46 protein-coding genes, 8 tRNA genes and 3 pseudogenes (1 of these 57 running past the window's edge) are annotated in these 57,671 nt (G+C 43.1%); 29 read left to right on the top strand and 28 right to left on the bottom strand.

Translation table 11 applies throughout. From position 1 onward, the window contains the following. The 9 genes from GYX26_RS08875 to GYX26_RS08835 form a co-directional block, all read left to right on the top strand. Positions 1-898 carry the 3' portion of an SEL1-like repeat protein gene (locus tag GYX26_RS08875; protein WP_174828941.1) on the top strand. 836 nt of this gene lie to the left of the window's left edge, so only the last 898 of its 1,734 coding nucleotides appear in the window; the start codon falls outside the window, past its left edge; it ends in the stop codon at positions 896-898. Between the two features lie 243 nt (positions 899-1,141). Then, complete coding sequence (mutY, locus tag GYX26_RS08870) at positions 1,142-2,212, top strand: A/G-specific adenine glycosylase (protein ID WP_174828940.1); 1,071 nt, start codon at positions 1,142-1,144, stop codon at positions 2,210-2,212. Between the two features lie 419 nt (positions 2,213-2,631). After that, positions 2,632-5,325, top strand: coding sequence for a magnesium-translocating P-type ATPase (gene mgtA, locus GYX26_RS08865; RefSeq protein ID WP_100113051.1), 2,694 nt, complete (start codon positions 2,632-2,634; stop codon positions 5,323-5,325). 176 nt (positions 5,326-5,501) lie between these two features. Further along, a complete protein-coding gene (locus tag GYX26_RS08860; RefSeq protein ID WP_174828939.1) occupies positions 5,502-5,750 on the top strand; it encodes a helix-hairpin-helix domain-containing protein in 249 nt (82 codons plus the stop codon). Positions 5,751-6,069: 319 nt separating this feature from the next. Continuing rightward, the gene (locus tag GYX26_RS08855) at positions 6,070-8,340 is read left to right on the top strand and encodes an NADP-dependent malic enzyme (protein ID WP_174828938.1); all 2,271 of its coding nucleotides are present in this window, start codon (positions 6,070-6,072) and stop codon (positions 8,338-8,340) included. A gap of 82 nt (positions 8,341-8,422) precedes the next feature. Beyond that, positions 8,423-8,926, top strand: a complete 504-nt coding sequence (greB, locus tag GYX26_RS08850) for a transcription elongation factor GreB (protein ID WP_174828937.1) — start codon at positions 8,423-8,425, stop codon at positions 8,924-8,926. A gap of 218 nt (positions 8,927-9,144) precedes the next feature. Continuing rightward, positions 9,145-10,056 carry a MoxR family ATPase gene (locus GYX26_RS08845; RefSeq protein WP_174828936.1) on the top strand — a complete coding sequence of 304 codons (912 nt, stop codon included), beginning with the start codon at positions 9,145-9,147 and terminating at the stop codon, positions 10,054-10,056. After that, positions 10,040-10,975 (top strand): DUF58 domain-containing protein, encoded by a 936-nt coding sequence (locus GYX26_RS08840; protein WP_174828935.1) that lies wholly within the window; start codon positions 10,040-10,042, stop codon positions 10,973-10,975. Before GYX26_RS08845 ends, GYX26_RS08840 begins: the two co-directional genes overlap by 17 nt. Next, entirely contained in the window at positions 10,975-12,972 is a 1,998-nt protein-coding gene (locus GYX26_RS08835; RefSeq protein WP_174828934.1) for a DUF3488 and transglutaminase-like domain-containing protein, read from the top strand. The genes GYX26_RS08840 and GYX26_RS08835 overlap by 1 nt, the downstream gene beginning before the upstream one ends. A 150-nt stretch (positions 12,973-13,122) precedes the next feature. Here GYX26_RS08835 and GYX26_RS08830 read toward each other — a convergent pair whose 3' ends face one another. Beyond that, positions 13,123-14,001, bottom strand: coding sequence for a S24 family peptidase (locus GYX26_RS08830; protein WP_174828933.1), 879 nt, complete (start codon positions 13,999-14,001; stop codon positions 13,123-13,125). A gap of 765 nt (positions 14,002-14,766) precedes the next feature. On the opposite strand from GYX26_RS08830, the gene GYX26_RS08825 reads away from it, so the two are divergent. Next, positions 14,767-15,540, top strand: coding sequence for an isocitrate lyase/phosphoenolpyruvate mutase family protein (locus tag GYX26_RS08825; RefSeq protein WP_174828932.1), 774 nt, complete (start codon positions 14,767-14,769; stop codon positions 15,538-15,540). 246 nt (positions 15,541-15,786) lie between these two features. Here the strand turns inward: GYX26_RS08825 and GYX26_RS08820 are convergent, their stop codons facing one another. Then, the gene (locus tag GYX26_RS08820; protein WP_174828931.1) at positions 15,787-17,499 is read right to left on the bottom strand and encodes a thiamine pyrophosphate-dependent enzyme; all 1,713 of its coding nucleotides are present in this window, start codon (positions 17,497-17,499) and stop codon (positions 15,787-15,789) included. 272 nt (positions 17,500-17,771) lie between these two features. Next, complete coding sequence (gene grxB, locus GYX26_RS08815) at positions 17,772-18,419, bottom strand: glutaredoxin 2 (RefSeq protein ID WP_174828930.1); 648 nt, start codon at positions 18,417-18,419, stop codon at positions 17,772-17,774. Positions 18,420-18,657: 238 nt separating this feature from the next. Between grxB and hemF the strand changes: the two genes are divergently transcribed. Next, complete coding sequence (hemF, locus tag GYX26_RS08810; protein WP_174828929.1) at positions 18,658-19,584, top strand: oxygen-dependent coproporphyrinogen oxidase; 927 nt, start codon at positions 18,658-18,660, stop codon at positions 19,582-19,584. Between the two features lie 23 nt (positions 19,585-19,607). On the opposite strand, the gene GYX26_RS08805 is transcribed toward hemF, so the two are convergent. After that, positions 19,608-20,834, bottom strand: coding sequence for a chloride channel protein (locus GYX26_RS08805; RefSeq protein WP_174828928.1), 1,227 nt, complete (start codon positions 20,832-20,834; stop codon positions 19,608-19,610). A 146-nt stretch (positions 20,835-20,980) separates the two neighbouring features. Between GYX26_RS08805 and GYX26_RS08800 the strand changes: the two genes are divergently transcribed. Next, positions 20,981-22,609, top strand: a complete 1,629-nt coding sequence (locus tag GYX26_RS08800) for an ABC-F family ATPase (RefSeq protein WP_100114534.1) — start codon at positions 20,981-20,983, stop codon at positions 22,607-22,609. Between the two features lie 53 nt (positions 22,610-22,662). Further along, entirely contained in the window at positions 22,663-23,208 is a 546-nt protein-coding gene (locus GYX26_RS08795; RefSeq protein WP_174828927.1) for a GNAT family N-acetyltransferase, read from the top strand. Between the two features lie 18 nt (positions 23,209-23,226). Here GYX26_RS08795 and crcB read toward each other — a convergent pair whose 3' ends face one another. Beyond that, entirely contained in the window at positions 23,227-23,613 is a 387-nt protein-coding gene (crcB, locus tag GYX26_RS08790; protein ID WP_100114536.1) for a fluoride efflux transporter CrcB, read from the bottom strand. A gap of 122 nt (positions 23,614-23,735) precedes the next feature. Here crcB and GYX26_RS08785 point away from each other — a divergent pair, with 122 nt between their 5' ends. The 5 genes from GYX26_RS08785 to GYX26_RS08765 all read left to right on the top strand — a co-directional run bounded on the left by GYX26_RS08785 (position 23,736) and on the right by GYX26_RS08765 (position 26,877). Then, a complete protein-coding gene (locus GYX26_RS08785) occupies positions 23,736-24,272 on the top strand; it encodes an NUDIX hydrolase (protein ID WP_174828926.1) in 537 nt (178 codons plus the stop codon). A gap of 14 nt (positions 24,273-24,286) precedes the next feature. Further along, positions 24,287-25,048 (top strand): hydroxyacylglutathione hydrolase, encoded by a 762-nt coding sequence (gene gloB, locus GYX26_RS08780; RefSeq protein WP_174828925.1) that lies wholly within the window; start codon positions 24,287-24,289, stop codon positions 25,046-25,048. A gap of 169 nt (positions 25,049-25,217) precedes the next feature. Continuing rightward, positions 25,218-26,558 carry a deoxyguanosinetriphosphate triphosphohydrolase gene (locus GYX26_RS08775; RefSeq protein ID WP_174828924.1) on the top strand — a complete coding sequence of 447 codons (1,341 nt, stop codon included), beginning with the start codon at positions 25,218-25,220 and terminating at the stop codon, positions 26,556-26,558. Positions 26,559-26,715: 157 nt separating this feature from the next. Further along, a tRNA-Arg gene (locus tag GYX26_RS08770) sits at positions 26,716-26,792 on the top strand. A gap of 10 nt (positions 26,793-26,802) precedes the next feature. Next, positions 26,803-26,877: transfer RNA gene (locus GYX26_RS08765), tRNA-Glu, on the top strand. A 158-nt stretch (positions 26,878-27,035) separates the two neighbouring features. On the opposite strand, the gene recG is transcribed toward GYX26_RS08765, so the two are convergent. From recG to GYX26_RS08730, 7 genes and pseudogenes are all read right to left on the bottom strand, one after another. Next, the gene (gene recG, locus GYX26_RS08760; protein ID WP_174828975.1) at positions 27,036-29,072 is read right to left on the bottom strand and encodes an ATP-dependent DNA helicase RecG; all 2,037 of its coding nucleotides are present in this window, start codon (positions 29,070-29,072) and stop codon (positions 27,036-27,038) included. 202 nt (positions 29,073-29,274) lie between these two features. Beyond that, on the bottom strand, positions 29,275-31,143 hold the full coding sequence (ilvD, locus tag GYX26_RS08755; protein ID WP_174828923.1) for a dihydroxy-acid dehydratase: 1,869 nt from the start codon (positions 31,141-31,143) through the stop codon (positions 29,275-29,277). 186 nt (positions 31,144-31,329) lie between these two features. Then, positions 31,330-32,019, bottom strand: coding sequence for an RDD family protein (locus tag GYX26_RS08750; RefSeq protein ID WP_174828922.1), 690 nt, complete (start codon positions 32,017-32,019; stop codon positions 31,330-31,332). 118 nt (positions 32,020-32,137) lie between these two features. After that, a pseudogene (locus tag GYX26_RS08745) lies at positions 32,138-32,329 on the bottom strand (dihydroxy-acid dehydratase); the annotation flags it as partial. Positions 32,330-32,331: 2 nt separating this feature from the next. Beyond that, positions 32,332-33,084 (bottom strand): RDD family protein, encoded by a 753-nt coding sequence (locus GYX26_RS08740; RefSeq protein ID WP_174828921.1) that lies wholly within the window; start codon positions 33,082-33,084, stop codon positions 32,332-32,334. Between the two features lie 136 nt (positions 33,085-33,220). After that, positions 33,221-33,700 (bottom strand): annotated as a pseudogene (locus GYX26_RS08735) (dihydroxy-acid dehydratase); the annotation flags it as partial. 115 nt (positions 33,701-33,815) lie between these two features. Then, positions 33,816-34,379, bottom strand: a complete 564-nt coding sequence (locus GYX26_RS08730; protein ID WP_174828920.1) for an RDD family protein — start codon at positions 34,377-34,379, stop codon at positions 33,816-33,818. A 568-nt stretch (positions 34,380-34,947) separates the two neighbouring features. On the opposite strand from GYX26_RS08730, the gene GYX26_RS08725 reads away from it, so the two are divergent. Both GYX26_RS08725 and GYX26_RS08720 read left to right on the top strand, forming a co-directional pair. After that, positions 34,948-36,138, top strand: a complete 1,191-nt coding sequence (locus tag GYX26_RS08725) for an FAD-dependent monooxygenase (RefSeq protein WP_174828919.1) — start codon at positions 34,948-34,950, stop codon at positions 36,136-36,138. A gap of 27 nt (positions 36,139-36,165) precedes the next feature. Further along, on the top strand, positions 36,166-37,329 hold the full coding sequence (locus tag GYX26_RS08720; protein ID WP_174828918.1) for an FAD-dependent oxidoreductase: 1,164 nt from the start codon (positions 36,166-36,168) through the stop codon (positions 37,327-37,329). Between the two features lie 401 nt (positions 37,330-37,730). On the opposite strand, the gene GYX26_RS08715 is transcribed toward GYX26_RS08720, so the two are convergent. The 9 genes and pseudogenes from GYX26_RS08715 to msrAB all read right to left on the bottom strand — a co-directional run. After that, positions 37,731-38,246 (bottom strand): hypothetical protein, encoded by a 516-nt coding sequence (locus GYX26_RS08715; RefSeq protein WP_174828917.1) that lies wholly within the window; start codon positions 38,244-38,246, stop codon positions 37,731-37,733. A gap of 516 nt (positions 38,247-38,762) precedes the next feature. After that, positions 38,763-38,853, bottom strand: a tRNA-Leu gene (locus tag GYX26_RS08710). A 45-nt stretch (positions 38,854-38,898) separates the two neighbouring features. Beyond that, a tRNA-Cys gene (locus GYX26_RS08705) sits at positions 38,899-38,973 on the bottom strand. 22 nt (positions 38,974-38,995) lie between these two features. Beyond that, positions 38,996-39,069: transfer RNA gene (locus GYX26_RS08700), tRNA-Cys, on the bottom strand. Positions 39,070-39,114: 45 nt separating this feature from the next. Then, positions 39,115-39,190: transfer RNA gene (locus GYX26_RS08695), tRNA-Gly, on the bottom strand. Positions 39,191-39,221: 31 nt separating this feature from the next. Continuing rightward, positions 39,222-39,297, bottom strand: a tRNA-Gly gene (locus tag GYX26_RS08690). Positions 39,298-39,327: 30 nt separating this feature from the next. Beyond that, positions 39,328-39,403: transfer RNA gene (locus GYX26_RS08685), tRNA-Gly, on the bottom strand. A gap of 107 nt (positions 39,404-39,510) precedes the next feature. Next, positions 39,511-40,083 carry a CDP-diacylglycerol--glycerol-3-phosphate 3-phosphatidyltransferase gene (gene pgsA / locus GYX26_RS08680; RefSeq protein WP_100090530.1) on the bottom strand — a complete coding sequence of 191 codons (573 nt, stop codon included), beginning with the start codon at positions 40,081-40,083 and terminating at the stop codon, positions 39,511-39,513. Between the two features lie 234 nt (positions 40,084-40,317). Continuing rightward, positions 40,318-41,304, bottom strand: a pseudogene (gene msrAB, locus GYX26_RS08675) (bifunctional peptide-methionine (S)-S-oxide reductase MsrA/peptide-methionine (R)-S-oxide reductase MsrB); the annotation flags it as partial. A gap of 152 nt (positions 41,305-41,456) precedes the next feature. Here msrAB and GYX26_RS08670 point away from each other — a divergent pair. The 5 genes from GYX26_RS08670 to rfbD all read left to right on the top strand — a co-directional run bounded on the left by GYX26_RS08670 (position 41,457) and on the right by rfbD (position 45,824). Continuing rightward, positions 41,457-41,945, top strand: a complete 489-nt coding sequence (locus tag GYX26_RS08670) for a GNAT family N-acetyltransferase (RefSeq protein ID WP_174828916.1) — start codon at positions 41,457-41,459, stop codon at positions 41,943-41,945. Positions 41,946-42,504: 559 nt separating this feature from the next. Next, entirely contained in the window at positions 42,505-42,960 is a 456-nt protein-coding gene (gene nrdR, locus GYX26_RS08665) for a transcriptional regulator NrdR (protein ID WP_100113943.1), read from the top strand. A 106-nt stretch (positions 42,961-43,066) separates the two neighbouring features. Beyond that, on the top strand, positions 43,067-43,651 hold the full coding sequence (locus tag GYX26_RS08660; protein ID WP_174828915.1) for a cytochrome C: 585 nt from the start codon (positions 43,067-43,069) through the stop codon (positions 43,649-43,651). A gap of 2 nt (positions 43,652-43,653) precedes the next feature. After that, positions 43,654-44,787, top strand: a complete 1,134-nt coding sequence (ribD, locus tag GYX26_RS08655; protein ID WP_174828914.1) for a bifunctional diaminohydroxyphosphoribosylaminopyrimidine deaminase/5-amino-6-(5-phosphoribosylamino)uracil reductase RibD — start codon at positions 43,654-43,656, stop codon at positions 44,785-44,787. 176 nt (positions 44,788-44,963) lie between these two features. Then, positions 44,964-45,824, top strand: a complete 861-nt coding sequence (gene rfbD, locus GYX26_RS08650) for a dTDP-4-dehydrorhamnose reductase (RefSeq protein ID WP_100090524.1) — start codon at positions 44,964-44,966, stop codon at positions 45,822-45,824. A 56-nt stretch (positions 45,825-45,880) separates the two neighbouring features. Here rfbD and GYX26_RS08645 read toward each other — a convergent pair whose 3' ends face one another. Then, on the bottom strand, positions 45,881-46,324 hold the full coding sequence (locus GYX26_RS08645; protein ID WP_100113946.1) for a DNA polymerase III subunit chi: 444 nt from the start codon (positions 46,322-46,324) through the stop codon (positions 45,881-45,883). A gap of 12 nt (positions 46,325-46,336) precedes the next feature. Then, a complete protein-coding gene (locus GYX26_RS08640; protein ID WP_174828913.1) occupies positions 46,337-47,746 on the bottom strand; it encodes a leucyl aminopeptidase in 1,410 nt (469 codons plus the stop codon). Positions 47,747-47,876: 130 nt separating this feature from the next. Between GYX26_RS08640 and lptF the strand changes: the two genes are divergently transcribed. Both lptF and lptG read left to right on the top strand, forming a co-directional pair. Next, complete coding sequence (lptF, locus tag GYX26_RS08635) at positions 47,877-48,986, top strand: LPS export ABC transporter permease LptF (protein WP_100090521.1); 1,110 nt, start codon at positions 47,877-47,879, stop codon at positions 48,984-48,986. Then, positions 48,986-50,074 (top strand): LPS export ABC transporter permease LptG, encoded by a 1,089-nt coding sequence (lptG, locus tag GYX26_RS08630; RefSeq protein ID WP_174828912.1) that lies wholly within the window; start codon positions 48,986-48,988, stop codon positions 50,072-50,074. The genes lptF and lptG overlap by 1 nt, the downstream gene beginning before the upstream one ends. A gap of 790 nt (positions 50,075-50,864) precedes the next feature. On the opposite strand, the gene GYX26_RS08625 is transcribed toward lptG, so the two are convergent. The 3 genes from GYX26_RS08625 to GYX26_RS08615 are packed head-to-tail and all read right to left on the bottom strand — an operon-like array spanning position 50,865 to position 55,789. Further along, entirely contained in the window at positions 50,865-52,187 is a 1,323-nt protein-coding gene (locus tag GYX26_RS08625; protein WP_174828911.1) for a TolC family protein, read from the bottom strand. Next, on the bottom strand, positions 52,187-53,614 hold the full coding sequence (locus GYX26_RS08620) for an HlyD family type I secretion periplasmic adaptor subunit (protein ID WP_174828974.1): 1,428 nt from the start codon (positions 53,612-53,614) through the stop codon (positions 52,187-52,189). Before GYX26_RS08620 ends, GYX26_RS08625 begins: the two co-directional genes overlap by 1 nt. Before the next feature lie 33 nt (positions 53,615-53,647). Beyond that, positions 53,648-55,789, bottom strand: a complete 2,142-nt coding sequence (locus GYX26_RS08615; protein WP_174828910.1) for a type I secretion system permease/ATPase — start codon at positions 55,787-55,789, stop codon at positions 53,648-53,650. Positions 55,790-56,324: 535 nt separating this feature from the next. Here GYX26_RS08615 and GYX26_RS11450 point away from each other — a divergent pair. Next, entirely contained in the window at positions 56,325-56,543 is a 219-nt protein-coding gene (locus GYX26_RS11450; protein WP_238791263.1) for a hypothetical protein, read from the top strand. Positions 56,544-56,643: 100 nt separating this feature from the next. On the opposite strand, the gene GYX26_RS08605 is transcribed toward GYX26_RS11450, so the two are convergent. Together GYX26_RS08605 and GYX26_RS11715 are read right to left on the bottom strand one after the other, a co-directional pair. After that, entirely contained in the window at positions 56,644-57,105 is a 462-nt protein-coding gene (locus tag GYX26_RS08605; protein WP_370520874.1) for a DDE-type integrase/transposase/recombinase, read from the bottom strand. A 47-nt stretch (positions 57,106-57,152) separates the two neighbouring features. Then, positions 57,153-57,392 carry an IS3 family transposase gene (locus GYX26_RS11715; protein WP_370520873.1) on the bottom strand — a complete coding sequence of 80 codons (240 nt, stop codon included), beginning with the start codon at positions 57,390-57,392 and terminating at the stop codon, positions 57,153-57,155. Positions 57,393-57,466: 74 nt separating this feature from the next. Here GYX26_RS11715 and GYX26_RS08595 point away from each other — a divergent pair. After that, the coding region (locus tag GYX26_RS08595) for a transposase (protein WP_174828908.1) at positions 57,467-57,671 on the top strand (205 nt) is incomplete at its 3' end.

The raw sequence follows: 57,671 nt of genomic DNA, 5'->3' as shown, positions 1-57,671 counted from the left end.
TGATGCTCTAACTAATCTGGGACTTATGTACAGTGATGGATTAGGAGTAAAGCAGGATTATGAACAGGCTGCAAAATATTTTCATCTTGCTGCTGAACAAGGTAATGTAACTGCACAGTTTAATCTCGGAGTATATTATAGATATGGCTATGGTATAAAACAGAATTATAAAAAAGCTCTTAGCTACTATCAGTTAGCGGCCGAACAGGGTAATATTATTGCCCAATATAATCTTGGTGTTATTTATGAAAATGGTCAGATTACGCAACAAGATTATGTTGAAGCTGTGAAATATTACCAACTGGCAGCTAAACAAGGCTATCCTTATGCTATTTATAATTTAGGACTGATGTTATATAACGGTAAGGGTATTAAACAGGATTATCAAAAGGCATTCCAGTGTTTTCATCAGGCTGCTAAAGATGGGTTGGCCACTGCACAATATAATCTTGGACTAATGTACTTCGAAGGCAAAGCGAGCAAACAGAATTATGAAAAAGCTGCTGAGTATTTTCAATTAGCTGCTGCTCAGGGAGAAGCTGCTGCTCAGGCTAATTTGGGGTATTTGTATGACATTGGGAAAGGTGTAAGACAGGACTATATCAAGGCACTTGAATATTATCTGCTTGCAGCTGATCAGGGAGATAGTTCTGCTCAATGTAATTTAGGTAATATGTATGAAAATGGCAGTGGAGTAGTACAGGACTATGCAAAAGCCGTTGAATATTACCAGTTGGCTGCGCAGCAGGAAGATGCTAATGCCCAGTTTACTTTAGGACTAATTTATCTAAATGGTACCGGTGTAAAGCCAAATAAGCGTATGGCTATGGAACTGCTTAGAAAAAGCTGTGAAAATGGTAAACAGGAAGCCTGCGAGATATATGGGCAATTGAAATAAAAAATAGCTTTATTTATTATCAGGCATTTGTCTTTATTATATATTATAAGTCACCAGATAAAAATAATGCTGAAATTATCCATAATGAGTATCTGGTGAATCATGATTTTTGTATAGATAAAATAAATCTGGTTTTGCAAAATTTGTTGCTTGTTTTATGGCCATTATCACCAATATTAGCTTTTTATCTGTAGCAGTCAGATTTCTTTGCTAACAATTTGGTTATTTCAAGATTAGTCCGTTATGAATGAACAAGCAGCACCAATGCCGGAATTTGCTCTCCGTTTAGTCAAATGGCAGCGGCAGCATGGCCGGCATGGTTTGCCGTGGCAGACGCGCGAGCCGTATCTGGTATGGCTGTCGGAAATTATGTTGCAGCAAACACAGGTAGCGACAGTACTGGATTATTATCCGCGGTTTGTGGCTGCTTTTCCAGACGTGCAGGCGCTGGCGGCTGCCGATGAAGATGAGGTACTGGGCTTGTGGCAGGGGCTGGGCTATTACAGCCGTGCGCGGAATCTGCATAAAGCGGCCAAACAGGTGGTAACCGAGTTTGCCGGCAAGTTTCCGCGCAGCCGGATTGAGCTGCAAACGCTGTGCGGGGTAGGCCGCAGTACTGCGGCGGCAATTGCCGCATTCTGTTTTGATGCACGTGAAACCATTCTGGATGGCAATGTGAAGCGCGTGTTGTGCCGGTTGCTGGCGCTTGACGGTGATATTGCCAATAAAAAATTTGAAGAGAAGCTCTGGTGTACTGCCGAAGCTTTGTTGCCGCAGGATGCTGCCGATATGCCAGCCTATATCCAGGGATTGATGGATTTGGGCGCTACAGTATGCAAGCGCAGCAAGCCGGTATGTTCTGTATGCCCCATGAATGACATATGTCTGGCGCGGGCGCAAGACCGTATTACTGAATTACCACGCAAGAAAACTGCGGTAATGGTAAAAAATCTGTCGCTATATTGGCTGGTATTGCGTAATCGCGATGGGGCGGTATTGTTACACAAGCGCCCAGCCAAAGGTATTTGGGGTGGTTTGTGGTGTGTGCCCTGTGTGGACAGTCTGGCTGCTTTGTATGAGCTGGCAGCACAATTTGGCCTTGCTGCTGAAGATTTGAATGAAGGCACTGAAATCACTCATCGTTTAACCCACCGCCAGTTATTTATTGTGCCATTTACGGCACAGGCAGGCGGGCAGCCAATAAAATCCACGGCAGTAGCTGGTGAATGGGTGTCACCTGATAATCTGGCAGCTTATGGTATTCCTAAACCATTACATGATTATCTGAATGCTGTACAAAGCAGTCTGTTTTAATTTTAATTCTATTTTAATTTAATGGCATAATTATTTTTTATGCTTGTAAAGCATGTTTATTTTTAATTTTGTCTGATTTATGTGAATAAATCGCAGTGAATATTGTTTTTTACTCTATTTAGGGTAAATTTAATTGACGCTATCATTATTGTCACGTATAAACGCTATCTTGCTGAAATGTGGCTGTCTTTTTGCTATTTCACGTTATATGGATAAAAGCGGAAAACAGTAATTTCAGTACAGGTGAGCTAAATGCTGTGCATTGAGCTTCTAACTATTTAACCGGGAATAAAACAATGGAAGAAGATTCGAGTCGACCGTTTATTTTATTGATACCACAACTGCAACTAGGCCGTTGATGTTTCCGGGTTAACAGTATCTGCCGACCGGGAAACAGCATGGTCGGTGAGGTACTGTTTATGAAAAAACTAAAAAAAATCATTTCTCAACCAGTAGTAATCAAGGCTGTGCTGGAGTCTCGCAACAGCCTTGACGGCACACTGTCCAAATTACAGACCAGTCTGAGTGGTCTGACCGAGCACGATGTTAAAGAGCGGCTAGCCAGTTTTGGCAGCAATGATGTGGTGCACGATAAAGCGCCGTCTGCATGGCTGCAATTGTTGCTGGCGTTTAAGAATCCTTTTATTTTTGTGTTACTGGCGCTGGCCTTGGTAAGCTTTTTTACCGATTATCTAATTCCTTTGCGCAGTGGTGAAGAAACCAGCGTGAGTGGAATTAGCATTATTCTGGTGATGGTTCTGCTTAGTGGTTTGCTCAGTTTCTGGCAGGAATATCGTTCCAATAAGGCGGCTCAGGCGCTGAAGTCAATGATTAGCACCACTGCTACGGTGTTGCGTCGCAGCCATCATGATATCAGTGCCGAGCAGCTTGAAGTACCGATTAAGGAAGTGGTACCGGGCGATATTATTTTGCTGTCTGCCGGTGATATGGTTCCGGCTGATGTGCGTCTGATTGAATCACGCGATTTGTTTATCAGTCAGGCGGTGCTGACTGGTGAATCCATTCCGGTAGAAAAATCCGATACTGTTGGTATGAATGGAAATGCGGCTGCTCAACAGCAGCAACCGTCATCAGCCAATCCGCTGGATGCAGAAAATATCTGCTTTATGGGTACCAATATTGTGAGCGGTACGGCTAAAGCAGTGGTGGTGGCTACGGGTAGTGATACTTATTTTGGTTCGCTGGCCAAATCGATTGTTGGTACACGCAGCCAGACTGCTTTTGACCGTGGTGTAAACAGTGTCAGCCATCTGTTGATTCGCTTTATGCTGATTCTGGTGCCGGTGGTATTGCTGATAAATGGTTTTACCAAAGGTGATTGGGGTGATGCTGCTCTGTTTGCTCTGGCTGTAGCGGTAGGGCTGACACCGGAAATGCTGCCGATGATTGTAAGTGCCAATCTGGCCAAGGGCGCAATGGCGATGGCGCGGCGTAAGGTGGTGGTAAAACGCCTGAGTGCTATCCAGAATTTTGGTTCCATGGATGTGTTGTGTACCGATAAAACCGGCACATTAACGCAGGATAAAATTATTCTGGAGCATTACACTGATATCAATGGCAATAATGATAGTGAAGTTTTGCAGCTGGCATGGTTGAACAGCTCCTATCAGAGTGGTATGAAAAACCTGATGGACAAGGCGATTGTGCGCTTTGCTCAGGAACCGGAAAACAGTGCTGTTATCAATGATGGTGGTTATCGCAAGATAGATGAGCTGCCGTTTGATTTTATACGCCGGCGTTTGTCTGTCGTGCTGCGGGATGATGAACAGCGCCATGTACTGATTTGCAAAGGTGCTGTTGAGGAAATGCTGTCAATTTCCAGTTGCGTGTATGAACAGGGTGAATATCTGCCACTGGATACAGCACGGCGTGAGCAGTTGCTGGCACTGGCTGAAAGTTACAATAAGGAAGGTTTCCGTGTACTGGCGATTGGTAAAAAGTATATCGCTCCGGAAGCACAGAAAGCACAGTATGCGGTGGCGGACGAAACTGAACTGACTTTGTTTGGCTTTCTGACTTTCCTTGATCCACCGAAAGACAGCGCAGCCCAAGCCATTGCTGCATTGAGTGAAAATGGTGTGGCTGTGAAAGTGCTGACCGGTGACAATGCCATTGTGACGCGCAAAATTTGTCATGAAGTTGGTATCGAAGCCGGACAGCCTTTACTGGGCAATGATATCGAAGGATTGAGTGATGAGGCGCTGAAACCATTACTGGAACAGCATACTGTATTTGCCAAGCTAACACCATTGCAGAAATCGCGCATTATCCGCCTGTTGCAGGAAAATGGGCATACAGTGGGTTTTCTGGGTGATGGTATTAACGATGCTCCTGCTTTGCGCGATGCCGATGTTGGTATTTCCGTAGATACGGCCACTGATATTGCCAAGGAATCCGCCGATATTATTCTGCTGGAAAAGAGCCTGATGGTGCTGGAAGAGGGGGTAATCAAAGGGCGTGAAACTTTTGGTAATATTATTAAGTATCTGAATATGACGGCCAGCTCTAATTTTGGCAATGTATTTTCAGTATTGTTTGCCAGTGCCTTTTTGCCATTTCTGCCCATGCTGGCGATTCAGTTGCTGATTCAGAATCTGTTGTATGATTTTTCTCAGTTGTCACTGCCTTGGGATAAAATGGATGAGGAATTTTTGCGTAAACCACGCAAATGGGATGTTTCCAATATCAGCCGTTTTATGCTGTTTATCGGCCCGATTTCCTCTATTTTTGATATCAGTACTTTTGCGCTGATGTGGTTTGTATTTCATGCGAATGCACCAGAAGTGCAGAATCTGTTTCATTCCGGCTGGTTTGTGGAAGGATTGCTGTCACAAACGCTGGTGGTGCATATGCTGCGTACGCGCAAAATCCCGTTTGTACAAAGCACCGCTGCTTTACCAGTATTACTGATGACAGGGCTGATTATGGTAATCGGAATTTGTATTCCGTTTTCACCGATTAGCAACTGGATTGGCCTGACTGCATTACCGTGGCAATATTTCCCGTGGCTGGTACTCACGCTGGGCAGCTACTGCGTTGTTACTCAGATAGTGAAACGCTGGTACATTCGCCGCTTCGGACAATGGTTCTAAGCATTAAATAGCAAAAAGAGCGAGTTAAATACTCGCTCTTTTTTTGTTATCATTTATTTGTGGCCATCTATCTGGTAAATTGCATTACCTTTGGTTAGTCATACTTTGCCGAGTTGTTTAATATCTACTAATTTTTCTATATTTAAATTAATCATGAGTAAATAGACGGAGGTTAAATGGCATTTAATGCAACTGAAAAAGCAGCGTTGTTGACGGTAAAAGGGGTTGGGGAAAAAGTGATTTTGCGTTTGGAGCAAATGGGCATTGATTCATTGGCAAAACTGGCACAGGCAAATCCGCAGGATATTACTGAGCAGGCAGCCAGTCTGGTTGGCAGCAGTTGCTGGAAAAATAGCCCACAAGCCAAAACTGCTATCAGTATGGCAGTAGATTTTGCTCGCAGGAATATTGAGAACCAGTCCTGAAAGTTTATGGGTAAATCAGCATAAATGATTTTGGTGACTATGGTCTGACTTGCTGGCAGAAACCGGGATATGCAGTTTTAGTATTACAAAATAATTGTCTCTCTTCAGGCTGGTGAAATGGGATGGGTCATGCACTTACAATTAATGGCAGTTGATTATACTGATAATAAAGCGGTGCATGATTTTGTTAAATAACGCTATAATGTGAATAACCTTTATCTTGGCCATGTTTAATAAATTGCTCAGATAAAAATGACTTTTAGCGCGCTCTTTCAAGAACAGCTTACTGGTGTTGAAAAACCTAAGACTGAGAACAGATATGGATGAATTAATCAAAGAAGCAGCATTACATTTTCACGAAGAACCCCGTCCCGGTAAAATTCAGGTTACGCCAACCAAACCACTGGCTACTCAATATGATTTGTCATTGGCCTATTCACCGGGTGTGGCTGCGCCATGTATGGAAATTCACCGTGACCCCCTGAATGCATACAAATATACGGCACGTGGTAATCTGGTTGCTGTGATTTCGAATGGTACGGCGGTACTGGGGCTGGGCAATATTGGTGCACTGGCCGGTAAGCCGGTAATGGAAGGTAAGGGTGTACTGTTCAAGAAATTTGGCGGTATTGATGTATTTGACATTGAGGTTAATGAAACTGATCCGGATAAGCTGGTAGATATTATTGCTTCGCTGGAGCCGACATTTGGCGGTATTAACCTTGAAGACATTAAAGCCCCTGAATGTTTCTATATTGAGAAAAAACTGCGCGAGCGCTGCAATATTCCTGTATTCCATGACGATCAGCATGGTACGGCAATTATTACTGCCGCTGCGATTAAAAACGGTCTTGAAGTTGTCGGCAAAGACATTGGTGAGGTTAAGCTGGTGTGCTCTGGCGCAGGTGCAGCGGCTATTGCCTGTCTGGAACTTCTGGTTGCGCTGGGTATGAAGCGTGAAAATATCACTGTGTGCGATTCCAAAGGTGTGATTTATCAGAATCGCGAAGAAAACATGGTGGAATCGAAAAAACTGTTTGCCATTGCGGATAATGGTCAGCGTAATCTTGCTGATGCTGTTCATGGTAAAGATATTTTCCTGGGCTTGTCTGGTCCAAATGTATTGAGCGTAGATATGCTCAATACCATGGCCAAAGACCCGATTATTCTGGCCATGGCCAATCCGACACCGGAAATCTGGCCGCCGGAAGCCAAAGCTGCCCGACCAGATGCTGTAATCGGTACTGGTCGTTCTGATTTCCCGAATCAGGTAAATAATGTATTGTGCTTCCCGTTTATTTTCCGTGGCGCGCTGGATGTAGGCGCCACCACCATTAATGAACAGATGAAGCTGGCCTGTGTGCATGCCATTGCTGAACTGGCCAAGGCCGAGCTGAGTGATGAAGTATCTGCTGCTTATGGTAATGCCGAGCTGTCTTTTGGACGTGAATATTTGATTCCGAAGCCATTTGATCCTCGTCTGATTGCTGTGGTGGCTCCTGCTGTAGCTAAAGCGGCTATGGATTCTGGTGTGGCTACCCGTCCGATTGACGACATGGATGCTTATGTAGAAAAACTGAGTCAGTTTGTCTATAAGTCCAGCCTGTTTATGAAACCGGTATTTTCTCAGGCTAAGAAAGAGCTTAAACGTGTGGTGTTATGTGAGGGTGAAGATGAGCGTGTTCTGCATGCTACCCAGCACATTGTTAACCACAAACTGGCTTTCCCGATTCTTATTGGCCGGCCGGCAGTCATTGAAGCGCGTTCGAAACAATTGGGGCTGACTATTCAGCCGGGCAAAGATTTTGAAATTGTTAATAATCAGGATGATCCGCGTTACCGCGAGTACTGGCAGGCTTATTATCAGCTACGTAAACGCCATGGTGTAACTGAGGAAATGGCTCGTCGCCGCATGATCAGCAGCTCTACTCTGATTGGTGCTATGCTGGTACGCATGGGCAGTGCTGATGCGTTGTTGTGTGGTACGGTAGGCCGCTTCCATGACCATTTCAATATTCTGGAAGAAGTTATTGGTTATAACAATCCTGAGCACAATGCTTGTGCCATGAATGCTTTGATTATGACTTCAGGCAATATGTTCATTGCTGATACTTATGTTAATCCAGAGCCTACTGCCGAGCAGATTGCTGCTAATACACTGATGTGTGTTAAGGAAATGAAACGCTTCGGTATTGAACCTAAAGTAGCCTTATTGTCCAATTCCAACTTTGGTTCACTGAATCAACCAAGCAGCAGTAAAATGCAGCAAGCGCTGGCTTTGATTAAAGAAGCCGATCCTGAGCTGAATGTTGATGGTGAAATGCAGGGTGATCTGGCTCTGGATGAAAAACTGCGTCAGAAACTGATGCCAGATTGCGAGCTCAAGGGCGCAGCTAATCTGTTGGTAATGCCAAATGTTGAGGCGGCTAATATTAGTTACAATCTATTGCGTACTGCTTCTAATGGCGTCACTATTGGCCCGATTCTGATGGGTATGAATGAATCTGTACACATTGTTACGCCAATGGCTTCTGTACGCCGTATTGTCAATATGGTAGCTTTGGCAGCAGTGGATGCACAGCGTAAATAATCGCTGAATTTGTTGTAAAATCAAGCAGGCTGTCTGTATTTTTTCAGACAGCCTGTTTTTGTATCAATTAGGGAAATACACTATGGCTAATGTTCCACCCCAAACAGCACCCAATTACATTACTCCTATTGGCCATCAGGCTCTGCAAGATGAGCTTTATCAGTTGGTTCATAAGGAGCGTCCGGAAATAGTGAATGTAGTGAACTGGGCCGCCGGGAACGGCGACCGCAGTGAAAATGGTGATTATCTGTATGGTAAGCGCAGGTTGCGTGAAATCGACCGCCGGATTCGTTTTTTAACCAAACGGCTGGAAGCCGCACAGGTGATTGACCCGGAGACACGTGAAGCCAGTGATCAGGTGTTTTTTAGTGCGACGGTAACCATTTTGCGTGGAAACGGGCAGGAGCAGACTGTGCGTATTGTGGGTACAGATGAGATTGATACTGCTCGGAATAAAATTTCATGGGTATCACCGTTAGCGCGTACTTTGCTGAAAGCACATGAGGGAGATGAAGTACGTTTACATGGTCCTGATGGTGTGGAAAATATTGAAATACTGGCAGTAGAGTATGTTCGCATTGATTAATCTGCTCTTAATCATGCATAATGTTAAATCTAGTTAGTAATTTTGCTTTTATATGGCATTTATAGTCTGAGCTATTGCGGTAAAGCGTGTATGTTTTCAGATAATGTTGGTATTAAGCAATGATGGTGTAAGTATTGCAGGGTTTATTATTAATTGTTACCGCAGTATGTCCATGTTTGATGATGCTGCCGGATTTTTTCTTACAACTGCGTTAAAACATGAATCCAAAACTTGAACCAATTTTCAAACAGCTCAATGCTCTGATTCTGGGTAAGCAGCAATTATTGATACAGATTGTTACCTGTGTGCTGGCGCGCGGGCATATTTTGCTTGAAGATGTGCCAGGTGTTGGCAAAACTACACTGGCACACGCACTGGCCGCCGTATTGGGATTAAATTATCAGCGCGTACAGTTTACTAACGATATGCTGCCTGCTGATTTGCTCGGTGTAAGTGTTTTTCAGCCGAAAACCAGTGAATTTATTTTTCATCCGGGGCCAGTTTTTAATTCTTTTTTACTCGCAGATGAAATTAACCGTGCTTCGCCCAAGCTGCAATCGGCTTTGCTGGAAGCGATGGAAGAAGGACAGGTATCTGTAGATGGTAAAACCTATGTACTGCCAAAGCCGTTTCTGGTAGTTGCTACCCAGAATCCAACTGAACAGCTAGGTACATATCCCCTGCCTGAATCGCAGTTGGATCGCTTTATGATGTGTCTGAGTATTGGCTATCCGGCAGAAAAAGAAGAAAAGCAGCTCTATCTTTCAGGCGGGCGTCGTCAGTTTGTACCGCGTCTTAAAGCTGTCTGCAATGGGGAAATATTGCAGCAGTGGCAGGCGGAAGTAGCTAAAGTTAATTTATCTGCGGCAGCGGCAGATTATGTTTACCGTCTGGTAGCGGCCACGCGTACACCGGGTACGTTTGCTATTGGCCTCAGCCCGCGTGCCGGACTGGCTGTCGTGCAGGCAGCCAAAGCTTATGCCTGGGTGCATGGGCGGGCACATGTGGTACCGGAAGATGTGAAGGCAGTATGGGTAGCAGTGGCTGCACACCGTCTGCAACCTTTACAAAGTCAAGCCAGAAGCAGTACGCTGCTCACCGAGATGCTGGATTATGTTGCAGTGGTCTGAGGTACCGGCACCCACGCTTATTGATGGGCATACTGCTTTGCGTGCCCGTAATGTGCGCATTAATCTGACACGCATGGGCTGGGGACTGGCTATCGCCTGTATTCTGTTGTGGATTATAGCGGTTAATTATCAGGTAAATGTGGCCTATGCGCTGGTATTCTGGTTACTGGGTATATTGCTGTTTGGTGCACTTGCCGGTATACGTCAGCTTACCGGGCTGGTACTGGCTATTGTGCCGCAGCAGGAATACTTTGCTGGTAAAGATTGTGTGTTGACTTTACGTGCCTGTGATAGCTGTAAACGCACGCGCTGGTTGTGGCTGCAAACAGCACAGGAGATAACCGGTACCGCCAGCGACTGGCAGTTATGGACGATTACACCCGAAAATACAGATTTTGTCTGGATATTACCACCACAGCGGCGCGGAATTCTGCCCACGCTGATGCTGGCTGGTGCCAGTATGGCACCATTTGGGTTGCTAATGATTAAAACACATTGGGAATTTACTGATGAGATTGTGATTTTTCCTGAACCCATTGAGCACAATATCCCTACGGCAAGAGCCAGTGGCGATGAGCAGAGTACACAAATCAGTTTGAGCGGTCAGGACCCGGCATATTTGCTGCCACATCAGAATACCACTTCACCGCGACAGATTGCATGGAAGCACTATGCCAAAACAGGTGATTTACTGGATAAGTATTTTGAGCAGGGTGGTACGCAGGTACAGCCACTGCTGATTTCCTATCGTGATTATCCGCAGGGTACCAGTCTGGAAAAAATGGCCAGTATGATGTGTTACCGCGTTCTGGCAGCAGATGCCAGTGGAGAAAAGTATATACTGGAATTACCGCGGCAGCGCTATGAGGCAGCTACTGCTCAGCGGACACAATGTCTGAATGCTTTGGGTAGATGGTGATGTGGCTTGCTGATCCGATTTTTTTACGTAAATCTCCTCCGGTACGCACGCAGTTTATTTTATTGCTGATGCTGGCGTGGGTAGCTTTACCTTTATTATTTGATTTACCACTGAGCGTAGGCGCCGCATTTGCTGTACTGTTGATTATGCGTGTAGCCCTGCTTTTTACCAATGTTAAAAAGCTGCCGCTGTGGGCACTGGTGTTATTGCTGGTGGCTACTGCTGTATGGGTATATTTTCGTATTGGAACAATTATAGGTCGCGATGCCAGTGTTTCGCTGCTGATGCTGATGATTGTGCTTAAGGCTTTTGAAGGCGAAACTCTGCGTGACTGGCAGATATTGTTACTGGCACAGCTGATCTTAATGGGTGGCGGCCTGCTGTTTAATCAAAGCATGCTGATGGCACCATGGCTGATTGTGGCTTTATTCTGTCTGATTTCTTCGCTGGGTTTACTGGCTGGTATTAATCCGGTTGCCGCTATGCGGCAGGGCGCACTGGTTTTGGTTCTGTCTTTTCCGCTGGCCGTGATTCTGTTTATGGTGGTGCCGCGCAAGGATACGCCATTATGGGGTGTACCGCAGCCACAGCAGTCTTCCATAACTGGGTTATCAGATACACTTGACGCTGGCAGTATCAGTAATCTGATTCCGAGTAATGCACTGGCGTTTAATGTTACTTTTGATAATGATGTGATTCCCCGCAATGCCGATCTATACTGGCGTGTGATGGTGATGGGTAATAATCAGGACGGGCAGTGGCATGCTGTGAAAGAACAGTATACCGATGAAGATACTTTGCAGTTGCCAGACAGGGCTGTTTTAGCACAGCGACCTGATAGTAGGCTGGTGGGCTATCAGCTGATTATTCAGGACGATCATGGTCGTATACCGGCGCTGGATCAGCCACTGGCAGACAGTCAGTCTGATTTAAGCCGGCGGGTGGGAAATGTGGTACGGGTGAATAAAAGTCGGGAAGGCTTGCGCCGGGTGCATTTATATTCTCAGCTGGTACCTTATCTGCACCAGCAAATGGATCGGAGTTTGTTGAATTACTATACCCAGCTGCCGGCCAGACTTAATCCTGAAACCCGCCGGCTGGCGCAACAATTGGCTAAGAAGTCCAACAGCAGTGAGGAATTTATCCGCCATATACTGGCTTATTTTCGTAATGGTGGTTTTCAATATACGCTAACACCAAAACGCAGTCATGAATCTCTGAATAAAACCGACTATTTTTTATTTAGTAGTCAGGAAGGTTTTTGTGAAGACTATGCAGATGCTACTGTATGGCTGGCGCGTGCGGTAGGTGTTCCGGCACGAATTGTGATTGGCTATCAGGGAGGCGAATATCATCCTGATGAGAAGTTCTGGCAGATTCGCAGTAAAGACGCTCATGCATGGACAGAAATCTGGATAGCAGAAAAAGGTAAATGGCAGCGGGTAGACCCAACCAGTGCTGTTTCATCAGTACGGGTGGAAAACGGGGTGGAAAATGCTTTGCCAGCAGAACAGCGAGCTGGTTTGTCTTCACCTTATCCATTATTACAAAAATATCTGGATAAAGGCCAGTTTTACTGGCAGCAATGGGTAGTTAACTATGACTCTGGCCGCCAAAATTCGATATTGCACTGGCTTAAATTAAAAGATATACCCAAGTCAGCATTGTTACTGGTGATTGCGATTGCGATTATGATTACTGCGCTGCCACTGATTATCTGGCTGCGTAAACAGGGAAATATGCAGGCGCAGCCATTGACTGATGGTATCAATCTGCTTAAGCAGGCTGTTATAGAAGGGGACGAGACGGAGTTATCGGCCATCGGCCCGCTGGAACTACAGGCTATTCTGGCTGAACATGGTTTACTTAATGATAGTTTGGCTGCTTTACTGGCTCAATATATTGATTGGCAGTATGGAGCTGCCGGTATGCCGGAAAAACGGCAACAGCGTGCATGGTATCGTAAAGTAAAGCAGGCTGTTCGCCGGTTATCGTGATAATTAAAGCATCTATCTGTTTTTAGGTGAACCCTGTTTGGTAGCTAAGTAGATAGATAAATCCTGTCAAACCTGAAGCATTGGTCAATATTTTGAATATTTGTAATACATAAGATGGCGTACTTGATGCAGCAGTTGATTACAATTTGCCTAAAATATTGAGGCAGCCCAGAACAAACGGCCAATAACACGAATTGATTCAGGAATAACTGTCTCTGTTTCATAAGAATAATTGTAACTATGAATCTTTATACGAGAATCGTCCGTCTTAACTAAAATTCTTATATACGACCAACCATCATTGTCCATAAACGCATAAATTTTTCCACTACGAATCTCAGTTTCCGCCGTATCAATTCCTACCAAAGCACCATCTTGTAGTATTGGATCCATACTATCATCAGGAACCCGACAACAAATAATGTTATTTGGTTGAACGCCTAACTTTTGTAGCTCAGGTAGACTTAAAGGAATAGGCAAAGTTTCAAGAGTATTATTAAAACGCCCTAATCCGGCAGCCACTTTTACATCACTATGATACGGTACTAGAGCAAAGTTGTTTTTTGGTAAATCTTCTGGCTTATCATCGAATACTGGCTGTACATGAGATGAAGAAAGTTGCCCAGTACGCGCTTTATTACTTAAAGCGTGTTTGGCAGTAGATCCTTTACTACTATACTCCACCGGAGATTCTGCTAAGGTACAGGACTTGATTCGTCTGGTTTTATCTGTTCTACGAGGTACGGTATCACCAAATTTCTTAACCTTATTTAAACGTTTACTAGAATTCATATCTAAATACTGCTTAATTTTAGCGTCAACGCCTCGCCTACGATGATCCCGTGCACATTTAGGACAACCATATTTGGAGAGCCTTAAATTCCTGAAACCTAAATCTTCTACCAAGCCATGTTTGTAACATAATATAGAACAAGGTCTTGATGCTGATTCAAACTTAATCAGTTTATTATTTGGAAATTTTGATTCGTATAAGTTTTTGGCCTCTGTAAATGTCACCTTTGCCGGCATTTATATATACCTCCTTTGCAATTTCTTTACTTTAGCTTATTATAAAATTACCTATATAAAAGGTCAAAAGTTTCAAGTGTCTGATTATTTTCAGACTGACATTGCAGCATCTAAATATAAACATGGTAAAGCGAAAACTACCCAGCTATTGATTCTATATCAATGGCTGGGTAGTCTATTACAGCGTTGAATGATCATATTAATCTTAGAGCCAGAAGTTTTCCCGCATTGTCAAAAATGCCTGACTGTTCGAAAACCCTGCTGACAGATAACCTTTATTCATGTTGAATAAAGGTTAAGAAATAACAATACTTTAAATTATTTTGATTGAAAAGGATTAATTAGTGTGAATAATTAACTATATGATTTTAATGATTATTAAATTTGGATTGGGTGTTGTTAAAAATGAAGTATTTATCTTTTTATACTTGAGGCTGATTGCTGGCTACTCAGGCAGATGAATAATTCAGAATAGCTTGAGTACTTTTGTATCTGAAATTAATCATTTAATGCTGTAATATTTATATGGATAAAATAATGTCTTAGGAATATTTTTTTGAATGATATTGAAAATGACTTTGATGCAAATCGCCGCTGGTTTGAAAGTTTCAGTAGTCTTATTTATTTTATAGTACATAATTTTTAATAATCAATGCTATATGTGATTAATGCTCTAAACAAAAAAATACTTGTCAATTCTTAGGTTGTCGTATTCAATTTATTAATTCTATTATGAATGTCATCAATAACTTCTGAGGTTTTATTATGACATTTAATGAATTACATAAAAATTCTTATCCTTTAATACTATGTAATGTTTGGGATGCAAATAGTGCCAGGATAGCCGAAAAACTAGGTTTTCAGGCTATTGGTACTTCCAGTGCTGCGATTGCTTGTATGCTTGGCTATGAAGATGGAGAAAAGATGCAATTTAAGGAGTTGTGTTATGTTATACAAAGAATTGCTAATAACACATCTTTACCTCTTTCAGTTGATATGGAGGCAGGGTATAGCAGAATACCAACTGAAATAGTCAATAATATTAAGGAGCTGGCTACATATGGAATTGCAGGAATTAATCTTGAGGATAGTATTGTGAATGAAGAACGAATACTGGTTGATGGTAAAAGCTTCGCTAATATTATTCATGAGGTTAAAAGCAGACTTAATGAAGCTAATCTAAATATTTTCCTTAATATCCGAACAGATACTTATTTATTAAATGTTCCGAATAAGCTGGATGAAACCCAAAAACGCATTGAACTGTATACAAAAGCTGGTGCTGATGGAATTTTTATCCCTTGTTTAGTGCATGAATCAGATATTAAATTTCTTGTAGATAAATCTCGGTTACCTATTAATGTTATGGCTATGCCTGATCTACCTGGTTTTGAAAAGCTCAAAGAGTTAGGTGTTAAACGGATCAGCATGGGAGATTGTTTATTTTCTAATATATCTACGATACTTAAACATAAACTTGGTAGGGTTATGGGCAATCAATCTTTTGATGATATTTTCAGTGCTGATAGCAACAGCTGATTTGAATATTACTAAACTTGATATGCAGAATTAAAGCATATTAATGTTCTAAATATTTTAAATGAATATCCTTTCATTGCTTCATATTTTATAAATACCATTGTAAGCTGGTGAGCAGATTCAGTATGTACTCCTGATAAGCTGGTATTGATATGGAAGTTATGCAGTAGCACTTGTATACTTGCAGCCATAAATAAAGCCCACTGCTATGATAAAGTCTAAGCAGTGAGCCTGTGTTTGGTAAGTTCAGATATTATTCTTTATCATGTCGATAACGTCTTTGCCTTTGCCTTCAAGTATGGCTTTGGAACCATACCAAACCATGTTTTTCACATTCTCATAGCTGATTGCTGGCGGCAGCATCAGTTCTTTGTCGCTGATTACGACATCCAGCAGAGCCGGGCCTTTATGTGCCAGAAAGGTTTGTACTGCGGCTTCCAGTTCGGAAGATTTGCTGACACTCTGGGCGCAGAAGCCACAACCTTCGGCAATGGTTTTAAAATCACCATTTTTCAGGTCAACAAATACTTCTACAAGTCCTTCGCCTTTTTGTTCCTGTTCAACAAAATTGAGGGAGCTGTTGTTGAAAACGACTATTTTAATCGGCAGATTTTCCTGTTTGGCGGTAAGCAGGTCACCCATCAGCATGGCTAGGCCACCATCACCAGATAAGGAAATTACTTGCCGTGCTGGGAAAGCTTTCTGCAATCCATAAGCCTGAGGCATGCCGTTTGACATGGTGCCATGTTTCAGGCTGGTAAGAAAACGTCGCTTACCGTTCATAGTCAGGTAGCGTGCGCCCCACAACATGGGTGTGCCCACGTCAGCGGTAATCAGTGCATCGTCGTCGGCATGTTTGTCTATCAGTTCAATCAGTTGTTGCGGATGAATTGGATGTTTGTCGTCTGGCGTGGCATAAGCTTCATATTTATCCATGATTTTGGCAAATAAGGCGGTATGGTGATCCAGAAAACTGCTGTCGCTATGTGGCTGAATTTTGGGTAAAACAGTTTGCAGGGTAGTTTTAACATCGCCTACCAGTCCCAGACTGATTGGATAACGTAAACCTAGTTGAGTCGCATCGTGATCAATCTGGATTATGTTGGCGTTTTCTGGATAGTATTCTGCCCATGCAAAACCGCAGCCAAGTAATAATAAAGTGTCGCAGTTTTTGACTGCTTCATAGCCGGCTTTGGTGCCAAACATGCCGGTCATGCCTATCTGATAGGGGTTTTCCCAGGCAATGCTGTCCTTAGCGCGGGACGTGTGTACAACTGGAGCCTTAAGTTTTTCAGCTAAGGCAATCACTTCGTCATGCGCATCTTTACTACCATAACCGGCATAAATGGTGATTTTATTGCCCTGATTGATAGCTTTAATCAGTTCTTCGATTTCATTATCATTCGGGCGGGTAACTGGTTGCGGCTGCCAGATTTTTATCGGTTGTTCGACTACTTCCATTTTGCTGATGTCGCTGGGCAGGATAACAACGGCTACGCCGCGCTTGTTAATTGCTGTCTGAGCCGCCTGAATGAAGATACGCTGTGCTTCCTGTGGCTGGTTAACCATCTGACAGAATACGCTGGTGTCCTGATAAACTTTGAGGAAATCTACTTCCTGAGGAAAGCCGGTACCCATTGATGTGGCAGTCAGTTGGCTGGCAATCACAATGACTGGCGCATTGTTGCGATTGGATTCGTACAGTCCGTTAATCAGATGCAGACTGCCGGGACCACATGAACCTGCGCAGGCGGTGAGTTTATTGGTAATTAAGGCTTCAGCACCGGCGGCAAATGCAGCAGCTTCTTCATGACGGGTATGTACCCAGTTAATGCTGCTTTTTTCGATGGCCTTGCCGACAAAATTCAGGGTATCACCGATGATGCCATAGCAGTTGCTTACTCCGGCTGCGGTCAGTACATCAATCAGTACTTCTGAAACGGTTTTGGTTTTAGACATGATGTATTTCCTCTGAAGTTGATTATTCATTAATAGATAGAAAATGAATAAATAGTTTACTTGATAATCATTTGGTTATCGTTGCTATATTTTTATGTATACAGTAAATTTAAGCAGCATGTTAATCTTTTATCAATATTTATTGTGGCAGTGAGTAATCTACAACACAAGAATGTTGGTAAACTCATTATGAGTTGATATTTATGAATATCATCTAATAAAAAAGCAGGCGATACATAGTATCGCCTGCCAATTGGGACAAAGGAGAAGTTTTAGATGGCGCAGTCATCAAACAGGGGAATTCGGGTAATGCGACTGATGCTGTGCATGTAGTCGAGTACCGGTGCCGTCCATTCAACACCTTTAACCATGGTCAGATTGCGCAGTAATGGAAATAACAGAATATCTTCCATGCCAAATGTGCCGCTGGCACCGCGATCGCTGATAAGCAATGGTGACAATGCAATCAAATCGGCATTCAGGCGCTCAATATAGGTTTGGCTGTTAAGCAGATGTTGTTGAAAATCGCCGTAGATAGCTGTTTTTTTGTTAACAAAATAATCTATGGCACTTTGAGTAGCAAATTCAGGCAGATTAATGCTGATGCAGCGCGGCAGAGTAAGGAAATTGCGGTAAGTATCTACAATTTTTATCCAGCCTTCGATTTCGGGGCGGACTGTGCTGTTTAATAAAGTACCACCGGCAAGCTGGTCGATGTAGTGCACAATATCCAGACTTTCACCCATGGCGCTGCCATCGTCTTTCACCAATATCGGTACCATTTTTGTGCCGATGAGTTTATTGGGTGTGTCTTCATCATCGTTGAGCAGGTAAATATTTTCTACCGGTACGATTTTTTTACCAAATATCATGCGGGCACGCACACAGTAGGGGCAATGGTCATAAAGATAAAGTTTCATTCTGGTTTCCTTGTTTTGGTGTATTGTGTGAATTAAAGGGGTGCTGTTTACGCTGTCTGGAACACATTTATCAGGTATTGATGTTGTAATTAGCCTCTTGCTGATGATAAATGTGCAGTAAAATACTTTCTTTACACAATCTTTTTGATTTTAAAAAAATCTGGTTTTGTGAATTCTTTTTAATAAGAATTAATTGATATTATACATATATTAATTAATTTTAGTTCACGGTTTTTTCATGAGTTGTGATGCGTTTAATCAAGTTTTAAGTTTTTTTAAAAATTTTCAGGCAGGTTTAACTGCAGCTCTGGCACAGGAAGACGGTACTGCCGGGTTTGTGGCAGATGAGTGGTCTGGTGGTCTGGGCAAGGGATGCAGTATGGTGCTGAAAGACGGTGCTGTGTTTGAGCAGGCTGGCGTAAATTTTTCCCATGTAACGGGTAAAGCGATGCCAGTTTCAGCAACGCAGCAACGCCGGCATCTGGCTGGTGCTCCGTATGAAGCCATGGGGGTATCACTGGTGGTACATCCGCGTAATCCATATATTCCTACTAGCCATGCCAATGTGCGTCTGTTTGTGGCCTATCCTGAACAGGCCAAGCCGGTTTGGTGGTTTGGAGGAGGCTTTGATCTGACGCCATTTTATCCATTTACGGAAGATGTAGTGCATTGGCATCAGGTGGCGCGTGAGGCGTGTTTGCCTTTTGGTGCAACGGTATATACCGAATTTAAAGAGTGGTGCGACCGTTATTTTTATTTGCCGCATCGGCAGGAGCAACGAGGTGTGGGCGGTTTGTTTTTTGATGACTTAAACCGCTGGGATTTTGCACAGTGTTTTGCTTTTGTACGGGCGGTAAGTGCAGCCTATTTACAGGCATACCTGCCTATTGTGGCACGACGTAAAAATATGAGTTATGGAGAGCGGGAGCGACAGTTTCAGTTATACCGGCGGGGACGCTATATTGAATTTAATCTGTTGTGTGACCGCGGTACACAGTTTGGTTTGCATGCCGGCGGACGCACTGAGTCGATTCTGATGTCAATGCCGCCTTTAGCCCGCTTTGAATACCAGTATGAACCAGTAGCGGGTTCTGCTGAAGCCCAGTTGGCAGAATATTTGCGCATACACGATTGGCTGGCAGAAGCCGAAACCTGTCCGGTTTAGGCAGGTAGCAAATCCTTTTTGGTTTACTGTTTGTTTAAAGCTTGCTGGCAGAGTAGTGCGGTAAGCAGACACAGGCTCACAGGCATGATAAAGTCTGGTGTGATATTGGTTATTTCCAGTACAAATAATATGGCAGTGAGGGGCATTTTTTGCTGTATGGCCAGAAAAACGGTGGCACCAGTCACCACTGCGGCAACAATGGGCACTGATGGTAGTACGTTGTTCCAGGCAGTGGCTGCCAGTAATGCGATGAGGCCGCCGAGCATCATTGAGGGGGTAATAAATCCACCATAAGCACCACCGCGGGTTGCCAGCAGCAGTGCCAGCCATTTGCCGATTAACAATGCCAGAGCGTAATGCCAGCCAATGCTGGCATTAAATAACAGTTCGTTACCGGCTTTGCCATTACCCAGTATTTCTGGCAACCACATGGCCATGACACCAATTAATATAAAAGCAGCCATACTGATAAAAATCAGTTTGGGATTACTGCGGGCGGCTGGTTTACAGTAGGCCAGCTGGCGTTGTAACAACCATGAGCTGGCAACGATTACCGGGCCGAGCAGCAGCGCCCAAATTAACAGTGGGCTGTTCAAAGTAAACGCAGGTAGCTGATAGGCTGGCGTGCTACCCAATCCCACACGGGCGACCCAGGCAGCAGTGGTACAGCAGGTTAAAGCAGCGATAACGTGATTACGCTGAAAACTGAATAGCAGGGTTTCCAGCGCAAACAGGGCACCAGCCAGTGGCACATCAAAAACCGCTGCCAGACCGGCAGCCGCACTACAGGCCAGCAGGATTTTGCGCTCCTCAGTGCTGATAGATAAGCGTCGGCTAATATAATCAGCAAGTGCTGAACTGATTTCACGCGGTGCCGTTTCACGTCCGAGAGGGGAGCCCATACCTACGGTAAGTATCTGAAGCAGGCCATGCATCAAAGTGGTGCTTAATGGTATGGGTGTGCCGCTGTTACCGATTGCCTGTTTGATATCAATCAGTTTGGGGGCATAACGGTGCAGTAAGAACCAGCCTGTGCCGGCAACCACGCCACAGCCGCTTAAGGCCAGTAGCCGATGTGTGGCGCTGGTTTGTTCGACTATGTTGCGAAAAGTGATGCCATCAACGCGGGAAATTCCGTAAACTATCTGCTGTATAAAATGCAATAAGCCGATAAGCACTATGCCGGCCACACCAGCAATGGCACCACAGAGCAATAATAAGGCTATTAGTTTAGGGCTTAATCTGGCCATATCACTATGAATTTGTAGTAAATAAAAAGTGTTTTTTACATTTTAAATGACTATATTGTAAACGTCAGTACAGGGATTGCCGAATTTTGGCATGTGCCTGTGCTAAAATTAGACCATTTTGTCAGGATTTTAAAGGAAACATTCCTGTGATCAGTACCAATAATATTACGATGCAGTTTGGCGCTAAGCCATTGTTTGAAAATGTGTCGGTGAAGTTCGGTGGCGGCCATCGTTATGGTTTGATTGGTGCCAACGGTTCAGGTAAATCAACTTTTATGAAAATTCTGGGTGGCGATCTGGAACCCAGCAGCGGTGAAGTTGCCATCGATCAGGGGCTGCGGCTGGGTAAGCTGCGGCAGGATCAGTTTGCATATGAAGATATGCGGGTGCTGGACGTGGTGTTGATGGGGCATACGGAAATGTGGGCAGCCATGACAGAGCGTGATGCTATCTATGCCAATCCGGATGCCACTGAAGATGACTATATGCGCGCGGCTGATCTGGAAGCTAAGTTTGCCGAGTATGACGGTTATACGGCTGAGGCACGTGCTGCTGAATTGCTTGCCGGTGTGGGCATTGATGAGCATTTACATAATGCCAGCATGAGTGAAGTGGCGCCCGGCTTCAAACTGCGCGTACTGCTGGCGCAGGCACTGTTTTCCAAACCGGATGTGCTGTTGCTGGATGAACCCACCAATAATCTGGATATCAATACCATTCGCTGGCTGGAAGGGGTATTGAATAGCTATGAATCTACCATGATTATTATTTCACACGACCGCCACTTTCTGAATGAAGTGTGCACTTATATGGCCGATGTGGATTATGGCGGCATTACACTGTACCCGGGTAATTATGATGATTATATGCTGGCTTCAACTCAGGCGCGTGAACGTACCCTGAAAGACAACGCCAAAGCCAAGGAAAAACTACAGGAATTGCAGGAATTTGTGGCGCGTTTTTCTGCCAATAAATCCAAGGCACGGCAGGCAACCAGTCGTGCCAAACTGGCAGACAAAATCAAGGCCGATATGGTAGAAGTGAAGCCATCCAGCCGTCAGAGCCCGTTTATCCGCTTTAATTTTGACGACAAGAAAAAACTGCACCGGCAGGCGCTGGAAGTGCAGGATTTATCCAAACGATTCGACCGGCAATTGTTTAACAAGTTAAGTCTGATGCTGGATGCTGGTGAACGACTGGCCATTATCGGCCCAAATGGTGCCGGTAAATCCACCCTGCTGAAATTACTGGCCGGTGCATACGATGAAGCCTGTAACGAAGGTATCAAGGCCGATACCGGTACAGTTAAATGGGCGGAAAAAGCACAGGTAGGCTATTATCCGCAAGACCACGAAAACGATTTTGATGTACCGATGACTTTAACTGAGTGGATGCGCCAGTGGGGTAAAGAAGGCGATGATGAGCAGGTAATTCGCGGTACTTTGGGGCGCTTGCTTTTTGGCAGCAATGAAGTGGGCAAGCAGGTGCAGGTACTGTCGGGTGGTGAAAAAGGCCGTATGCTGTATGGCAAGCTGATTTTGCAGGAACCGAATGTGTTGGTGATGGATGAACCCACTAACCACATGGATATGGAAAGCATTGAAGCGTTAAATATGGCGCTGGAAAAATTCCCGGGTACGCTGGTGTTTGTATCTCATGACCGTCAGTTTGTTTCCAGTCTGGCTACGCAGATTCTTGAGCTGGATGGTGAAGGCGGCTTTGAGTATTATCTGGGTGATTATGAAGGTTATCTGGCCAAAAAAGGTTTGGTCTGATTTTGTGCTGACTGCCTGTGTTTACAGGCAGTTTTTTTATATGGGAGAAAGTAATGAATATAGACAGGAATGATACGGTAAAGTTGGTAGACTGTACGGAAAAAGAACACGCGGCAGCCATTCTGGCGCTTTTTAACGATACTATTGCTGGTTCTACTGCCCTTTATGATTATGAACCGCGCTCACTGTCATTCATGGAAGGCTGGTTTGCAGCCAAGCGTGCGCGCAATTGTCCGGTAATTGGCGCAGTAAACGGGCGGGGAGAACTGCTGGCCTTTGCTTCATGGGGTGCATTCCGGGATTATCCGGCTAATAAATATACTGTAGAACACAGTGTGTATGTACGCAATGACTGCCGGCGGCAGGGGCTGGCACGCAAGCTGATGCAGGAGCTGATTGCTCGTGCACAAAAGGCAGATATGCATGTATTAATGGGTGTAATTGATGCAGCCAATAGTGGCAGCATAGCCCTGCATGAGCAGCTTGGCTTCAAACATGTGGGCACATTGCCGCAGATTGGTTTCAAGTTCGGCCACTGGCTGGATGCGGCGCTATACCAGCTCATTCTGGAAACACCAGCGCAGCCTGTGGATGGCTGATAAACACATGATGCTTTTTCAGGCGATTTTCAGCCACCAGTGTACGCTCAGTAAACCGAGTATGGTGAGTACTAAGGAACCGCCTGTATGCAGCAGCATATGGGTTATGGCCAGAGCATAGCGTTGTGACTGAAGTAATTGCACAGATTCGAGCGAAAAAGTTGAAAAAGTAGTCAGCCCGCCAAGAAAACCGGTGATGACAAACAATCGCCATTCAGGTGCAATATTCACTAAATGCATAAACAGGCCACTGGACAGGCCAATCAGATAGGCTCCTGTCCAGTTGGCCACTAAGGTGCCATACGGCAGACAGGAATGAAGTGAATTCAGGCTGATACCCAGCAGCCAGCGCAAAATGGCACCCAGCGCAGCTCCGCTGGCAATGGCGAATAAAGATAAATACATAATGAATCCAGTAAAAAATATGGGTATAGGATTATTTATTTTACGCTAAAGCAGTATCCTATATTGCCATGTGCAGCTGAAATGACTACGCTAGGGTTTTAGTCACTGTAAAAAATATTAATATGAATTTAACCGAAACCAAAATCACCAGCAAAGAAATTTATCGAGGTTCATTTTTAAATGTGTTTGAGGATACCGTCAGCTTGCCGAATGGCAATCAGGCACAGCGGGTAGTGGTACAGCATCCCGGCGCCGCTGCGGTACTGGCCGTGACTGCAGAGCAGCAAGTAGTACTGGTAAGGCAGTGGCGCTATCCGGTGGGAGAGGCATTACTGGAAATTCCAGCGGGCAAGCTGGATGGCAAAAATGAGGATCCGGCTGATGCAGCCTTGCGGGAGCTGGCGGAAGAAACCCCTTATACCGCAGCAGAGGTTAAACTTATTCATACTTTCTATACCGTGCCCGGTTTCGGTGATGAAAAAATGTATCTTTATCTGGCGGAAAATGTGCAGCCTAATAGTGCACTGGTAGCAGATGAGGATGAAATTCTTGAACCATTGCTACTAAGTCGGGATGAAGTGCGTACGGCATTGGCTAATAACCAGATTCATGACGGCAAAACCCTGATTGCCTTGCAGTACTGGCTATTGCATTGCTAAAACGGGAGTAAGCCATGATGCAAATCGTTCCATTACCAGCCTTGTCGGATAATTATATCTGGTTGTTGCGGCAAGGGAATCAGGCAATAGTGGTAGACCCGGGTGAAGCGGCCGTGGTGAAGAGTTATCTGGCTGCACAGGCGTTAAACCTGAATGCTATCTGGCTTACCCATGCACACCATGACCATACTGGTGGTGTAGCAGCGTTAAAACAACACTATCCACAGTGTGAGGTTATCGGCTGGGGTGAGTGGCCTGAGGTGAACAGGGCAGTAAATGAAGGTAGCGAATTCGAAGCCTTTGGACAACAGATAGCTGTATGGCATATCCCCGGTCATACTGCTGATCATCTGGCTTATATATTGGCTGATTCTGCTGGCCAGCAACGGGTATTTTGTGGTGATACGCTATTTAGTGCCGGTTGCGGACGGGTATTTACCGGAACTATGGCACAAATGTTTGCCAGCTTGCAGCGCTTAAACAGCCTGCCGCAAGATACTTTATTTTATCCGGCACATGAGTATACGGCAGCTAATTTAAAATTTGCTCAGGTTGTAGAACCGGATAATCCGGCAATCAGGCAGGCATTATTGCAGACAGCAACATTACCCACATTACCGGTAAGTCTGGCACATGAACGTAATATTAATCCTTTTTTGCGTACCAGCCAGCCGCCAGTTATCGCATCAGTAGTGCAGAAAGGATTGCCTGAGCAGCAGTCCACTGAGCCACTGGCAGTATTTACCTGTTTGCGGGAATGGAAAAACCGTTTTTGATTACGGTATAGGTTACAGCATGTTATCATTGAGCCAGCATAATAACGAAGGAATATATGAGTTGAAACAGGGCTGAATGATAACAACTGATGATATCGGCCAGTGAAAGATTTATGGCACTTTCAGCCTGTCAACCTGTCTGAATATGAAAACAACTTCGCCATACTGTATGAACTGGACACAATTATTAAGTGCCCAACGTTTTAAACCGGATAATGGCTGTATCGTGCCTACTGTGACCGCTTCCAGTGAAGAAGGCGCGGAGGCTTTACGTACTGATTTTCACATAGATTATGATCGTGTGGTGTTTTCCAGCGGTTTTCGCCGTCTGGCACGTAAGACGCAGGTGCATCCGTTTGCTTTGCATGACCACACGCACAACCGTCTCACTCATAGTGTTGAAGTGGCCAGTGTGGGGCGTAGCTTGGGCAATCGTGTCGGCGTTATGTTGGCCGCCGGTAATTTTCTACCACCGGGCAGTCATGCTGCCGATATTGGTGCGATAGTACAGGTAGCCTGTCTGGCGCATGATTTTGGTAATCCGCCGTTTGGGCATACCGGTGAAGAGGCATTGCGAGAATGGTTTCGTGACCCGCAGCATGCGCATTATTTACAGCAACTAAGCACTGCTGAGCGCAATGATATTGAAACCTATGAAGGTAATGCACATAGCCTGCGATTGGTGGCCAGTCTGGAAATGTATCAGAACGATGGTGGCATGCGTCTCACCGCAGCAGTTATCGGTGCTTTACTGAAATATCCCTGGACAAGTTCGGCTGAGCAGGGGCGGTGTAAATTCAATATCTATCAGACAGAGCTGCCTTTTATCGATTGTATTGCTCAACAGCTTGGCCTGCCACAGGAGGGTGAAAATCACTGGGTACGACATCCATTGTCCTATTTGATGGAAGCTGCCGATGATATTTGCTACGCCTTGCTGGATTTGGAAGATGCAGTGGAGCTGGGCTTGTTACAGGTTGATGAAGTAGAGCAAATCCTGTCCAGACTAACCAATAAAGAATATGAATGGCATTCATATGCTAGTCAGGAACGTTGTGCCCGTTTGCGTGGTATTGCTATTGGCCGTGCGGTAGATGATATTGCGCATACTTTTATCAAACACCACGGTGATTTATTAAATGGCTCCTTTCGTGGCAAAGATTTACTTGCTCTGGCCAGCCCAGACGTAAATGAGGCACTGCATGCAGCCAAGGAGCTGGCACGGACACGGATATTCCGCCACCAGAGCAAGCTGATTACGGAAATCGCTACTTTTCCCTGTCTTGGTTCGATACTGGGCTTGCTGGTACCGGCTGTGCATGCGTTTATTAAAACCGATAAATTAAGCAAACGGCAGGAGCTGGCCTTGTCCTTATTGAAGGAACAAAAGCTAAGCAGAGACGATGGTTTGTATCTGGCCTATATGAAAGTGCTGGATTTTGTCGGCGGCATGACGGATAACACCGCAGCAAAACTGGCGCGTGAGGTATCCGGTATTGGTATGTTGTAGATTTCGTGCCTGAAGATTATACAAAATAAATATATAAATCATAAACATAAATATTTATTTCATTTTTACCCCCATTTTTTGCTTGCCAAAGAAAAGATTATTGCGTATTATCGCGCTTCTTGATTTTCGGTGACTCTTAAACGAGTTCGAAAGCAATGCACCCGTAGCTCAGTTGGATAGAGTATCTGGCTACGAACCAGAGGGTCGGGCGTTCGAATCGCTCCGGGTGCACCATCAAGACAACGCGCCCATCGTCTAGCGGTTAGGACATCGCCCTTTCACGGCGGTAACCGGGGTTCGATTCCCCGTGGGCGTGCCAGATTCTGAAAACCTGTTTGATTTTTCAAACAGGTTTTTATTTTATTTAAAATCTGTTAGTGATATATTTATCTGGCGGCTACTTGTCTCAACAATTCTACTTATTAGCGTGCTAACTGGATAAGTTTGAATCATGTTGCGGATACAGCGGAACTCAACTTATACACCCAGATAAGCGGCACGTTGAGACAGCCAGCGTTGCAAATGCTTATTGACTACTTCTGGTTGCTGGCTAATCAGTATCGGCGCCAGATCACGAGCTTTTTCCAGTAATGGCAAATCTTCTTTCAGATTGGCAAAACGCAGCATGGGCACACCACTTTGGCGTGCTCCCAGAAATTCTCCCGGGCCACGGATATTTAAATCTTGTCTGGCAATCTCAAAACCATCAGTATTTTCATAAATTACTTTCAGGCGTGCTTTAGCTAAATCGCCCAGTGGCTCACTAAACAGCAATACACAGCGACTGGCCGCAGCGCCACGACCCACACGTCCGCGCAGTTGATGCAATTGCGCTAGTCCCATACGCTCCGCGTGTTCGATAACCATCAGGCTGGCATTAGGCACATCTACACCCACTTCAATCACAGTGGTTGCTACCAGTACCTGAGTACTCCCTTCGACGAATGCAGCCATCACAGCCGCTTTTTCCGCAGGTTTCAGACGGCCATGTATCAGGCCTATGGTCAGTTCCGGCAAGGCAGCCTGTAATTGGGCAACAGTATCCACTGCTGTTTGTAGTTGTAAGGTTTCAGATTCCTCAATCAACGGACATACCCAATACACCTGTCGCCCCTGAGTGCAGGTATGCTTCACCAGTTTTTCCACTTCATGCCGCCGCGCACTGTTCACCAGACGAGTTACTACCGGCGTGCGTCCGGGCGGCAGTTCATCAATCACCGAAACATCCAGATCAGCAAAAAAACTCATTGCCAGTGTGCGCGGTATCGGTGTGGCAGACATCATCAACTGATGTACATCATCTCCTTTATTCTTTAAGGCCAGACGCTGGGCTACACCAAAGCGGTGTTGTTCATCAACAATAACCAACCCCAGATTATGAAAGGCCACATCATCCTGAAACAGCGCATGCGTGCCAACGGCCAGTTGAACCGTAGCGTTTGCCAGCTCATTTTTGGCCTCTTCACGGGCTTTTTTGCGCACACTGCCGGAAAGCCAGGCAATCCTGATTCCCAATGGCGCAAACCATTGCTGAAATTTCAGGTAATGCTGTTCAGCCAGAATCTCTGTAGGCGCCATTACCGCTACCTGAAAACCCGCTTCCATTGCTGCTGCGGCAGCAAGTGCACAAACAATGGTTTTGCCGCTACCCACGTCTCCCTGCAATAAACGGTGCATCGGATGTGTTTGTGCCAAATCATTAGTGATTTCAGCAATGGCACGCTGTTGTGCCGTGGTTAAGGCGAAACCCAGATTAGCCAGTAAAGGTTGACTGATGCGGCCGTCACCACATAAAGCTGTGGCGTGACCACTCAAACGCTGCTGGCGAGCCAGCCGCATTGACAATTGCTGTGCCAGCAATTCATCGAATTTCAGCCGCTGCCATGCTGGTAAAGTACCTTCATGTAAGTCCCGCGCCGTGTACTCGGGTGGGGGAGAATGCAGAAAAGTCAGACTTTCCAGAAAGGGCGGTAATTGCAATTGTTGTAATAGCTCGGCTGGCAGGGTATCGTCGGCAGGCAGATGCTTAAGTGCAGCCTGAATCAGGCGGCGTAAAGTGGGTTGATTCAGTCCATTAACTGTAGGGTAGACTGGTGTCAGACTTTCGGCTAATCCTTTGTCGATATCGGTACGAATTTTGGGATGTACCATTTCATCACCAAAAAAGCCATGTCTGATTTCACCCAGCGCCCGAATCACATTGCCTTCTACCAGTTGTTTTTGCTGACTAGGGTAAAAATGCAGAAAACGCAGATACAAAACATATCCGGATACATCTTTAACTTGTACTACTAACTGTTTGCGTGGACGAAATTGTATTTGATGATGGATTACCGTTGCTTCAATCTGTACCGGTACACCCGTCTGGGCATCAGCAATTGGGGTGATATGAGTTTCGTCTTCATAGCGTAAAGGCAAGTGCAGAGCCAAATCCCAGATATTACTGATATTGAGCTTGGCCAGTTTGGCAAGAGTGCCGGCACTAACTGGAAAAGGAAAAGCAGTAGTAGACATGGTGAAACAGTTAAAAGACATAATGCAATACTGCTACCATAGCATGTTTAACCGCATATCGCTATTCTGGCTGGCTTTGCCTCAGTTGATGACAGATAAATGACTGGCGATTATTTAACAGGTTTGTTTACCACAAAAATAAACCCGTTTTGCTAACCGGTAATTTTTTTCCGCAGCAAAACGGGTAGCTTTTCAGAAGCCATTAATCCTGTCGTTCTACTTGTGTTACATCACGTACTGCACCGGTATCGGCGCTGGTAGTCATCGCGGCATAGGCGCGTAAAGCAACGGAAACATGGCGCTGGCGCTCTACAGGTTTCCATGCACGGGCACCGCGGCTTTCCATCTCTGCACGGCGTTGCTGTAATTCAGTATCGGATACAGCCAGATGAATCCTGCGTGCAGGAATATCAATTTCAATAATATCGCCTTCGTGTACCAGACCAATATTGCCGCCTTCAGCAGCTTCTGGCGAAGCGTGGCCAATCGACAAGCCGGATGTGCCACCGGAAAAACGGCCATCGGTGAGCAGAGCACAGGCTTTACCCAAGCCTTTGGATTTCAGATAGCTGGTTGGATAAAGCATTTCCTGCATACCGGGCCCACCTTTAGGGCCTTCATAACGGATAATAACCACATCACCAGCCACAATCTGATTGCCCAGAATGGCTTCAACGGCCTCATCCTGACTTTCAAATACACGGGCACGACCGCTAAATTTAAGAATACTGTCGTCTACACCGGCGGTTTTCACCACACAGCCGCGTTCGGCCAGATTGCCAAACAAAACCGCCAGACCGCCATCCTGTGAATAAGCATGCTCTTTATCACGGATACAGCCATTTGCGCGATCCAGATCAAGCGATGGCCACATACAGTTTTGCGAGAAAGCTTCGGTTGAACGCACACCACCCGGTGCTGCCTGATATCGTTGTTTTGCTTCTGTATTGGCCGGATTGCTTACGTCCCAGTGCGCAATTGCATCTGCCAGCGTGGGCATGTGGACAGTATGCACGCTGGTATCCAGCAGGCCGGCACGATTGAGCTGGGACAGAATGGCCATTACACCGCCGGCGCGATGTACATCTTCCATATGATATTTCTGCGTAGCCGGTGCAACTTTACACAGACAGGGCACATGCCGGCTTAACTGGTCGATATCGGCCATTTTGAAATTAACACCAGCTTCGGTAGCTGCGGCGAGCAGGTGCAATACTGTATTGGTAGAACCGCCCATAGCAATATCCAGACTCATGGCATTATTGAAAGCTGCCTTGGTGGCAATGCTGCGGGGAAGAACACTGCTATCATCCTGCTCATAATAGCGTTTGGCTAATTCAACAATACGCCGTCCAGCTTCGAGAAACAGTTCTTTACGTAATGCATGGGTAGCCAGTAAGGAACCATTACCGGGTAAAGACAAGCCCAGTGCTTCAGTCAGACAGTTCATTGAATTGGCCGTAAACATGCCGGAGCAGGAACCACAGGTAGGGCAGGCACTGCGTTCTATACCGGCCACAGTTTCATCGCTGATTTTATCGTTACCGGCTTCAATCATGGCATCAATCAGATCCAGCTTGCGCGTCTGTTGCTGACCATTAGTCGTAGCGATGATTTTACCGGCCTCCATCGGGCCGCCGGACACAAATATGGTTGGAATATTCAGGCGCATCGACGCCATCAGCATGCCCGGGGTAATTTTGTCACAGTTGGATATACATACCAGTGCATCTGCACAATGGGCATTAACCATATATTCAACGCTATCGGCAATCAGGTCGCGTGAAGGCAGACTGTACAGCATCCCTTCATGACCCATGGCAATGCCGTCATCTACGGCAATAGTATTAAATTCTTTTGCGATACCACCGGAACGCTCAATTTCGCGTGCTACCAACTGACCGATATTATGTAAATGCACATGGCCGGGAACAAACTGAGTAAAAGAATTGGCGATGGCAATAATGGGTTTGCCGAAATCATGATCGGCAACTCCAGTTGCGCGCCATAGTGCACGCGCACCAGCCATATTGCGCCCGTGTGTGGAAGTCTGTGAACGGTATTGTGGCATGATCATTCCCTTGTAATGTTTTTTTATCTGTAAATGTAAAACAACTGCCAGCATGGTACGCAGACAGTTGATGTTTGTAAACTCAGGGCTAAACTTTAATTACAATGGTTGTAGCTAGAACATTTGCAGTGTACGCCGAAATTTATTTTTCGAAATAGTATGTGCTGATATGTATTATCTACATGGCTATTTCTCAGCTTTTATGACTATTGTCTTGGCTAAATAATCTTGAAGAGTACGGTAATTAATATTTTTTAGAAAAAGCATAAGCAGGCAAAAAATAGCCAGAAGTGGAAAATTAAATACTCTACCATCAAATAATTCAGAAGGTTTGACAAATATAACTACCAAAATAACAATAATATGTAAAATCATCTGAAAACTAATTTCGCGAAGCAATACAGTACCAATAAAACCCGGATTTTGACCGTAAATACCAATAACTTTAATACCCATCAAGCGTTTACCAATAGATTGCCCTGTGATACTCATCTGTATAGTTTGCCAAAGCGCAAAAATGGCCACAGGTAAAATAATATATAAAAATATACTTGATAGATCATGTGTTTTTTCAGAAACAAACAGCAATCCTAAAATAGATGAGACTGGTTCAGTAGACCGATAGTCAGAAAGAAACCATAACTCAAAAGGTAGTACAATATTTTGTCCTAAGGCCTCAGATTCAAAATCAAATGTTGCGTTATAAATGCGCAGACCTATAAAAATAATAAAATAATATATTGCATTATTAATTAAATAGGCTGCAATTCTCCTCCACGGAGAAGCTAATTCGACTGCGACTGAGCTACAGGATTCAGTCATAAACAACTTAGATTGATTATTATTTGAGTCTGAATGTTGTTGTGTATTTACCATAATTGAATCTATCCCAAATTTTGTATATTTTGCTTTTATAGACAACAGTTAATTCTGTTACTAAATTCTATAATAAATCGACTTATCGCACTTTTCCTGCTCCGGATGGGTACTACCCATCTTCCATATGATATTTCTGCGTAGCCGGTGCAACTTTACACAGACAGGGTACATGCCGGCTTAACAGGTCGATATCGGCCATTTTGAAATTAACCCCAGCTTCGGTAGTAGCGGCGAGTAGGTGCAATACCGAATTGGTAGAACCGCATATGGCGATATCTAGACTCATGGCATTATTAAACCGCTGCCTTGCTATTTCTCAACTTTTATGACTATTGTCTTGGCTAAATAATCCTGAAGAGTACGGTAATTAATATTTTTTAGAAAAAGCATAATCAGGCAAAAAATAGCCAGAAGTGGAAAATTAAATAATATACATTTAACTAATCTGGGTGACCAGAAAGAATTGTTAAGATCAAATGGCAAAATAATATATAAAATAATATATAAAATAATATATAAAATAATATATAAAATAATATATAAAATAATATGTGAAATTATCTTAAAAATAATTTCGCGAAGTAAGACAGTACCAACAAATCCCGGATTTTGACCGTAAATACCAATAACTTTAATACCCATCAGTCGTTTACCAATAGATTGCCCTGTGATACTCATCTGTATAGTTTGCCAAAGCGCAAAAATGGCTACAGGTAAAATAATATATAAAAATATACTTGATAGATCATGTGTTTCTTCAGGAAGAAACAGCAATCCTAAAATAGATGAGACTGGTTCTGTAGACTCGTAGTCAGAAAGAAACCATAATTCAAAAGGTAGTACAATATTTTGTCCTAAGTCCTCAGATTCAAAATCAAATGTTGCGTTATAAATGCGCAGACCTATAAAAATAATAGAATAATATATTGCATTATTAATTAAATAGGCTGCAATTCTCCTCCACGGAGAAGCTAATTCGACTGCGACTGAGCTATGGGATTCAGTCATAAACAATTTAGATTGATTATTATTTGAGTCTGAATGTTGTTGTGTGTTTACCATAATTGAATCTATCCCAAATTTTGTATATTTTGCTTTTATAAATAACTGTTAATTCTGTTACTAAATTCTATAATAAATTGACTTATCGCACTTTCCCAGTTCTGCATGGATACTGCCCATCTTCCATATAATATTACTGCGTAGCCGGTGCAACTTTACACAGACAAGGTACATGCCGGCTTAACTGGTCTATATCGGCTATTTTGAAATTAACCCCAGCTTCGGTAGCTGCGGCGAGCAGGTGCAATACCATAATGGTAAAATCGCCCATAGCAATATCCAAACTCATGGCATTATTAAACGCAGCCTAGATGGCAATGCTGCGGGGGAGGATAATGCTATCATCTTTGTTCATAATAGCGTTTGGCTAATTCAACAATACGCCGTCCAGCTTCGAGAAACAGTTCTTTACGTAATGCATGGGTAGCCAGTAAGGAACCATTACCGGGTAAAGACAAGCCCAGTGCTTCAGTCAGACAGTTCATTGAATTGGCCGTAAACATGCCGGAGCAGGAACCACAGGTAGGGCAGGCACTGCGTTCTATACCGGCCACAGTTTCATCGCTGATTTTATATTACCGGCTTCATTCATGGCATCTATCAAGTCCAGCTTGCGCGCTTATTGCTGACCATTGAGGGTTTGCCAAAATTATGATCAGTAAACCCTAGTTGCGCGCCATAGTGCACGCGCACCCATACTACACATTAAGTTAATTTTTGTAAACTAAGAGCTAAATTTTAATTACAATGGTTTTAGCCAGATAGTCTTCTAAAGTGCGCCGATAAGTTGAGGTGCGAAATAACATAAACAGACAAATAACATAAAAAAATAAAGCTATAGTATTAGGTTTAGTTAATGCAATTACAATATTTTGATAAAAGATCAGATTTAGCGACAGACCTACTGTGGTTAATGCAACAGAAGGGACTATTGTACGGAGTAAAACAGTTCCAATAAAGCCGGGATTACTACCGTCTATCCCGATAACCTTTATTCTTAGTAGTTTTTTACCAAAGGATTGGCCTTTCGTACTCATCATAATGCACTGACCAATAAAATACATTAATAACGGAACTAAAGTAGCCAGTATTATACATATTTTTTCGGCTAGGGCACTGTGCAGTATTTTGGCTAAAAGCCCAAAGAAAACTGTGCCCAGAATTATACCAAGATAAAGAATTAGCCAGTTAATTATGGCTGCAGCAATGCGCATCCAAGGGGTGGCCAGTTCAACTTCAATTTCATAATCATCCGTTAAGATATTTGTGGATGACGAGGAAAGAAAATCAGTCATATGTAGAAATATCCAAAAGTAAATATAAGATATATAAAGTTATATTATACAAATTTCTTACAGAGTAAAAAAATATTTTATATCAATTTATTGGTGAATTAACAGGATATAAATTATTGACTGAACTAACAGATAGACTATTTGGATAAATAGTAATGTCACTGCAATTATAAATTTCTGCTTGACTAGAAAACAATAAAGTAATTATTCAAGCTATAGAATCTTTAGAAAATACTAATTAGCAACTTTATATTTGTATTAAAATTAACTGATTAATGACGGTATTTAGTGTATTTGTGTTGATGATTGCTTATATCACTATGGCCTAATACTTTGATTACAACAGTGCCAGCAAGATAGTCTCATTGCTGGGCTATTTGCCTCTAATCGAATTTAACAAACAACCCTCCTTAATTTTGTTGTTTGAATATGCGTGGCCATTCCAATTTGGATTAGCTTTATATATTCTTCTGGTTGCTTAGTGCTTTATTGCTTTTAAACAGATTTCCGTTGCTCTACTGATGAATTACGTTAGAATCAGCTTATCTGTTTGTAAAGGGGGTGAATCATGCAGCCATTGTCACATTATCCGTTTATTATTATCGGTGCTGGTCCCGTTGGTATGCTCGCCGCTCTGATGTTACAGCAGCAGGGTAAGCATGTATTACTGCTGGAAGCGCGTGCTGCTGACAGCCACTTAACCGACCAGCGCACACTGGCTTTGTCGTATCACAGTATTCAGGCTTTCCGGCGGGCTGGTGTGGATCTGCCTGATGAAACCTTTACTTTTATTCAGCAGGTGCATGTATCGCGCCAACAACATTTTGGCCGTGTATTGCTGACAGCGCAGGATATTAATTTGCCGTATCTCGGTGCCACAATTGATTATGCTCGGCTATTACATGCCTGTGAAAAGGCATTGCAAAAATATCATGTACCTGTGCAATGGCAGACTACTGTAGAGCAAGTACAAAGTACCGCGCATTGGGCTTCAGTACAATGTATATACCTGCAACAACAGCATATTCTGACGGCGCAATGGCTGATTCTGGCTGAGGGCGGTAATCTGGCGACCAGCTTGCCGGATATTCGGGTGCGTAGCCATGACTACCGACAGCAGGCACTGGTAAATACCCTGAAATTTGAATCGGGTAATCAGGCAATTGCCTATGAACGTTTTACCCGAAATGGCCCTTTCGCATTACTGCCTTATGGTGATGATTTTCGCCTGGTATGGACTTGTACTCCCGAGGAAGCACAACAGCGCCGGCAGCAGGATGTGCATGAATTTAATCAACAATTACAGGCTGTAATGGGAAGCCGGCTTGGTCAATTGTGTCAGATGGGTATGCCGGCGACTTTTCCGCTGAAATTGCGTCAGCTTAATCAGGTGTACAGTCAACGGGTAATCTGTATCGGCAATGCAGCTCAAACCATGCATCCGGTTGCAGCTCAGGGGTTGAATCTAGGGGTACGCGATGCGGAAACGCTCAGTGAGATATTGGGTAATGCTGGTTTGGCTGAGCTGGATAATATTGCTTTAGCCAGAAAGTATGCGCAGGCACGTGCATATGATGCTCGTGCGGTTGTTGGTTTTACCCACATTCTGGTACAGCTTTTTGATCATGCCCATAGCGGGCTGAAATATGGGCAAAGTCTTGCTATGGGCATTCTGGGCGCAATACCTGCATTAAGACACCAGTTTACCAGACAGCTAGTTTTCGGCCTGAACCAGCATTCCAGTTATCTGGTTAAATGACAATGTTTTATCAATATGGATAGTAATATGAGTAGTAAGCAGCAGTATGATTTTGATGTCATTATTCTGGGGGGCGGGCTAGTTGGCGCCACTCTGGCTCTGGCCTTGCTCCAGCAGGGTAAAAAAGTGCTGTTGCTGGAAAAAAAGCCGCCCAAAACCAATTTAAGCAGCCTGTCTCAGGCTTGGGATGCTCGTATTTATGCTGTCAGTCCAACTAACCAGCAGTTTTTAAATAAATTAGGTGTCTGGCCAGAAGAGAGGGTACAGGCAGTAAACCGTATGCAAGTGTATGGTGATGGTCATGGGCACATCAGCTTTGATGCCGCCAGTGTAAACGTACCCTGTTTAAATTATATGCTGGAAAACCGTTATCTGCTGGCAAAAATATGGCTGGCACTGGCAGAAAATGGTGTAACGATAGCAGAAAGCCGGCTGCTGTCGGTTAAAACCGATATCTGGTCTGCACTGGTCACACTTGAAAATGGCGAGTCTTATCGTAGTCAGTTACTGGTAGGTGCGGATGGTGCCAATTCATGGCTGCGTGAACAGGTTGGCATCGAAGTAAGCGCTTCTCCTTACCGGCAGCAGGGAGTAGTGGCCAATTTCAGCACGGCAAGGCCTCATCATGGTTGTGCCTATCAATGGTTCCGTGGTGGCGATATCCTCGCTTATCTGCCTTTACCACAACAACAGATTTCTATTGTCTGGTCAACTTCTGATGCAGAAAAGCTGACTATGCTGGCTGGGGAAGATTTTGCACGGCAGGTTGCTCAGGCTGGCCATTACACACTGGGCGAGCTAACGCTGACTACACCAGTATTCGCATTTGATCTGATAAAACGTCAGCCAAAGACAGTTATCAGTCAACGTCTTGCCTTGATTGGCGATGCCGCGCACACTGTGCATCCGCTAGCTGGACAGGGTGTTAATCTGGGTTTTGCCGATGTGCAGTGCCTTAGTAATCTTCTGGCACAATCCAGTGATATAGGTAGCTGGTCATTGCTCAAGCAGTATCAGCGTTCCAGATTGCTGGCAGTACGTATGATGCAACAGGGATGTGATGGACTGTTCAGGTTGTTTGCCAATAATGATTTACCCGGTATAGGCTGGTTACGTAATCAGGGACTGAATATGGTTGATTGTTCGGGGATGATTAAGAACAGGCTGATTCGTCAGGCTATGGGTTTATAACGATATTACCCAAATATTATATTCTCCCTAAACTTTCATACTAACGTTTTGGAAGTTAATTGTAATCTATTATGCAATAATTTAGAAACGTTAATGTTATTCTGAACATGCGTTTGTTAATTATAAGTCAGGCATTAAATTTAGTAGTACTTTCCCTGTCAGTAAGGTTAATTTACTTATTACGCAGAGTTATATTTTAGTTTTTACTTCTTGCTTTTATAAATTATGTGATCAAAGCTTCTATTTAAAAGTTCGCGCTTGAAGATGTAAGAGTACTTACATTCATAGTATTGAAAATCTTTGAGTCCTGAAAATGAAATATCCTCTCACTTCTATGGTTATTAATAATCATAGAAGTGAGAGGATATATTTGAATTAAAGGCCAATCAGATTAACTTAGCTTATTGAATAATACAATCACTCAGCATTGGTGTACCAGCAAATTCGCTATCACCCGTACAAATCATATTGATTTTTTGACCTTTTTTCAGATCGGCTGCTTTATTGGCTTCGCTAGTGGCCAATTTCGCCTGAGGCATATCTATTTCAAATTCATCGCCAGCTTTAAGTACTATATATGGTTCATCTCCCAATCCGGCTTCAATACTGTTAATAGTGCCACTGATAGATAATTTTTTATCTTTAAATTTTTTATTTGCGGCTACTTCATTTGCTTTATAGGCTTTCAGTAACTCATTTGACGTAACTTTAATTAATGCTTCTTCATTTTCTGTTACATCGGTATGATTACCAGTAGTTGTTGCAGGGGCTGTTACATTTGAAGCTGCTGAAGCTGATGTTGCCGGAGCAGAAGAACTCTGATTTATTTCTGGTTTAGTGTCGTTCTTACCAAATACAATGCCTAATATAATTAAAATAACAACAATAATTACAATCCATTTTACAGCGTTTTTCAAGTCAAATACTCCTGTACAAAATTAAATATTCTATTTGTTAATTTAAATATAATTAATAAATATTTCGTAATATTAAAATATATTATCATTAATTATATTATATTAGTAAATGTATTGAAAAGTTATTTTGGAGTTTTCTACAGTATAAATGTATATAAATTAATCTATCTACTTGTATGAAATTATAAAATTATATTTCATTCTGGATTTATTGCTCATGAGTGATTCGATTAGTTAAATATATTTTCTGATTTGTATAATTTAATCGTGGTAATTTTTCAGACTGAGTCAGTTTGATATGGGTAGTTTGGCGTTAACACTAGAGCCGATTGTCGCAGTGATAGTAGTTATTCACAGTCTAGTATGATATGAAGAAATAGGCAGAATTTTGTTCAGAAGCGTTTTGCGCAGTAATAGGGATCCGCATAGGCGCACAAGCTGGATTAATAAATATTTAGAAGACTAGTGAAGATAAAATAAAAAAAGACCAGCTCAAGCGGTCTTTTTCTGTTTTTATGGTGCCCGGGGCCGGAATCGAACCGGCACGGCCGTTTTAAGAGCCGACGGATTTTAAGTCCGTTGTGTCTACCAATTTCACCACCCGGGCAGGGCAGTAATCAATATTAATACACACTGTGCATTAAATTTATGTTGGAGGCGGGGGCACGGATTTAAACCGGCCTACACAGCTTTGCACACTGTGGCATAGTCACTCTGCCACCCCGCCATAAAGGCTATTTACTAGTATCTGGAGGCGGGAGTCGGAATCGAACCGGCGTACACGGATTTGCAGTCCGCTGCATGACCACTCTGCCATCCCGCCTTAAATATTTACTCAATCGGGTAGAGCAACTACTAAATCAAAATCTGGAGCGGGAAACGAGTCTCGAACTCGCGACCTCAACCTTGGCAAGGTTGCGCTCTACCAACTGAGCTATTCCCGCAGATTCACTTTATACATGTGAGCATGTTTTTTGGAGCGGGAAACGAGTCTCGAACTCGCGACCTCAACCTTGGCAAGGTTGCGCTCTACCAACTGAGCTATTCCCGCAGATTCACTTTATACATGTGAGCATGTTTTTGGAGCGGGAAACGAGTCTCGAACTCGCGACCTCAACCTTGGCAAGGTTGCGCTCTACCAACTGAGCTATTCCCGCGTTTCTCATTCGTGCTGAATGAAGAAGCAACATTATATCGATGAAAAAATTTGTGTCAAGGCTCTTGGCTAGTTTAATGAGGTGTTTTTTGCTTTCACTATGATTTTTTAGGATTTAAATTCTTTGGTAGCCATCTTCAAATAATAAAGCATTGACCAGATAGTCAGAATACAGGCAATAAGCATAAGAATATTTCCCAGTTTCCACAGCAGATTGGGTTCAGCCAGTGGGGGTGAAGTCAGTAATAAAAGAAAAATAGCACCCATCTGTGCTGCGGTTTTGAATTTGCCCAGTTTAGCCACGGCAACACTGTTGCGTTTACCTAGCTGAGCCATCCATTCCCGCAAAGCGGAAATAGTGATTTCACGACCAATAATAATCATAGCAAATATGGCATAAGTGCGGCCGGTGGCTACCAGTAATATCAGTGCTACAGCTACCATTAGTTTGTCTGCAACCGGGTCGAGAAAAGCGCCAAAATTGGATGTCTGTCCCCAACGGCGTGCCAGATAGCCATCAAACCAGTCAGTTATTGCGGCTGCGGCAAAAAAGCTTGCTGCCAGCCAGTTAATAATCTGGCGATCGCTAATCCAGTTTGCAGGCAAGTAAAACAATAAGGTAAATATAGGAATGATGAGGATACGCAACCATGTGAGCAATATCGGAAAATTCCAGGGCATAACGGGGTGTTCCTGACAGGTTATGATTTGGTTGGTTTACATGATACCTGTTTGAAAGCTTTAAGGTGATTTTTTATCACTAACTGACTTCTGCATCAGGGGCTGAGTTTTAGTGTAGATTTAATTTTTACCTATATATCCGGTAGTTATTTGTGACTTATTGCAATTCAGGTATTTTGGCTGAGCTTTAATTTCGGGCGGTATCTAACATACTGCCCGAAATTAAAGACTGGATTATTTAACCATATCCTTGTATGCAGCATAACCTGCTGCATCCATTTCATCATAAGGGATAAACCGCAGGCTAGCTCCGTTGATGCAATAACGTAAACCGCCACGCTCCTGCGGGCCATCCGTGAATACATGTCCCAAATGTGAGTCTGCCTGATGGCTGCGTACTTCAGTTCGCTGCATACCAAGACTGTTATCCTGATGTTCGCTAACTACTTCCGACTGTATCGGCTGGCTGAATGCCGGCCAGCCACAGCCGGAATTAAATTTGTCTCGCGAGCTGAAAAGTGGTTCGCCGCTGACAATATCGACATAAATACCGGGAACAAACAGTTCATCGTACGGATGGCTATATGGGCGCTCGGTGCCTGCGTTCTGTGTGATTTGATAAGCTTCTTCTCCTAGCTGCTGCTGTAAAGTTGCAGCATCCGGCTTATGAAAGGTTTTGGCATCATAAGTTTGAGTGGACGTTGCAGTTTTGGGAAGCTCTGGCAAGGGCTCACGGGCTTTTTGCAGGTCAATATGGCAATAGCCTTGAGGATTTTTGTCCAGATAATCCTGATGATATTCTTCAGCCGGAAAAAATTGCTGCAGGGGCAGATTTTCTACTACGATAGGTGCTTGATAACGGCCTTGTTCGGCTTTGATTGCTGCCTGAATCACATCTCTGTCAGCAGTATCAGTATAGTAAATACCGCTGCGGTATTGGGTGCCAATATCATGTGCCTGACGATTCAGACTAGTGGGGTCTACGATACGGAAAAAATGGCGCAGTATGTCGGTTAAAGGCAAAACATCTGCATCGTATTCGACTTTTATAGTTTCCGCGTGACCGGTGTTTTGTTTACATACTTCTTCATAACTTGGATTATCGGTATGGCCGTTGGCATAGCCGGCCTGAGTGGCAAGCACGCCATTTAAACGTTTAAAATAGCCTTCCATGCCCCAAAAACACCCACCGGCAAGATAAATGGTTTTTATATTCATAATGTTATATTATATCCTTATGTGATGTATCCGTATATGCTAGCACTAGCCTGTATTGAATGAAAGATGTTGTTTTGCTTAATTATGTATGAGTGATATAAAATCTGTACTCGATTTTGGTTAATTCATGTATTGCTGCATTGGTTGAAGATTATATGAGTATTATTACTTATTTGCGTCCGGCGCGGCCGGAGGACTGTGAAGATATTTATAATGCTCATCGCTATGCGGTGCAATATACCTGTGCGCGCAAATATGATGAAACGGTGTTAAAAGCGTGGTTGTCATTATTGAATATTGAGAGTTATTTGCATACGATGGCTGATGTAAATAAAGCTTTGTGGGTTGTTGATTATAAGGGGCATATTCAGGGTTTCTTTCAGATGGATTTGGTTGATGCTCAACTGGATGCTTTATATATCCACCCGTTTGTGCATAATCAGGGGTTGGGAACAGCACTTTTGCAGCGTGCTGAAAGTGTTGCCAGTCGTGCTGGTTTGGGTATGCTGAAACTGTATGCGTCGCTGAATTCAGTTAAATTTTATGAAATCAATGGCTATGCTTCGCTGGGTGAATGTGCCTTACCTCTCAATAATAAGGTTACGGTTAACTGTTTACTGATGCGTAAATATTTAACTGAGTAGACATTTATTACAAGAGTCTAGACTGGTATCTGAAATATTGCCAATGGTGTGAACGGTGGGTTTTGCGGATATTTGATTCGGTATCATTACTCTGCATGTTTGTTCAGTAAACCGTGCCAATTCTCAGAATGCTTATCTTTATTAATCCACATATAAATAATTAATAAATCAGGATTTTTAATCCGGCTGAATTAATCGGTGGTGGTGAATTTATTAGTGTCCGGGATTATTCTTTAATTTTATTACTTGATTTTATTAATTAATTTTTGATTTTTGTTTGTATTGCCATTCATGTGACAGCTATGTGCCACTTGAAATGTTATTCATTTGTTGTGAATTGCCTATTTTTTAATCAATAAGAAATACATGATAAAAATCAGTAATATATTATAGTTATCCCCATATTTTACCTAAAGTTTTGCGCTGGATTATGTGCACAGGTGGATAAGTCAGCAATAATTGTTTATATTGTTTTGCCATAAAAATAAATGAGCTTGCCAGCCGTAGTAGTGCCTGCCACAATAGCTATTTAACTCAATCAATATTAATTTGCATTTGTATGAAATGTCCCTTTTGCCAGCATCATAATACACAGGTGATTGATACGCGTTTGAGCGAATGTAATAACAGTATTCGTCGTCGTCGCCGTTGTTTTGCCTGTGACAGCCGGTTTAGTACGCTGGAAGTGGTGGAAATGCGAATGCCGTTGATTATCAAGCGTACTGGGGAAAAGGTGCTTTTTGATCCGGCCAAGCTTTATACCAGTATTAGCAGGGCATTGCATAAGCGGCCAATGGATCGGGAAAGTATTGAAAATGCTGTAGCCGAGATTGAGACTAATCTTTACCACATGGGGGTCAAAGAAGTTCCCAGTCATATGATTGGGGATATGGTTCTTAATTTACTGGCTAAACTGGATGAGGTTGCTTATGTGCGCTTTGCGTCTGTGTATAAAAGCTTTCACGATGTTTCGGAGTTTACACAACTGATTGCAGCATTACAAAAGGTAGATTAAAGGTATTTATTCTGTCAGGCTATTTTGGACCTGTTCGCTGCATTAGCTGCTAATTCTTGTTATACTTTGTAACCATTGTGCCTTGTCATGAAAGCTTGAATATATCATGTTGAAATCTCGTTTATGGTTGTTTGGACTAATCGCTTTGCTAGGTTTAACTGCGTGTACGCAAAAAGACACTTCTGTGACGATGGATGCCAGTGATACTCAGGCCGCAAGCAGTGATGTATCCGCTGCTGCCGCTACATCTACTCAGACGCTAACCAGTAAGGATGGCAAGCTCAGTATTGTGGTAGATGGAGGTTTTGTTGATGTAATGGATAGTGCACAGGACTGGATAGATCAGGCACAGGTAAATAACCTTACTTTGTTGCAGCATGATGATGGCAGTAATATTACCTTGGCAGCTAACAATTTGGGTGCGATAAAAATCAAGGCAGATGAATATTTCAAAAATTTGGCTGATAGCCTGAAAAACAATGCAGACATCAGCAACACTAAGGTAGGTATTGCTACCGAAAATCGGATGAACTACCGTTTCAGTCATCAGCAAAATGGCACTTTACTAAATGAAAGTTGTGTTGCTCTTGTTGGAAATAATAATCTTTATTCAGTTTGTGCCAGCAGTGAGAGTGCCAGTGATGCTGCGCTTGCTGCTACGTTGAAAACCATTAATGTACAGAACAGTTAAAAATGAGCTTTTCTGAGCTTGATAAAAAATTCATGCAAACCGCCCTTGAGCTAGCCTGGCAAGGGCGGTTTTCTACCAGCCCAAATCCGCGTGTAGGCTGCGTGATTACACGTGGTGAGCAAATTGTCGGTGAGGGATTCCATGTTCGGGCAGGGCAAGCACATGCCGAAGTGCATGCATTACGGCAGGCTGGGCAATTGGCACAGGATGCTACTGCCTATGTCACGTTGGAGCCTTGCAGCCATACCGGCCGCACAGGCCCGTGTGCTCAGGCTCTGATTGATGCTCATATCAAGCGCGTGGTTGTGGCCATGAGTGATCCTAATCCATTGGTCAAAGGTAATGGATTAAGCATATTGCAACAGGCTGGTATACAGGTTGACTGTGGTTTGTATACACAGCAGGCACGTGAACTGAATCCGGGTTTCTTATCCAGGCTGGAAAGACACAGACCTTATATCAGGCTGAAAATCGCTGCGAGTCTCGATAGCAAGACAGCATTGAGTAATGGTTTGAGCCAATGGATAACCGGTGAAGCTGCACGTAATGATGTGCAGACATTACGTGCTGAAAGCTGTGCAGTATTAACGGGTATCAATACTATACTGGCAGATAATCCACAGTTAAATGTGCGGCGCTTTTCTGCATTGCGACAGCCACTACGTATCATTCTGGATAGTAAGCTGCGTATCACTCCCGCTTATCAGGTGATTCATGATGTGAATAGTCCTACCTTGATTGTTACCACGGTTAACGACAGTGTTAAAAAAGCTGTTTTTGATCCTTATCCACATGTTTCCATTCTTACAGTGCCAACCAATCAGCATGGCCAGATTGATTTGCAAAAATTATGGCCTGCTTTGGCTCAACGCGATATTGGTCTGATACTGGTTGAAGCGGGCTCCATCCTGAATTCTGCTTTACTTGCTGCTGATGCCGTAGATGAAATAATTTATTATCAGGCTCCGAAAATTCTCGGAGCAGCAGCACGCAATGCTATTGAGTTAGCGGAAAATCCACAGGCTTTAATCGATTCTGAATGGCAGACAGTCGCGGTAGAGGTTTTGGATCAGGATTGTCGCTGGTCATTGCGTCATCAACAAAGTACAGCCTGGTTAACAGGAACGGTGGGGTAAGGTTTGTAACTGGGCTGTTTATTCAAACAATCTCTACTTTATATAAAAACAGTGCTGAAAATAAACTATCGTTGTGTAACAATAAGCCTCATTGTTTGAGCGCTTCATTTATGTAATATCATATTTTTAGCATCATTATCGTTATTCTATTGGTATTTTAAAACAAAGGCTTCGCCATGCGTATTTTATTAACGGGTTCAAAAGGTCAGGTAGGTAGTTGCTTAAGAGACAGATTGCCGGAAAGTTGGGAATTGATTGCCAGTGACTCGCAGACACTGAATATTACTGATGCACATAATGTGCTCAATATGGTGAAAACTTTTGAACCGGATGTGATTATAAATGCAGCAGGTTACACCAAAGTTGATGCCGCAGAAACCGATATAGCCAAGGCTTTTGCAGTGAATGCAACAGGAACATTGAATCTGGCTCAGGCTGCCCGGGCAATTGGCGCACGCCTGATTCATCTGTCTACTGAGCAGGTATTTGATGGCCATCATCATGTGATTCTGACAGAAAATATGGCACCTAATCCACTGAATGTATACGGACACAGTAAGCTGGCAGGGGAGTTATTGGCTTTAAACGCACACGTAGATACCGCTGTTATTCGTACTTCATGGGTATACAGTGAACATGGACACAATTTTGTCAAAATCATGTTGCAAAAAGGATTAGAAACATCCACTATTCGCGTGGTAGACGATCAGATTGGCTGCCCCACCTATGCAGGGGATTTGGCTGAAGCCATTATCCGCCTTGCTGCATTAACGAATCCTGCGCGCGGATTAATGCATTTTGCTGGTAGCCAGCAAATGAGTTGGGCAGATTTTGCCCAGCGTATTTTTGCTGAAGCTGCTGAAATTGATGAGCGTTATAAACAGGTCAAAGTTGAGCGGATTGGCACTGCTGATTATCAGTCAGCAGCTAGACGACCAGAGTTTGGTATTCTGGATAGCCGTACTTTGCAAAATCTGCTTCCGGAGCCAGTAGTCGATACACCTTTAGCGCACATTGTTGCTAAACTACTGGATTAAAAGAATGTACAAAAAAGCGGGTTACTCAATAACCCGCTTTTTAGTGCCTGATAGCATTACTTTTGTGTACGCATATCATGGTGCTCAATAATAAAGCCAGCATCCCGATACGTACGAAAACGCTGTCGTGCAGCTGCTATTTCATCCAGATCAGTACTTACCAGCTCCAATACTCGCTCCGGTATCTGCGGAGCATCACACCAATAAACATCCGCCAGATTAATAACCACCCAATCTTTCTGTATTGTTGGTAAATCTGTGCCATAAGACAGTAATACCAATTGCCCGGCAATCAGCTGTGGTTGTTGCGGTGACCAGATTTCATGTGGGATGAAACTAGTGGCCTGAAACGACCACAGAGCTTGATCAAACCGACTCATACTGCTTTCATCTTCTAACCAGATCAGAACGCTTGCTCCACTTTTATATACTTTTTGAGTCAGCCGGCAAGTAAAAGAGACTGGATCAGTGATATGAGTATAAAAAGTAGTAGTGGCCATATCGTCTCAAATTCAGGATTGCTGAATCAGATATTCAAGCAGCAGCGGAACAGGGCGGCCTGTAGCACCTTTATTGTTGCCTGAATGCCAGGCTGTACCAGCAATATCCAGATGTGCCCATGGATAGGCTTCGGTAAAACAGGACAAAAATGCCGCAGCAGTAATCGTTCCGGCAGCACGTCCGCCTATATTCTGCAAATCAGCAAAATTGGATTTTAGCTGTTCTTTGTATTCGTCGAATAAAGGCAATTGCCAGGCTTTATCATTAATACTGGCAGCTGCCTGTAATATCTGATCAATAATTGACTGATTGTTGCCCAGTACGCCTTGCGCAACATGCCCCAGTGCAATGATACAGGCACCAGTTAATGTGGCCACATCGATTACTGCTTTGGGCTGGAAACGTTCAGCGTAGGTAAGAGCATCACACAAAATCAGCCTGCCTTCTGCATCGGTGTTCAAAACCTCAATATTCAAGCCATTCATGGCCTTAATAATATCACCCGGTTTGACTGCATTACCGGAAGGCATATTTTCACAGGTAGGAACGACGGCTACCAGATTCAGTGGCAGTTTAAGCTTGGCAGCAGCTGCAAAAGTACCAATAACAGCAGCAGCACCACACATATCAAATTTCATTTCATCCATCGCAGCACCCGGTTTAAGGGAAATACCGCCGGAATCAAAAGTGATACCTTTGCCTACCAGAACCACCGGTTTATCTTCAGTATTCGGCGCGCCGTGATATTGCAGTTCAATAAGATAGGCACCGGCGGAACTGCCCTGTGCCACTGCCAGTAAAGCATTCATACCCATTTCCTGAATATCGGCTGCGGCCATAATTCGTGCACTGGCACCCACATCAGCAGCAATTTTGGCAGCAGAAGAGGCCAGATAGGCTGGGGTGCATAAATTACCAGGTGCATTACCCAGATCTTTACAGATATTCATACCATAAACAACAGCTTCACCTTTGCTCAGGTATTCATTTACTGCGTGAACAGTGTGGTAATTGATATATTCAAGTGATGTTGGTTTGGAATCTTTTTTAAACGTATCAAAGTGATAGACAGCTTCGCCCACCGCAATTGTAAATGCCTGTACCCATTGTTGTGCCAAGACTTCAGACAATAAACTCAAATCTACATTAATCCGGGTTTGCTCTTTGGCCCAGCTGGCAGCCGTAGCAGCCAACTTTTGCAGGCTGGCATAGTCTTCTTTTTCTATGCATACTACAGCCAAAGCCTGTACATGGTTCAGTTCAACTGTATGTGTGGCAATAAAATCTTTCTGTTGCTGCTGTAATTGCGACAATAAAGTACCAGCTACAGGATTGTTGTGTTTACTGTTTGCAGTACAGACAATAAGTAAAGAACTATTGTTTTGCGGCTGCAATTGTTCGGTTTTTATGCTAAATTCCATCTTTTCCTCTCCCATTATAAGGGCGTTGTATATATTCTGGACGAATCATGCGTTAGCTGATTTTGGATCCCCCTATTGTAACGCAGGCTGTCACTAAAATACCGGCAGTTGCACATGTGTTTATTATTTTATGATTTATCAACGCCAATTTATTAAAGAATTATCATGGGCTGCCGTTGGCATTTTCGTGATTTTGCTGATAGTACTGGTGGCTACGCAAGCAATTAACCTGCTGGGCAGGGCTGCCAGCGGCCGCGTGGCTATTGATGCGGTAACCGCATTAATTGGGTTCTGGACAATTGGCCTGACACCTGTATTACTGATTTTAACTGCCTATATCAGCATTATTACGGTACTTACCCGTTACTGGCGTGATAGCGAAATGGTTATCTGGCTGTCCAGTGGCTTATCATTAAGAAACTGGATTTATCCCTTAATGAAATTTGCTCTTCCGTTTGCAGTTCTGGTAGCAGTAGTATCAATGCTGATTCAGCCATGGGCAGAGTGGCGTAGCCGTGAATTTGCAGAATTGCTGAAACAGAAACAGGAAATGTCATTACTGGAGCCGGGGGTATTCCGCGAAATAGGCAAAAGCCACCCACGAGTTTATTTTATTGAATCATTCGACCCTGACAGCGGCCGTGCCAGCAATCTGTTTGTACGGGAAAAGGAAAAAAATGGCAAAGACAGTACGATTTTTGCCAAACGTGGCGAGTTCAAACAGGATGGAGAAAAACGTATTCTGACTCTGGAAGATGGTTTCCGCTACTATGGACAGCCCGGACAGGCAGACTATCAAAGGGCTTCATTTGACAAAATGACTCTGGTCATCAGCGTCAATACAATGGTTATCGATCCAAAACAAAATCGGCACACCATTCCCACTGCTGCACTATTTGCCAGCGATAAAGCCATTTACAAGGCAGAACTGATGTGGCGTTTATCATTACCGATCAGCGTAATCGTACTGGCTTTGCTGGCCTTGCCACTATCGTATTTTAATCCGCGCACCGGTCATACTTACAATATCCTGATTGCGATTGGTGTATTTTTAATTTACCAGAATGGACTAACCTTTTTACGGGATTTGGTGGAAAATGGTCGTATTCCGCTTTGGCTTGGCATATTGCCTATGCATCTTTTGATGTTTCTGGTGTTTTTATTCTTATTGAGTTGGCGCAATCGTCCATCTGCGCCATTTAAAACAGCATTTACATCATTACTCGGAGGCCGCTCCTGATGCGTTTGCTTAATCGCTATGTAATTAGCCAACTGTCCATTTGCACTTTGTATGCATTGCTGGCACTGGTAAGCTTATACAGCTTCTTTGACATTATGGGTGAAATCAGCCACGTTGGTGATGGGCGTTATACTGCCAATAAAATGCTGTATTACGTTTTATTACTGATTCCCACACATGCTTATGAGCTTATGCCTCTGGCTGTGCTGGTAGGTGCACTGGTATGTCTGAATCAGATGGCCAGCGACAGTGAATTTACCGTAATCAGAACATCAGGTATCAGCTTGGCCAGCATTATTGGCATGATGTTGCAGTTTGGCTTGCTGTTTGCCATTATTGCTGCGTTACTGGGTGAATATGTTGTACCTAAAACCGGCCCTTATGCAGAACAGTATCAGTTGCATGCCCGTCAGAACAGCATTAGTGCCGGAGATAGTGGTATCTGGTTGAAGCAGGGGCATGATATTGTGAATGTCGCTGAAATGTTACCTGACGGTAGCTTAAAAAACATCAGCATATATCGCCATGATGAACAGTTCCATTTAACAGAAACTTTGCATGCATCCAGTGCCAAGGTTGATTCTCATGCCCAGCAGGGTAAAAAGTCGAAGTGGCATTTGCATCAGGTAGACCAGTCTGTTCTGCAAGAGCATCAGATAACAGTAAATCATCTGGAAAATCTGGATTGGCACATGTCCATCAATCATCAGTTGCTTAATATATTGCTGGTGGCGCCTGAACAGATGTCTATTCTGGCACTGTCGACTTATATCAAACATTTGAAAAATAATCACCAACAGACTACCCGCTACGAACTGGCATGGTGGCGTAAAATTGCCTATCCATTGGCCTGTATCGTTATGGCACTGGTAGCACTCGCTTTTACACCACAGCAGAATCGTGGTGGAAATATGGGCTTGAAACTTTTCTATGGAATCTGCTTAGGGCTATTATTCCATTTTTCAGGGCGGTTGTTTGGATTTACCAGTCAGTTATATGGGGTACCAACCCTGATTGCCGCATTTCTGCCTACACTGTTATTTTTATGTCTGGCTGTATACCTGATTAGACGTCAAGAAAAGCGGTAATATCCTGCTACATGCTCTAAGTGATTTTATTAACTTCAAATTTAGATATAGATGAATTAATTTCTAAATACTTTTCAGAATATCAACAAACGGTAGACGGTAAAAAGCCTTGCTTTAGCGAATTTGCATCACATATAAAAGTGTTGCTTAGAATGATAAAACAATTTGAGATCACCATTGATGCTATCTGAATCGGCTAATCAGGTTCATACACATCATTTTGTAAAAACATCAAAATTGATAATGGTACTAGCCAATTTGAAGCTTTTGCTTGATTTGTTATTGAAAAAAATTACTGCCTGCAATCAGTTAACCTATCAATTAAACGGCTATATAAATAATCAGCAACTAGGTTCCCGGCATTAAACTTTATCGTAGATGGGTTAAGATTCAGTTAATTAAATTATTCTCCATCAAATATTATCTTTAAATTATTTCATATAGAGGTATACAGCAAATTTGCAATTTGGATAGAGTATATATAAAGAGGCATATGAATATTTTTAAAGAGCAGGTGCGTATTTCAGGCAATATTAATGCGTTAATACAAATATTGTTATTAGTGTTTGAGCACAAATTTTTATCATACTATTAAAGTTAATTGATTTACCGTTGTTTATATTTGTTTGCTGCCGTAGAGGTCAGATAACACATTAGATAGATTATAAATTGAATTAAATAAAGCACTCTCTAGCTTACTAACAGGCAAACGCAAAATAGATAATGCCATGCATAATTATTTCAGTAATACTTTTAAATGGATACACACAGCCAATATAAGCGTAAATGACTAATAAAGTAATTTATGCAATTTTTTCTGTTCATCTGCTTCAGTCAAAATGCCAGCATTTTGTAATAGCTGAATATAAGTAGTGATATAGCCATATTGTGCTTCTGCCAATTTCTGTTCGGCATCGGCTTTGGCCTGTAATGCCTGTAATTCGTCCAGATTACTGCGTACACCTACTTTACGACCTAATTGAGTAGCTTGTAATTTTACCGTATTGGCTTTTAATAACTGTTGCTGCGCCTGAATCTGATACAGATTGCCTAATGTAGTTTGATACGCCTGAGTAATATTCAGTTCAATTTTACGCTCAGTAGCTATTAATAAAAATTTATTTTGCTGTTCTCTGGCCGCTGCTTCTTTAATTTTGCTGTGAATCAAGCCACCACTGAATAAGGGGGCTGAAAGCTGAACTATTACGATACCGCCTTTACTGCGAGTGCCATGATTCATACCATAAAACTGCTGAATCTGATGGTTGTCCTGATAGCCGCCATTAAGCGTTAGTTTTGGCCAGTTCTCTGCTTTAGCAGCAATATAAGCCTGCTTGGCATTTTCCAATGCCAGCTTTTGCTGCTGCCATTCAGGATTATTTTTTTGCGCCAGATTTATCCAGTCTGCTTTACTTGATTTACCTAGTAAATCGCCAAAATCAGTATTTTTTAAACGCTTAATTTTCTTCGGGTCCAGTCCTGTAATATTAGCCAGATTATTTTGTGCTACCAGCAGATCTGTCATCGCACTGACTTTTTTTGCCCGGGCAGCTTCATAGCCTGCTTGTGCTTCATTCGTGTCTACAATAGTAGCTGCGCCCTTGTTAAATAAGGCTAGTGCTTGCCTGATCTGCATTGCATAGGCTTCTTTTTCTTTTTCAATTGAAACCAGCTTGTCTTCAATCAGCAATACCTGAAAATAAGCATTGGCTACTTTAAGCAGCAGATCTTCTTTCACATTTTCCAGCTGCCAGTCGGCCATGTTAGCGGTAATTTTACCTTGCTGGTATTGTGCCCATTTGGCTTTATCAAATAACGCCTGACTTGCCTGTACATTCCAGCCGTGCGTCTGGGTAGTACTGGACAGGGAGGAGGGCTGTTTCTGATAGATATAATTAGTATTTACCTGTGGCAGTAACGCTGCTCGTGTTTGTACCAATTGCTCTTTATGAGCATCCCGCTCATTTTGAGCTGCTGCATATTCTGCTGAATAGCTTATTGCAGCCTGCCAGGCATCAAACAAATCGAATGCCTGTGCAGTTGTAGAGATAATACCGCAGCCAATAAGAATAGAAATAGCTTGCCAAGTACCAATACGAATATATTTTTGCATCAACGTTCTCGCATACTTTCATCAACTTTAGTTTGTAGCGGGCTTAACAAATAAGTGATAACGCGACGCTTACCGGTTTTAATCTCAGCGGTTACATTCATACCCGCTGTTAAATTAACCTTTTTACCATCTACCATTAGATAATTTCTGTCCATAACAATGGTCGCAGCAAAAACCAGTCCCAATTTTTCATCTTCAATCGCATCAAAGCTGACATGTTTTACTTTACCGGTTAAATAGCCATAACGGGTATAAGGGAAAGACTCAACTTTGATAACAGCATCTTGGCCAGCCTTAATAAAACCGATGTCTTTGTTTGGCACCAATGCCTCAATTTCCATCTGATCCTGATCAGGTACGATTACCATAATCTGTTGAGCCGCCGTGACCACTCCTCCCACAGTATGGGTGGCAAGCTGTTGTACCGTACCATCAACTGGCGACTTTAAAGTCATTAACTGTTTGCGCTGCAATGCTTTGTCTGTCGCTTCAGTAAGTTGCTGGATTTGCTCATTTGCCTGTCGCAGCTGATCAAGCGTATCGCGCTTGAGCGTATTAGTTTGTAACTGACGATTCTGCTCGGCTTCGCGTATACTTTCCTGAATCTGCCGAAGCTGGCTGCGCTGGCTGGCTAAATCATTTTTATTCTGAATATACTTGCTTTGCTGTTCATAATAAGCGTGTTTGGAAACAAAGTTCTGCGCCAGCAAATCTTTGTAATCTGCTGTACGGCTCTGCTCAATAGCCGTGGTTTGTTCAAGTTTGCTCACCTGCGATTGAGTTCCCTGAAGCTGTGCCTGATGTTCGCGTAACACTGTCTGTAACTGGGCATCCTGAGTAAACCATGTTTGAAACTGATGTAATGCGAGCGATTGTGCTTCTATAATCTGCTCGGGATTAAGATGCCATTTCGCGGCCAGTTCCCGATCCAGTTGAGGAGGTTGATGCGTGTCCACTGCACGGATAACTGCTTCCAGACGCAATTTATTTAAACGTGCGGCCTGCAGGGATTTTTCCGACTGCGCATAGTCACTATCGGAACCGATACCACTTAACTGAACCAGTATCTGACCACTCCTTACGTGGTCGCCATTTTTGACTGCAATTTTGTCGACTACTGAAGTTTCCAGTGGTTGGATTATCTTACTGCGCCCACCGGGAGTGGTTTTACCCATAGCAACAGCAACAATATCCAGCTTGCCAATTAATGCCCATAAAAGCGCAATAACAGCAAACAATATAATCAGGCGTGCAGTCCATTTGGGTGCAGCGGAAAGAGGTGTCTCCGTTAATTCCAGATGTGCCGGTAAAAAAGCACGCTCATCTTCATCGCGTTTAGGCGGGTCGAGCTGAAAACGGACAGACCAAACATTTTTCCACACCGTAGTATAGCGGTGCAGGAACTCTTTAAAAGCTTGAAAGCGAATACCCATAATCTATTTTCTTATTCTGGTTTCAATTTAGCTATTCTGGAGCTGATATAAGTAGCGATAGTAACCGTCCGGCTTAGCGAGCAACTCCTGATGAGTTCCTTCTTCTACTATACTGCCTTTATCCATGGCAATAATGCGATTGGCCATACGAACAGTAGATAGGCGGTGGGCAATAATCAAAACAGTGCGGCCTTTGCAAATAGCCTGCATATTTTGCATAATGGCTCGTTCGGATTCATAATCCAGCGCACTAGTTGCTTCATCCAAAATCAGAATCCGCGGATTTCCTACCAAAGCCCGAGCAATGGCAACACGCTGCCTTTGCCCGCCAGACAGCCCTGCACCCTGCTCACCAACTATAGTGTCATAGCCTTCTGGCAGTTCCATAATAAAATCATGGGCACCAGCCATTTTGGCGGCATACATTATTTTTTCCAGAGGCATCCCCGGGTCGGCAAGAGCTATATTGGCGCGGATACTCTGATTAAGCAGTACATTTTCCTGAAGTACTACACCCACCTGACGGCGCAACCATGCCGGATCAGCCAGCGCCAGATCATTACCATCTACCAATACCCGTCCACGCTCTGGCGTGTATAAGCGCTGCACCAGTTTGGTTAAAGTAGATTTGCCAGAACCGGAACGTCCGACAATACCCAGAATTTCACCTGGCTTAATCTGCAAATTTAAGTCACGCAGAATTTCTGCACCATCCGGACGATAGCGGAAAGAGATTTTTTCAAATTCAATCTGGCCTTTGATATTCGGCAATGCCACGCGCGAAGTTGGATTTTCTGTCGGGGTATTTAAAATATCGCCAAGGCGGGAAACAGAAATACCCACCTGCTGGAAATCCTGCCACAGCTGTGCCAAACGGATAACAGGTGCCGCAACTTGACCTGCAAGCATATTAAATGCAATTAACTGACCCACTGTCAGCTCACCTTTAATCACTAGATGAGCACCCAGCCATAAAGTAACAACTGTCACCAGTTTCTGAATCAGCTGCACACCCTGCTGGCCAATAGTAGTAAGGCGGGTAACGCGGAAACCGGAGCTAACATAAGCAGCCAATTGTTGATCCCAGCGTCTGGTCATTTGAGGTTCAACCGCCATAGCCTTAATCGTACCGATTGCTGTTACTGATTCAACCAGAAATGACTGATTATCAGCATTTCTGGCAAATTTATCATTCAGCCGCGAGCGTAAAATAGGACTGATAGTCGCAGACCAGATGGCGTAACAAGGCAGAGAAATAATAACTACTAACGTAAGCCAACCGCTGTAAAACCACATCACCAGCAGAAAGATAAAAGAAAAACAGAGATCCAGTACCGAAGTCAATGCCTGTCCGGTGAGAAAGTTACGGATTTGTTCCAGCTCACGTACCCGGGCAACTGTATCGCCCACTCGCCGGTGCTCGAAATAGGCCAGAGGCAGGCTTAACAGATGACGAAATAATCGTGCACCCAGCTCGACATCAATGCGTGAAGTGGTATGGGCAAAAACATAAGTGCGTAATCCACCCAAAACCACATCAAAGACAATAATCACCAGTAAGGCAATAGTAATAACATCAAGAGTGGAAAAGCCGCGATGCACTAGAACTTTGTCCATTACCACCTGAAAAAACATAGGTGTAACAAGCGCAAATAGCTGAATAAAGACAGATACAACCAATACTTCCAGAAAAATGCGCCGGTATTTGATTACTGCCGGAATAAACCAGGTAAAGTCGAATTTAGCCAGTTGTCCCAGAATCGATGCTCTTGAAGCAACCAGAATAACTTGTCCAGAATAGCGTTGCGCAAACTCTTCTTTAGTTAGAATAACTGGCTTACCCGCTTCAATATCCTGAATCAGGTAACGATCGTCATCTATTCTGGCTAAAATAAAATGCTGGCCATCTTCACGCCATACCAATGCAGGTAAGGCTAGCAGAGGCAAACGCTTGATATCGTGCTTGACCAGTTTGGCTTTCAAGCCCAGATCTTTGGCTGCAAGCAGCCATTGTTCAATTTTTAAATCATTCTGTTCCGCGTACCTATGCATAATATCTGCAGGATTGACAGCCATGCCATGAAAATGGGCTAAAAGAACCAGAGCGGAAACTGCAATACTGGATTTTTCAATTTTGGCAGGGATAGAAGATTCTGGTAGTAATGACATAGATTTTAACATCACTGTTTAAATATCTACATACAACTTAACACAAGTATAGAAAAAAATACATAGTAAAATTACTTTCAAAAATAGATTATTTATAATTTTTATTTGAATAGGAGTTTTGTAATTGTTTCTGAAAATTTGAATTGATTTATATTTTTTGAATCTGTTAAATTATTATATACTATTGTTTCTAATGAAGGTGTAAACAAAATTTCAATAATATTATTTAATTTGAATATAAAAATAAAATATATTTTTATATTATATAATATAATATATTAAATATTTAAATTTTGCATTTCATATTGTAATTGGTGAATTATATTTGTTTATTTGTACCATGCATTTTTCAATTAAATAAATAAACTCAAAATTAATACTCAGTAAGTATAGTTATAAAAAATTTTAATAAAACTTAAACTGGAGGTGAGTTCAAAGAAACTTAGTTAATGTATTGTTTTTGATGTATGGATATCAATTTATAACAGATAAATAAACTGTTATTCTGGCTTAACATTTAAAAAGAGGTAATACCTTGAATAATTTTAAAGAAACAGATGCCTATCAAAATATTGTATTAGCTGGGCAAAACGACAATATTAATCTAATAGAGGGTAGTATGAACAATGATAATTTGAAGGGTACTAATCAGGACGATATTTTAATCGGTAGAGAAGGAAATGACAGACTTTATGGAGGGGAAGGTAATGATACCTATGTATTTGCTAAAGGGCATGGTCAGGATTTTATTTGAGATGATGACGGCATGTAAATGCCCCAAACTTAGTACAAGATTCAAGTAGAAAATAATACTGCTTGTCTTAGAGTTTTATATTCACTCGGCGTCATATTATTTAATGCTTCATGAGGTCTTTTAGTGTTATTAAATGGTTAGCTATTCTTCGGTTACCTCTTGCTTGTTCTAGATTATTAAATAGATATAAATCCAGTACCTCTGTACGATACGAACGGTTAAATTGTTCAATAAAGCCATTTTGATATGGGCTGCCGGGATTGATGTACTCTATAGTTATACCATGTGATTTTGCCCAGTTAATGAGTGTATTTCCGGTAAATTCCGGTTCATTATCCACTCGTATTTTTAGTGGATAACCATGATATTCGGCTAGTTCATCCAGATAGCGAGTAATCCTACCAGCCGGTAAACTGACTGCAATATCAATGCTTAACACCTCACAATTAAAGTCATCTATCACATTAAAAATTTTAAAGCGTCGTTGATTTCGACTGCTGTCACTCATAAAATCCATAGACCAGCATTCACCTTGTTTATTCGGTACTGATAGCTTATATATTAGCCCTATGTTAAATTATCTTAACAAAGTAGTTAAGAGGCTGAATCTCAAGGTGAGTTAGGGTATGAGTATCCTTGTGTTGTTTTAAGTGCGCGTAATTCAGAGCATTGTATTGTTGTTATCTTTTCTGGACTGCGTGGTGGAATATGTTGTTTACGCTTTACCCTCAGATTAAGCTTTAATTCACAATACACCCGATACACACGTTTATGATTCCATTTATAGCCGAGCTTTCTGATGCGATTAAAACATTTGGGAAAGCCCCAGCGTAAATGCTTATCGGTAATAGTGTAACTATCCCCTAAAATAGTACAGCCTCGAAGTAGAAAATTCTCTTCATTAACCCACAGAGGATTTAAACATGAAAAAAATGACTGAACATCAGATTGTATCCATTTTAAAAGAAGCTGAAGCCGGTATTCCTGTCAAAGAACTTTGTCGTAAATATGGCATCGGCAATTCGACTTTTTATAAATGGCGGGAAAAATACGGTGGTATGGAAACGTCCGATATCAAACGTTTAAAGGAGCTGGAGGCTGAAAACCGCAAGCTTAAGCAGATGTTTG

The sequence above is a fragment of the Snodgrassella sp. ESL0253 genome (genome assembly GCF_013344965.1).
In the GTDB taxonomy this organism is placed as follows: domain Bacteria; phylum Pseudomonadota; class Gammaproteobacteria; order Burkholderiales; family Neisseriaceae; genus Snodgrassella; species Snodgrassella alvi_B.
Note: the sequence above shows the minus strand (reverse complement) of the source record. Positions and strands in the feature narration are given on the sequence as shown.

Bases quoted from the DNA above. Each gene is read 5' to 3' on its own strand.
- mutY (WP_174828940.1), top strand. From the start codon at position 1,142: ATGAATGAACAAGCAGCACCAATGCCGGAATTTGCTCTCCGTTTAGTC.
- mgtA (WP_100113051.1), top strand. From the start codon at position 2,632: ATGAAAAAACTAAAAAAAATCATTTCTCAACCAGTAGTAATCAAGGCT.
- GYX26_RS08860 (WP_174828939.1), top strand. From the start codon at position 5,502: ATGGCATTTAATGCAACTGAAAAAGCAGCGTTGTTGACGGTAAAAGGG.
- GYX26_RS08855 (WP_174828938.1), top strand. From the start codon at position 6,070: ATGGATGAATTAATCAAAGAAGCAGCATTACATTTTCACGAAGAACCC.
- greB (WP_174828937.1), top strand. From the start codon at position 8,423: ATGGCTAATGTTCCACCCCAAACAGCACCCAATTACATTACTCCTATT.
- GYX26_RS08845 (WP_174828936.1), top strand. From the start codon at position 9,145: ATGAATCCAAAACTTGAACCAATTTTCAAACAGCTCAATGCTCTGATT.
- GYX26_RS08840 (WP_174828935.1), top strand. From the start codon at position 10,040: ATGTTGCAGTGGTCTGAGGTACCGGCACCCACGCTTATTGATGGGCAT.
- GYX26_RS08835 (WP_174828934.1), top strand. From the start codon at position 10,975: ATGTGGCTTGCTGATCCGATTTTTTTACGTAAATCTCCTCCGGTACGC.
- GYX26_RS08830 (WP_174828933.1), bottom strand. From the start codon at position 14,001: ATGCCGGCAAAGGTGACATTTACAGAGGCCAAAAACTTATACGAATCA.
- GYX26_RS08825 (WP_174828932.1), top strand. From the start codon at position 14,767: ATGACATTTAATGAATTACATAAAAATTCTTATCCTTTAATACTATGT.
- GYX26_RS08820 (WP_174828931.1), bottom strand. From the start codon at position 17,499: ATGTCTAAAACCAAAACCGTTTCAGAAGTACTGATTGATGTACTGACC.
- grxB (WP_174828930.1), bottom strand. From the start codon at position 18,419: ATGAAACTTTATCTTTATGACCATTGCCCCTACTGTGTGCGTGCCCGC.
- hemF (WP_174828929.1), top strand. From the start codon at position 18,658: ATGAGTTGTGATGCGTTTAATCAAGTTTTAAGTTTTTTTAAAAATTTT.
- GYX26_RS08805 (WP_174828928.1), bottom strand. From the start codon at position 20,834: ATGGCCAGATTAAGCCCTAAACTAATAGCCTTATTATTGCTCTGTGGT.
- GYX26_RS08795 (WP_174828927.1), top strand. From the start codon at position 22,663: ATGAATATAGACAGGAATGATACGGTAAAGTTGGTAGACTGTACGGAA.
- crcB (WP_100114536.1), bottom strand. From the start codon at position 23,613: ATGTATTTATCTTTATTCGCCATTGCCAGCGGAGCTGCGCTGGGTGCC.
- GYX26_RS08785 (WP_174828926.1), top strand. From the start codon at position 23,736: ATGAATTTAACCGAAACCAAAATCACCAGCAAAGAAATTTATCGAGGT.
- gloB (WP_174828925.1), top strand. From the start codon at position 24,287: ATGATGCAAATCGTTCCATTACCAGCCTTGTCGGATAATTATATCTGG.
- GYX26_RS08775 (WP_174828924.1), top strand. From the start codon at position 25,218: ATGAACTGGACACAATTATTAAGTGCCCAACGTTTTAAACCGGATAAT.
- recG (WP_174828975.1), bottom strand. From the start codon at position 29,072: ATGTCTACTACTGCTTTTCCTTTTCCAGTTAGTGCCGGCACTCTTGCC.
- ilvD (WP_174828923.1), bottom strand. From the start codon at position 31,143: ATGCCACAATACCGTTCACAGACTTCCACACACGGGCGCAATATGGCT.
- GYX26_RS08750 (WP_174828922.1), bottom strand. From the start codon at position 32,019: ATGGTAAATACACAACAACATTCAGACTCAAATAATAATCAATCTAAG.
- GYX26_RS08740 (WP_174828921.1), bottom strand. From the start codon at position 33,084: ATGGTAAACACACAACAACATTCAGACTCAAATAATAATCAATCTAAA.
- GYX26_RS08730 (WP_174828920.1), bottom strand. From the start codon at position 34,379: ATGACTGATTTTCTTTCCTCGTCATCCACAAATATCTTAACGGATGAT.
- GYX26_RS08725 (WP_174828919.1), top strand. From the start codon at position 34,948: ATGCAGCCATTGTCACATTATCCGTTTATTATTATCGGTGCTGGTCCC.
- GYX26_RS08720 (WP_174828918.1), top strand. From the start codon at position 36,166: ATGAGTAGTAAGCAGCAGTATGATTTTGATGTCATTATTCTGGGGGGC.
- pgsA (WP_100090530.1), bottom strand. From the start codon at position 40,083: ATGCCCTGGAATTTTCCGATATTGCTCACATGGTTGCGTATCCTCATC.
- GYX26_RS08670 (WP_174828916.1), top strand. From the start codon at position 41,457: ATGAGTATTATTACTTATTTGCGTCCGGCGCGGCCGGAGGACTGTGAA.
- nrdR (WP_100113943.1), top strand. From the start codon at position 42,505: ATGAAATGTCCCTTTTGCCAGCATCATAATACACAGGTGATTGATACG.
- GYX26_RS08660 (WP_174828915.1), top strand. From the start codon at position 43,067: ATGTTGAAATCTCGTTTATGGTTGTTTGGACTAATCGCTTTGCTAGGT.
- ribD (WP_174828914.1), top strand. From the start codon at position 43,654: ATGAGCTTTTCTGAGCTTGATAAAAAATTCATGCAAACCGCCCTTGAG.
- rfbD (WP_100090524.1), top strand. From the start codon at position 44,964: ATGCGTATTTTATTAACGGGTTCAAAAGGTCAGGTAGGTAGTTGCTTA.
- GYX26_RS08645 (WP_100113946.1), bottom strand. From the start codon at position 46,324: ATGGCCACTACTACTTTTTATACTCATATCACTGATCCAGTCTCTTTT.
- GYX26_RS08640 (WP_174828913.1), bottom strand. From the start codon at position 47,746: ATGGAATTTAGCATAAAAACCGAACAATTGCAGCCGCAAAACAATAGT.
- lptF (WP_100090521.1), top strand. From the start codon at position 47,877: ATGATTTATCAACGCCAATTTATTAAAGAATTATCATGGGCTGCCGTT.
- lptG (WP_174828912.1), top strand. From the start codon at position 48,986: ATGCGTTTGCTTAATCGCTATGTAATTAGCCAACTGTCCATTTGCACT.
- GYX26_RS08625 (WP_174828911.1), bottom strand. From the start codon at position 52,187: ATGCAAAAATATATTCGTATTGGTACTTGGCAAGCTATTTCTATTCTT.
- GYX26_RS08615 (WP_174828910.1), bottom strand. From the start codon at position 55,789: ATGTCATTACTACCAGAATCTTCTATCCCTGCCAAAATTGAAAAATCC.